The sequence below is a fragment of the Campylobacter sp. W0066.2 genome (genome assembly GCF_024723515.1).
Lineage (GTDB): Bacteria > Campylobacterota > Campylobacteria > Campylobacterales > Campylobacteraceae > Campylobacter_D.
In genome coordinates, this window is sequence record NZ_JANQCV010000005.1 from 57,672 (window position 1) to 115,342 (window position 57,671).

At 30.0% G+C, this 57,671-nt stretch carries 62 protein-coding genes and 1 pseudogene (2 of these 63 cut by a window edge); 6 read left to right on the forward strand and 57 right to left on the reverse strand.

Annotated features, from left to right (window positions below; genetic code table 11):
- Nucleotides 1-562, forward strand: partial view of an isoaspartyl peptidase/L-asparaginase family protein gene (locus CAMP18498_RS03155; RefSeq protein WP_337197468.1) — the 3' portion only. The gene continues 473 nt to the left of window position 1, outside the view; 562 of the gene's 1,035 nt are visible here — the last part of the coding sequence; the start codon falls outside the window, past its left edge; it ends in the stop codon at nucleotides 560-562.
- Here CAMP18498_RS03155 and CAMP18498_RS03160 read toward each other — a convergent pair whose 3' ends face one another.
- From CAMP18498_RS03160 to CAMP18498_RS03215, 12 genes and pseudogenes are all read right to left on the reverse strand, one after another.
- Nucleotides 563-985, reverse strand: coding sequence for a Sua5 YciO YrdC YwlC family protein (locus CAMP18498_RS03160; protein ID WP_337197469.1), 423 nt, complete (start codon nucleotides 983-985; stop codon nucleotides 563-565).
- A complete protein-coding gene (locus CAMP18498_RS03165; protein WP_337197471.1) occupies nucleotides 963-2,768 on the reverse strand; it encodes a R.Pab1 family restriction endonuclease in 1,806 nt (601 codons plus the stop codon). The genes CAMP18498_RS03160 and CAMP18498_RS03165 overlap by 23 nt, the downstream gene beginning before the upstream one ends.
- On the reverse strand, nucleotides 2,769-6,032 hold the full coding sequence (gene carB, locus CAMP18498_RS03170) for a carbamoyl-phosphate synthase large subunit (RefSeq protein ID WP_337197473.1): 3,264 nt from the start codon (nucleotides 6,030-6,032) through the stop codon (nucleotides 2,769-2,771).
- Between the two features lie 97 nt (nucleotides 6,033-6,129).
- Nucleotides 6,130-7,101: a catalase gene (locus CAMP18498_RS03175; protein ID WP_337197475.1), complete on the reverse strand. Its 972-nt coding sequence runs from the start codon at nucleotides 7,099-7,101 to the stop codon at nucleotides 6,130-6,132.
- An 86-nt stretch (nucleotides 7,102-7,187) separates the two neighbouring features.
- The gene (gene mreC, locus CAMP18498_RS03180) at nucleotides 7,188-7,931 is read right to left on the reverse strand and encodes a rod shape-determining protein MreC (protein ID WP_214116643.1); all 744 of its coding nucleotides are present in this window, start codon (nucleotides 7,929-7,931) and stop codon (nucleotides 7,188-7,190) included.
- Entirely contained in the window at nucleotides 7,921-8,958 is a 1,038-nt protein-coding gene (locus CAMP18498_RS03185) for a rod shape-determining protein (RefSeq protein WP_012662095.1), read from the reverse strand. The genes mreC and CAMP18498_RS03185 overlap by 11 nt, the downstream gene beginning before the upstream one ends.
- A 2-nt stretch (nucleotides 8,959-8,960) precedes the next feature.
- Nucleotides 8,961-10,190: an ATP-dependent Clp protease ATP-binding subunit ClpX gene (clpX, locus tag CAMP18498_RS03190; RefSeq protein WP_337197477.1), complete on the reverse strand. Its 1,230-nt coding sequence runs from the start codon at nucleotides 10,188-10,190 to the stop codon at nucleotides 8,961-8,963.
- Complete coding sequence (lpxA, locus tag CAMP18498_RS03195) at nucleotides 10,183-10,974, reverse strand: acyl-ACP--UDP-N-acetylglucosamine O-acyltransferase (protein WP_337197566.1); 792 nt, start codon at nucleotides 10,972-10,974, stop codon at nucleotides 10,183-10,185. Before lpxA ends, clpX begins: the two co-directional genes overlap by 8 nt.
- A complete protein-coding gene (gene fabZ, locus CAMP18498_RS03200) occupies nucleotides 10,974-11,414 on the reverse strand; it encodes a 3-hydroxyacyl-ACP dehydratase FabZ (protein ID WP_039619275.1) in 441 nt (146 codons plus the stop codon). The genes lpxA and fabZ overlap by 1 nt, the downstream gene beginning before the upstream one ends.
- Nucleotides 11,415-11,482: 68 nt before the next feature.
- Nucleotides 11,483-12,556: an epoxyqueuosine reductase QueH gene (locus CAMP18498_RS03205; RefSeq protein ID WP_337197478.1), complete on the reverse strand. Its 1,074-nt coding sequence runs from the start codon at nucleotides 12,554-12,556 to the stop codon at nucleotides 11,483-11,485.
- Nucleotides 12,550-13,011, reverse strand: a complete 462-nt coding sequence (bcp, locus tag CAMP18498_RS03210) for a thioredoxin-dependent thiol peroxidase (protein ID WP_337197480.1) — start codon at nucleotides 13,009-13,011, stop codon at nucleotides 12,550-12,552. The genes CAMP18498_RS03205 and bcp overlap by 7 nt, the downstream gene beginning before the upstream one ends.
- Nucleotides 13,008-13,213 (reverse strand): annotated as a pseudogene (locus CAMP18498_RS03215) (tautomerase family protein). Before CAMP18498_RS03215 ends, bcp begins: the two are co-directional and overlap by 4 nt.
- Before the next feature lie 97 nt (nucleotides 13,214-13,310).
- On the opposite strand from CAMP18498_RS03215, the gene ilvE reads away from it, so the two are divergent.
- From ilvE to CAMP18498_RS03235, 4 genes are read left to right on the forward strand one after another with little or no spacing between them, the layout of a single operon-like run.
- The gene (ilvE, locus tag CAMP18498_RS03220; protein ID WP_012662102.1) at nucleotides 13,311-14,225 is read left to right on the forward strand and encodes a branched-chain-amino-acid transaminase; all 915 of its coding nucleotides are present in this window, start codon (nucleotides 13,311-13,313) and stop codon (nucleotides 14,223-14,225) included.
- Nucleotides 14,226-14,237: 12 nt separating this feature from the next.
- The gene (locus CAMP18498_RS03225) at nucleotides 14,238-15,308 is read left to right on the forward strand and encodes a prohibitin family protein (RefSeq protein ID WP_039619283.1); all 1,071 of its coding nucleotides are present in this window, start codon (nucleotides 14,238-14,240) and stop codon (nucleotides 15,306-15,308) included.
- Nucleotides 15,309-15,324: 16 nt separating this feature from the next.
- Nucleotides 15,325-15,861, forward strand: a complete 537-nt coding sequence (locus tag CAMP18498_RS03230; RefSeq protein WP_337197482.1) for a DUF2393 family protein — start codon at nucleotides 15,325-15,327, stop codon at nucleotides 15,859-15,861.
- A complete protein-coding gene (locus tag CAMP18498_RS03235) occupies nucleotides 15,862-16,392 on the forward strand; it encodes a DUF2393 family protein (protein WP_337197484.1) in 531 nt (176 codons plus the stop codon).
- A gap of 3 nt (nucleotides 16,393-16,395) precedes the next feature.
- On the opposite strand, the gene purF is transcribed toward CAMP18498_RS03235, so the two are convergent.
- The 22 genes from purF to mqnP all read right to left on the reverse strand — a co-directional run bounded on the left by purF (nucleotide 16,396) and on the right by mqnP (nucleotide 32,061).
- Nucleotides 16,396-17,736, reverse strand: a complete 1,341-nt coding sequence (gene purF / locus CAMP18498_RS03240) for an amidophosphoribosyltransferase (protein WP_337197486.1) — start codon at nucleotides 17,734-17,736, stop codon at nucleotides 16,396-16,398.
- The gene (gene dapB / locus CAMP18498_RS03245) at nucleotides 17,737-18,465 is read right to left on the reverse strand and encodes a 4-hydroxy-tetrahydrodipicolinate reductase (protein WP_337197487.1); all 729 of its coding nucleotides are present in this window, start codon (nucleotides 18,463-18,465) and stop codon (nucleotides 17,737-17,739) included. It lies immediately after the preceding gene.
- A gap of 70 nt (nucleotides 18,466-18,535) precedes the next feature.
- Nucleotides 18,536-18,835, reverse strand: coding sequence for a PepSY-like domain-containing protein (locus CAMP18498_RS03250; protein ID WP_337197489.1), 300 nt, complete (start codon nucleotides 18,833-18,835; stop codon nucleotides 18,536-18,538).
- Between the two features lie 64 nt (nucleotides 18,836-18,899).
- Nucleotides 18,900-19,838, reverse strand: a complete 939-nt coding sequence (gene trxB / locus CAMP18498_RS03255; protein WP_337197568.1) for a thioredoxin-disulfide reductase — start codon at nucleotides 19,836-19,838, stop codon at nucleotides 18,900-18,902.
- A gap of 118 nt (nucleotides 19,839-19,956) precedes the next feature.
- Nucleotides 19,957-20,271, reverse strand: a complete 315-nt coding sequence (gene trxA, locus CAMP18498_RS03260; protein ID WP_012662110.1) for a thioredoxin — start codon at nucleotides 20,269-20,271, stop codon at nucleotides 19,957-19,959.
- A 51-nt stretch (nucleotides 20,272-20,322) separates the two neighbouring features.
- Nucleotides 20,323-20,661, reverse strand: coding sequence for a YraN family protein (locus CAMP18498_RS03265; protein ID WP_337197491.1), 339 nt, complete (start codon nucleotides 20,659-20,661; stop codon nucleotides 20,323-20,325).
- Entirely contained in the window at nucleotides 20,662-21,915 is a 1,254-nt protein-coding gene (locus CAMP18498_RS03270; RefSeq protein WP_337197493.1) for a homoserine dehydrogenase, read from the reverse strand.
- 1 nt (nucleotide 21,916) lies between these two features.
- Nucleotides 21,917-23,119, reverse strand: coding sequence for an LL-diaminopimelate aminotransferase (locus tag CAMP18498_RS03275; protein ID WP_337197495.1), 1,203 nt, complete (start codon nucleotides 23,117-23,119; stop codon nucleotides 21,917-21,919).
- Nucleotides 23,120-23,130: 11 nt separating this feature from the next.
- Nucleotides 23,131-23,937: a hypothetical protein gene (locus CAMP18498_RS03280; RefSeq protein WP_263663884.1), complete on the reverse strand. Its 807-nt coding sequence runs from the start codon at nucleotides 23,935-23,937 to the stop codon at nucleotides 23,131-23,133.
- Entirely contained in the window at nucleotides 23,931-24,809 is an 879-nt protein-coding gene (locus tag CAMP18498_RS03285) for a hypothetical protein (RefSeq protein WP_337197496.1), read from the reverse strand. The genes CAMP18498_RS03280 and CAMP18498_RS03285 overlap by 7 nt, the downstream gene beginning before the upstream one ends.
- Nucleotides 24,802-25,482: a 23S rRNA (guanosine(2251)-2'-O)-methyltransferase RlmB gene (rlmB, locus tag CAMP18498_RS03290; RefSeq protein ID WP_337197498.1), complete on the reverse strand. Its 681-nt coding sequence runs from the start codon at nucleotides 25,480-25,482 to the stop codon at nucleotides 24,802-24,804. The genes CAMP18498_RS03285 and rlmB overlap by 8 nt, the downstream gene beginning before the upstream one ends.
- A 19-nt stretch (nucleotides 25,483-25,501) precedes the next feature.
- Nucleotides 25,502-26,320: a 16S rRNA (cytidine(1402)-2'-O)-methyltransferase gene (gene rsmI, locus CAMP18498_RS03295; RefSeq protein ID WP_337197500.1), complete on the reverse strand. Its 819-nt coding sequence runs from the start codon at nucleotides 26,318-26,320 to the stop codon at nucleotides 25,502-25,504.
- Nucleotides 26,320-26,520 carry a 50S ribosomal protein L31 gene (gene rpmE, locus CAMP18498_RS03300; protein WP_337197502.1) on the reverse strand — a complete coding sequence of 67 codons (201 nt, stop codon included), beginning with the start codon at nucleotides 26,518-26,520 and terminating at the stop codon, nucleotides 26,320-26,322. Before rpmE ends, rsmI begins: the two co-directional genes overlap by 1 nt.
- Nucleotides 26,521-26,597: 77 nt before the next feature.
- Nucleotides 26,598-27,260, reverse strand: a complete 663-nt coding sequence (locus tag CAMP18498_RS03305; RefSeq protein ID WP_337197504.1) for a 16S rRNA (uracil(1498)-N(3))-methyltransferase — start codon at nucleotides 27,258-27,260, stop codon at nucleotides 26,598-26,600.
- Nucleotides 27,260-27,670, reverse strand: coding sequence for a hypothetical protein (locus CAMP18498_RS03310; protein ID WP_263679516.1), 411 nt, complete (start codon nucleotides 27,668-27,670; stop codon nucleotides 27,260-27,262). Before CAMP18498_RS03310 ends, CAMP18498_RS03305 begins: the two co-directional genes overlap by 1 nt.
- A complete protein-coding gene (locus tag CAMP18498_RS03315) occupies nucleotides 27,670-27,870 on the reverse strand; it encodes a cytochrome C (RefSeq protein WP_263679517.1) in 201 nt (66 codons plus the stop codon). The genes CAMP18498_RS03310 and CAMP18498_RS03315 overlap by 1 nt, the downstream gene beginning before the upstream one ends.
- A complete protein-coding gene (locus CAMP18498_RS03320; RefSeq protein ID WP_337197509.1) occupies nucleotides 27,870-28,454 on the reverse strand; it encodes a 6-pyruvoyl trahydropterin synthase family protein in 585 nt (194 codons plus the stop codon). Before CAMP18498_RS03320 ends, CAMP18498_RS03315 begins: the two co-directional genes overlap by 1 nt.
- Nucleotides 28,451-29,200: a 7-carboxy-7-deazaguanine synthase QueE gene (locus tag CAMP18498_RS03325; RefSeq protein WP_337197511.1), complete on the reverse strand. Its 750-nt coding sequence runs from the start codon at nucleotides 29,198-29,200 to the stop codon at nucleotides 28,451-28,453. Before CAMP18498_RS03325 ends, CAMP18498_RS03320 begins: the two co-directional genes overlap by 4 nt.
- A complete protein-coding gene (gene moaA, locus CAMP18498_RS03330; RefSeq protein WP_337197513.1) occupies nucleotides 29,200-30,168 on the reverse strand; it encodes a GTP 3',8-cyclase MoaA in 969 nt (322 codons plus the stop codon). The genes CAMP18498_RS03325 and moaA overlap by 1 nt, the downstream gene beginning before the upstream one ends.
- 9 nt (nucleotides 30,169-30,177) lie before the next feature.
- Nucleotides 30,178-30,699, reverse strand: a complete 522-nt coding sequence (locus CAMP18498_RS03335; protein WP_337197515.1) for a hypothetical protein — start codon at nucleotides 30,697-30,699, stop codon at nucleotides 30,178-30,180.
- On the reverse strand, nucleotides 30,692-31,195 hold the full coding sequence (locus CAMP18498_RS03340; protein WP_337197516.1) for a hypothetical protein: 504 nt from the start codon (nucleotides 31,193-31,195) through the stop codon (nucleotides 30,692-30,694). The genes CAMP18498_RS03335 and CAMP18498_RS03340 overlap by 8 nt, the downstream gene beginning before the upstream one ends.
- Nucleotides 31,186-32,061 (reverse strand): menaquinone biosynthesis prenyltransferase MqnP, encoded by an 876-nt coding sequence (gene mqnP / locus CAMP18498_RS03345; RefSeq protein WP_337197518.1) that lies wholly within the window; start codon nucleotides 32,059-32,061, stop codon nucleotides 31,186-31,188. The genes CAMP18498_RS03340 and mqnP overlap by 10 nt, the downstream gene beginning before the upstream one ends.
- A gap of 69 nt (nucleotides 32,062-32,130) precedes the next feature.
- Between mqnP and miaA the strand changes: the two genes are divergently transcribed.
- The gene (miaA, locus tag CAMP18498_RS03350; protein WP_337197520.1) at nucleotides 32,131-33,006 is read left to right on the forward strand and encodes a tRNA (adenosine(37)-N6)-dimethylallyltransferase MiaA; all 876 of its coding nucleotides are present in this window, start codon (nucleotides 32,131-32,133) and stop codon (nucleotides 33,004-33,006) included.
- On the opposite strand, the gene CAMP18498_RS03355 is transcribed toward miaA, so the two are convergent.
- The 23 genes from CAMP18498_RS03355 to CAMP18498_RS03465 all read right to left on the reverse strand — a co-directional run.
- On the reverse strand, nucleotides 32,997-35,360 hold the full coding sequence (locus tag CAMP18498_RS03355; RefSeq protein WP_337197522.1) for a tetratricopeptide repeat protein: 2,364 nt from the start codon (nucleotides 35,358-35,360) through the stop codon (nucleotides 32,997-32,999). The two genes, miaA and CAMP18498_RS03355, sit on opposite strands and share 10 nt — an antisense overlap.
- A 24-nt stretch (nucleotides 35,361-35,384) precedes the next feature.
- Nucleotides 35,385-36,782, reverse strand: coding sequence for an NADH-quinone oxidoreductase subunit N (locus tag CAMP18498_RS03360; protein WP_337197524.1), 1,398 nt, complete (start codon nucleotides 36,780-36,782; stop codon nucleotides 35,385-35,387).
- Complete coding sequence (locus tag CAMP18498_RS03365; protein WP_337197526.1) at nucleotides 36,782-38,251, reverse strand: complex I subunit 4 family protein; 1,470 nt, start codon at nucleotides 38,249-38,251, stop codon at nucleotides 36,782-36,784. The genes CAMP18498_RS03360 and CAMP18498_RS03365 overlap by 1 nt, the downstream gene beginning before the upstream one ends.
- Before the next feature lies 1 nt (nucleotide 38,252).
- The gene (gene nuoL / locus CAMP18498_RS03370) at nucleotides 38,253-40,055 is read right to left on the reverse strand and encodes an NADH-quinone oxidoreductase subunit L (RefSeq protein WP_337197528.1); all 1,803 of its coding nucleotides are present in this window, start codon (nucleotides 40,053-40,055) and stop codon (nucleotides 38,253-38,255) included.
- On the reverse strand, nucleotides 40,043-40,354 hold the full coding sequence (nuoK, locus tag CAMP18498_RS03375; protein ID WP_337197570.1) for an NADH-quinone oxidoreductase subunit NuoK: 312 nt from the start codon (nucleotides 40,352-40,354) through the stop codon (nucleotides 40,043-40,045). Before nuoK ends, nuoL begins: the two co-directional genes overlap by 13 nt.
- The gene (locus CAMP18498_RS03380) at nucleotides 40,354-40,860 is read right to left on the reverse strand and encodes an NADH-quinone oxidoreductase subunit J (RefSeq protein ID WP_337197530.1); all 507 of its coding nucleotides are present in this window, start codon (nucleotides 40,858-40,860) and stop codon (nucleotides 40,354-40,356) included. Before CAMP18498_RS03380 ends, nuoK begins: the two co-directional genes overlap by 1 nt.
- Nucleotides 40,853-41,485 (reverse strand): NADH-quinone oxidoreductase subunit NuoI, encoded by a 633-nt coding sequence (nuoI, locus tag CAMP18498_RS03385; RefSeq protein WP_337197532.1) that lies wholly within the window; start codon nucleotides 41,483-41,485, stop codon nucleotides 40,853-40,855. The genes CAMP18498_RS03380 and nuoI overlap by 8 nt, the downstream gene beginning before the upstream one ends.
- A gap of 8 nt (nucleotides 41,486-41,493) precedes the next feature.
- On the reverse strand, nucleotides 41,494-42,492 hold the full coding sequence (gene nuoH, locus CAMP18498_RS03390) for an NADH-quinone oxidoreductase subunit NuoH (protein WP_039619340.1): 999 nt from the start codon (nucleotides 42,490-42,492) through the stop codon (nucleotides 41,494-41,496).
- On the reverse strand, nucleotides 42,489-44,936 hold the full coding sequence (locus tag CAMP18498_RS03395; protein ID WP_337197535.1) for an NADH-quinone oxidoreductase subunit G: 2,448 nt from the start codon (nucleotides 44,934-44,936) through the stop codon (nucleotides 42,489-42,491). The genes nuoH and CAMP18498_RS03395 overlap by 4 nt, the downstream gene beginning before the upstream one ends.
- A complete protein-coding gene (locus CAMP18498_RS03400; protein ID WP_337197537.1) occupies nucleotides 44,933-45,649 on the reverse strand; it encodes a hypothetical protein in 717 nt (238 codons plus the stop codon). The genes CAMP18498_RS03395 and CAMP18498_RS03400 overlap by 4 nt, the downstream gene beginning before the upstream one ends.
- Nucleotides 45,646-45,873, reverse strand: coding sequence for an NADH-ubiquinone oxidoreductase subunit E family protein (locus tag CAMP18498_RS03405; RefSeq protein WP_337197539.1), 228 nt, complete (start codon nucleotides 45,871-45,873; stop codon nucleotides 45,646-45,648). The genes CAMP18498_RS03400 and CAMP18498_RS03405 overlap by 4 nt, the downstream gene beginning before the upstream one ends.
- On the reverse strand, nucleotides 45,870-47,096 hold the full coding sequence (nuoD, locus tag CAMP18498_RS03410; RefSeq protein ID WP_115646261.1) for an NADH dehydrogenase (quinone) subunit D: 1,227 nt from the start codon (nucleotides 47,094-47,096) through the stop codon (nucleotides 45,870-45,872). Before nuoD ends, CAMP18498_RS03405 begins: the two co-directional genes overlap by 4 nt.
- A 1-nt stretch (nucleotide 47,097) precedes the next feature.
- The gene (locus CAMP18498_RS03415; RefSeq protein WP_337197543.1) at nucleotides 47,098-47,889 is read right to left on the reverse strand and encodes an NADH-quinone oxidoreductase subunit C; all 792 of its coding nucleotides are present in this window, start codon (nucleotides 47,887-47,889) and stop codon (nucleotides 47,098-47,100) included.
- Nucleotides 47,889-48,386, reverse strand: a complete 498-nt coding sequence (locus tag CAMP18498_RS03420; protein WP_039619352.1) for a NuoB/complex I 20 kDa subunit family protein — start codon at nucleotides 48,384-48,386, stop codon at nucleotides 47,889-47,891. The genes CAMP18498_RS03415 and CAMP18498_RS03420 overlap by 1 nt, the downstream gene beginning before the upstream one ends.
- Nucleotides 48,365-48,784 (reverse strand): NAD(P)H-quinone oxidoreductase subunit 3, encoded by a 420-nt coding sequence (locus CAMP18498_RS03425; protein ID WP_337197545.1) that lies wholly within the window; start codon nucleotides 48,782-48,784, stop codon nucleotides 48,365-48,367. The genes CAMP18498_RS03420 and CAMP18498_RS03425 overlap by 22 nt, the downstream gene beginning before the upstream one ends.
- Nucleotides 48,785-48,900: 116 nt before the next feature.
- Nucleotides 48,901-49,572, reverse strand: coding sequence for an ATP-binding cassette domain-containing protein (locus tag CAMP18498_RS03430; RefSeq protein ID WP_337197547.1), 672 nt, complete (start codon nucleotides 49,570-49,572; stop codon nucleotides 48,901-48,903).
- The gene (locus tag CAMP18498_RS03435) at nucleotides 49,556-50,329 is read right to left on the reverse strand and encodes an ATP-binding cassette domain-containing protein (RefSeq protein ID WP_337197549.1); all 774 of its coding nucleotides are present in this window, start codon (nucleotides 50,327-50,329) and stop codon (nucleotides 49,556-49,558) included. The genes CAMP18498_RS03430 and CAMP18498_RS03435 overlap by 17 nt, the downstream gene beginning before the upstream one ends.
- Nucleotides 50,326-51,102, reverse strand: a complete 777-nt coding sequence (locus CAMP18498_RS03440; RefSeq protein ID WP_263724261.1) for an ABC transporter permease — start codon at nucleotides 51,100-51,102, stop codon at nucleotides 50,326-50,328. Before CAMP18498_RS03440 ends, CAMP18498_RS03435 begins: the two co-directional genes overlap by 4 nt.
- Entirely contained in the window at nucleotides 51,095-52,033 is a 939-nt protein-coding gene (locus CAMP18498_RS03445; protein ID WP_337197572.1) for an ABC transporter permease, read from the reverse strand. The genes CAMP18498_RS03440 and CAMP18498_RS03445 overlap by 8 nt, the downstream gene beginning before the upstream one ends.
- 11 nt (nucleotides 52,034-52,044) lie before the next feature.
- On the reverse strand, nucleotides 52,045-53,580 hold the full coding sequence (locus tag CAMP18498_RS03450) for an ABC transporter substrate-binding protein (RefSeq protein ID WP_337197554.1): 1,536 nt from the start codon (nucleotides 53,578-53,580) through the stop codon (nucleotides 52,045-52,047).
- 42 nt (nucleotides 53,581-53,622) lie between these two features.
- The gene (locus CAMP18498_RS03455; RefSeq protein ID WP_337197556.1) at nucleotides 53,623-55,566 is read right to left on the reverse strand and encodes a BCCT family transporter; all 1,944 of its coding nucleotides are present in this window, start codon (nucleotides 55,564-55,566) and stop codon (nucleotides 53,623-53,625) included.
- Nucleotides 55,567-55,668: 102 nt separating this feature from the next.
- The gene (locus CAMP18498_RS03460) at nucleotides 55,669-57,405 is read right to left on the reverse strand and encodes a pentapeptide repeat-containing protein (protein ID WP_337197558.1); all 1,737 of its coding nucleotides are present in this window, start codon (nucleotides 57,403-57,405) and stop codon (nucleotides 55,669-55,671) included.
- On the reverse strand, nucleotides 57,402-57,671 hold the end of the coding sequence (locus tag CAMP18498_RS03465; RefSeq protein ID WP_337197560.1) for a type IIG restriction enzyme/methyltransferase. The gene runs 3,489 nt beyond the window's last position; the window shows 270 of its 3,759 coding nt (coding positions 3,490-3,759); its start codon lies off the right edge, out of view; it ends in the stop codon at nucleotides 57,402-57,404. Before CAMP18498_RS03465 ends, CAMP18498_RS03460 begins: the two co-directional genes overlap by 4 nt.

Consider the following 57,671-nt stretch of genomic DNA (forward strand, 5'->3'; position numbering starts at 1 on the left):
ACATGGTTTAGAAATAGTAGGACAAAAATATTTCTTTACAGAATATAGATACAAACAGCTTCAAGAAGCTAAAAAAAGCAAAGAAGTTTTATTAGATAGTGATAAGGCAAAAGCTCATCTTGGTGTAAGTACTGAGCCATATTTAGGCACAGTAGGTGCAATAGCTTTAGATAAAAATGGCAACCTAGCAGCAGGTACAAGCACAGGTGGTACTACAAATAAAATGACAGGACGCATTGGGGATTCTCCTATCATAGGAGCAGGAAACTATGCAAATAACGACTCGGTAGCAATTTCTTGCACAGGAACAGGCGATATTTACATAAGAGTAGCTGCAGCTCATGAAGTTGCGTCTTTGTATAAATACAAAAAACTTTCAGTGCAAAAAGCAACTGAAGAAACTATCAAACAAGTAGCTAAACTTGGTGGCACAGGTGGAATCATCTCTATAGATAAAAACGGAAAAGTTGGCTATGCTTGGACTAAAGATAAACTTGGAATGTATCATGGACAAGCAAAAATCGGTGAAGAACCAAAAGTATTTTGGCCACTTGAAAAATAATTAGCGCAACTTAACTTTTTTAACGCCTCGAAGTTTAAAAATCTTTGAGGCTCCACTTTCAAAAAACTTTTCATCTACTATTTTATCTGCATTTTGCATAGCCCAATTTAGATCAAATTTTTTTCCATGAAGATTTGCAGAAGTAGAATAAAGCCAATCAAACTCTTTTAAAAAATTCTCATGAGTACAATCTTTCACGACGCGTATTGCTTTAGAATTAGGATATAAAAAAGTAGTTTTTTTAGATTTTCTAATAGTATTTTTAAAATGATTTGGCACTCTTGTAAGTTTTTTAAGCTCACTAAATTTAGCCGTAGTAATCAAACAATCTTGGCTTAAAGGCCTTTTTTTTAAAGCATTAAGGGCTTTTAAGTCCTTGCTTAAAAACCCTGCTGTTGTATCAGTTTGAGCAAGATAAATCATTGTTTAAAATATAATTTAAAATTTGCAAAACATCATATTTATGATTTTTACTTAAAATTCCAAATATTTTTAACATATCTAAAAAAATATAAATATTGTTTTTGTTTATTTCTAAATATCCTTTTTCTTTGCTTTTAATTAATCTGTTTAAAAAATTTCTTTCTCCATTAGCATCTTTAAGTATATAAACAGGAAAACAAAAATAAAGCATGCCTTGAATTCCAATAGCTCTTTGCTTTTCTTTTATTATAATTTCACTTATAAAATTATTACATTGATATTGGTGCACTAATAACGGATAAGAAACATAAGATTCTAAAAAATTAACTTTTGCTATAGTTATTGGCATAAAATTTGCTCTATTGATTCTCATCTTATTTTCTATAAAATCATCATTACTCTCCAAAAAAATTTTAATAGAATTTAATTCATTTTTTGAAATAATATTATTCTTAAAAAAACTTAAGATAATTTCACTTAATTCATAAATTTTTTTCTTTTTTCCATTTGCTCCAGTAAAATTTCCATTTTCTTTTGTTATTTCATCATATCCTATCTGCCATTCTATATAATGATTATTATCAATTTTAACTTTTGTGGGAGCGATTGGAAGTCCATAATTTTTAAAGGTATCTCTTTGTTTTATTCTAATTTTTCCAGTAACAGAAGTAAGCGGAATTTCATAATCTATTTTGAAATTTGTCATAATTCTCCTTTTTAATCTAAAATCAAATAAAGTATAAAAATAATTTTTGATTTTGTTTTCATCGTATTTTTTTTTATAAAAGAAATTTAAAAATTCATTTTCTATTTTTAAAAACTTTTCATTATCAATAAAAATTTCTAAATTACCAAAATAATAGGGTAATAAATATGCATATTTTTTAAAAAAATAAATATAAATATAATATTTTAAATTATTCTTAAAAACTTTAACAGAGTTGAAATTTTTAGTTGACATAAATGTTTGATTTCGTTTTAAAGCATTTATATCTCTTAATGTATGAAAATAAGCAACTGCCTCTCTTGGATCATTATGATTTGGATATTTATTTACATAATTAGCAATACTATCATAATCATTCAAAGAAAACATATCACCTTCTATAGTTTTAAAAATATAATTCTTAATATACTCATAATTCATACCATATTTATCTTTTTTATAAAGTGCAATAACAATAGGAAAAAAAGTATTTGATTTTGGCATAAAAATTTCTGATGAGATAATTAAACTATCAATCAATTTATAATTATCTTTAAATTTATTTAAAGCATTAAAATTTGTTTTTTTTATCAAATATGATAAAGGATGCAAAACACAAACAAAATCAGGATTTAAAACTTCATACGACCTTAAAAAAGAAATTCCTAAATCCCTATAATACAAAGATTTATCACACGGAAAAAGTTCTTGTTTTATATGAGAACGAATAATTGAAGTTTTATCGTTGTAAGGTGGATTACCTATTACAATAAGTTTTTCATCGTCACCTATATTAAATTTTTTTCTATTTGTATTTAACAAAGAATTAGAATGTATTATTTTAGCATTTCTAACTTTCCTCAACGCTATTTCATCAATATCACAACCTACATATTTTAAGTTTTTTATAAAAAAATCCCCATATCCACATGAACTATCCAAAAATACATACTCATCAAGTTTTATATGCTTTTCCAAAATATCATACACTTTTTCAACTATAAATCTTGGAGTATAAAAACTTCCTAAATTTATAGTAGTATTTTTATCTAAATGAGATTGAATATTATATTCCATTTATTTTCTCAAATAGTCTTGTAGGCTCTTTACTTCAAGACATGATTTATTTTGTATAGCTTTAATCGCTTTAGCACCTGCATACGCTGCTCTTAGGTTTGTAAAATATGGGGTTTTAAAGCGTAAAATATTTGCTCTAATTTTTTTAGTATCACCTTTAAAACTATGCTCATCGCTTGTATTAATAGCAAGTTGAATTTGAGAATTTTTTAACTTATCCTCTACATTTGGGCGTCCTTCAGAAATTTTATGCACAAACTCACACTCTAAACCTGCTTCTTGTAAAATTTTATAAGTACCGCTTGTAGCAATGATTTTAAATCCTAGCTTAATATACTCATTAGCTAAATCTACTGCATATTTTTTATCTTGCTCTCTTAGTGATAAAAATACATTGCCACTTTCTGGTAAGAAATTTGAAGAAGCAAGTTGGCTTTTTGCGTAAGAGTTATCAAAATCTTTACTTATCCCCATAACTTCGCCGGTTGAACGCATTTCAGGTCCAAGCTCAAGGTCACTTCCGCTAAGTTTAGCAAAAGGAAATACCACTGATTTTACGCTAATGTGTTTTGGTTTTTTAGCTCTTAAAATTCCATTTTTTTCCTCTACCACTTTAAAAGTATCATAAAATTTCAAACTTTCTCTTAAATTTCCTTGCCACATCACACGTGTTGCAACCTTAGCTAAAGGAATTCCTGTGGCTTTGCTCACAAAAGGCACAGTTCTACTAGCTCTTGGATTTACTTCTATCATATAAAGTTTATTATCATAAATAGCAAATTGTATATTTAAAAGCCCTACTACACCTAAATTTAAAGCAATATCTTTTGTTTTTTGCTCAATCATTTCAAGCATAGCTTCATCAATATTTACAGCAGGTAAAGAGCAAGCGCTATCGCCTGAGTGAATTCCTGCTTCTTCAATATGCTCCATAATACCTGCTACATAAACTTCTTTTCCATCACTTATCGCATCTACATCAAGCTCAGTTGCATTATCTAAAAACTGATCGATTAATACCGGAGATTTATCACTCACATCTACTGCTTCTTGCATATAAAGCCTAAGCTCACTCTCATCATGCACTACACGCATTGCACGACCACCTAAAACATAACTTGGTCTAACAAGCACAGGATAACCTATCTCATTTGCTTTTATAATCGCTTCTTCTACACTTATGGCTGTGCCATTTTTAGGTTGATTTATACCTAGATCTTCAATAAATTTAGCAAATTTCTTTCTATCTTCAGCTAAATCTATTACCCTTGCACTTGTTCCTATAATCTTTGCCCCAAAAGCACTAAGGCGTTTTGCAAATTTAAGCGGAGTTTGACCACCAAAATGCACTATCACTCCATCGGGTCTTTCTCTATCAATAACCGCTCTTAAATGCTCAAAATCAATCGGCTCAAAGTATAAAATATCACTTGTATCATAATCTGTTGAAACCGTTTCTGGATTACAATTATACATTATAGTTTTTACACCCATATCTTTTAGAGCAAAAGAAGCATGCACACAAGCATAATCAAACTCAATACCTTGTCCTATGCGGTTTGGTCCACCACCTATAACCATCACTTTTTTATCTTTTTTATCTTTACTTTCTTTTACTTGTGTAGCTTCATTTGCATTAATACTTGAGTATAAATACGGAGTTAGCGCTTCAAATTCTCCTGCACAAGTATCTACTTCGCTATATTGAGCGATGATTTTATTTTTAATTCTTGCATAATAAATATCATTTTGGCTTAACTCAAGATTATCTTTTTGATTAATCAAGCTAGCGATTTTTTTATCTGAAAAACCTAAGGTTTTAGCTTTTCTTAATAGTTGTTTATTACTTAGAATATCCATATCTATTTGATTTTCAAATTCCACTATTTCTTTGATTTGATTTAAAAACCAAGGATCTATTTTACAAAGCTCAAAAAGCTCTTGTGTGTTAAAACCTTCTCTAAAAGCTTGTGCTATATAAAGCAAGCGTTTTTCATTAGCTTGGCGAATTTTTGCCAAAAGCTCATTTTTATCACATTCTATAGTATCAAACCCACTTAAATTTCTCTCAAGTGAGCAAAGTGCTTTTTGAATGCTTTCTTTAAAAGTTCTCCCTATAGCCATAACCTCACCCACGCTTTTCATAGCAGTGCCTAGCTCTGTGTTTGCATTTGGGAATTTTTCAAAAGTAAAACGAGGAATTTTAGTTACGATATAATCAATTACTGGTTCAAATGAAGCAGGAGTTCCTGTAATATCGTTTTTGATTTCATCTAAACTAAATCCAACTGCTAAAAGCGTAGCTACCTTAGCTATAGGATAGCCCGTAGCTTTACTAGCTAGGGCTGAAGATCTTGAAACCCTAGGATTCATTTCAATAACTATCATTCTACCATTAGTTGGATTGATAGCAAATTGCACATTTGATCCGCCTGTATCTACTCCAATTTCTCTTAAAATAGCAAAAGAAGCATTACGCATCGCTTGGTATTCTTTATCAGTCAAAGTTAAAGCAGGAGCTATAGTGATAGAATCACCCGTATGAACTCCCATAGGATCAACATTTTCAATAGAGCAAACGATAATACAATTATCGTTTTTATCTCTAATGACTTCCATTTCGTATTCTTTCCAACCAAGTAAGCTTTCTTCGATTAAAATTTCATGGATAGGACTTAACGCTAAAGCAGTATTTGCAAGTTCTGCAAACTCATCCATATTATACACCACGCCACTTCCTACACCACCTAAGGTAAAAGAAGCTCTAATCATCAAAGGAAAACCAATCTCATCAACAGCTTTTAAAGCTTCTTCATAATTATACGCATACATAGATTTTGGCAAATCCATGCCGATTTTTTTCATACATTCTTTAAAAACTTGTCTATCTTCACCTTTTTTTATCGCCTCAGGGTTTGCACCTAAAAATTTTACATCTGCAAGCTCACCACTTTCATAAACTTCCATAGCAACATTTAAAGCAACTTGGCCACCCATAGTAGGTAAAATCGCATCGATTTTTTCTTTTTTGATAATACTTAAAATACTTTCTTTGGTAATTGGTTCTATATAAGTTGCATCAGCAAATTCAGGATCTGTCATAATAGTAGCTGGATTAGAATTGATCAAAACCACTCTATAACCTAACTCTTTTAAGGTTTTTGCTGCTTGAGTCCCTGAGTAATCAAACTCACAAGCTTGACCTATAACGATAGGCCCACTGCCTATTAATAATATATTTTTTATATCTGTTCTTTTTGGCATGTATTTTCCTAAGCTGAATTTTTAGCCAAATTATAACAAATATAAGTTTTTTAGAAGTTGAAATTAATAAAGAATTTAGCTCTTTAAGAGCTAAATTTTATTGACGCTTACCAAAAGTTATAGCATAAGCTTCATTTCTTACATCAAATAAAGGATCTTGTGGTGGATTAACCCCTTGAGGTACATCCGAAGGAAAATATACATCAAAATTACAATCTTCCTTGCTCAAAGCTTTAACTTTAAAAGTCCCAACTAAACTTTCTTTGTGTTTACCACTCCACAAAGCCGTTGTATCATTAGTAATATCATTTTTATTTGCATATACTAAATACATTTTATACTCAATCGGCTTATTAGCTTTTACACGATTTTGAAAATCTTCTTTTAAAAAATCACTACTTGCACTTTTCATTTGTACCTCATTTAAATACGCCACACCTTCGCTTGGAACTAATTTCCATCTTGCTGGTAAATAATTTTCTCCATTTGCTTGTTTAAAATAAAAAGTATGGATACTAAAAAATGGAGTATTTGCTACGCTTTTGCTAATACCAATTTTATCCGTATATGCAGCAAAATTTCTATAAGAATCAACCTCTTTCATCATCTTGCTTATTTTTTCTTGATCGACTTTACCATTTACAGGAAGTCTCATTTCAAAAAACTGACCAAACTCTTTAGAATTTTTTGCAAAATTTATTTCTGTATTTAGCATAACCATAGTCCAAGAGGCAGAATCTTTAGGATCAGTAATTCTAATAGCCATACCCCTTGTTTTGCTTTTATCATCTTTAAAAGCGCCGCCCAAAGAATATCTTACTTGAATCGGCAAGCTTTTTTGTGTTAATAAAGGCACATCAACTTCTTTATTGATAGACAAAGCTGGCTCAAAAGTTCCCATAGCACAAAAGCCCTTTGCATGATTAACTTTTGCTTTTGGATTTTTAGGATCTGCATTAAGTTGATAAAAAATATCTGCTATTTTTTGCGCATCATATTCTACTTCGTTTGCATAAATAGCACCACTTAAACAACAAATAGCCAAACAACTGCTGATATATTTTTTCATTAAAACTCCTAGTTTTAAACTTAGAAGCTATTGTAATATTTAATTCTAAATAATAATTTATATTAATTAAAATAAGTAATTTTTTACTATAAATTTTCTACCATATAAAAATAGCTTGGCACTTTCATCTTAGCATAAGGTTTAACATAAGCATTTTGATAAGCACCCTCTTCTTCTATTTTAAAAATTTCTCCCACTGGAATTCCTGAAAAGAAAATCTCATCTAAGCCACTTGTATAAACCTTATCACCCATTTTGAGTTCAAGCCATTTAGGGATATATTTAACTAAAACATAATCATTTCTTCCATGAGCTATACCTGGTGCTTGTTCTTTACCTATATAAACAGAAAAAATACATTCTTCATCACCTTGCAAAAGCCCCAAGGCTCTACCATTTTTTTCTATGACTATGCCTGCTGTATAGCCATTATAAATTAAGCCTTTGATTTTTCCTTTATAATCAACATCAAGCCAAACCTTATGATAATCACTAATTTGCGCATAAGAAGTTGCTTTAACCAAGCTTACATTAGGATAATAAAAACTTGAGTTTTTATCGCTTAAAATATTATTTAGCTCATTAGCAAAGTTTTTCATGTAAATATTATTTTTTTCAAGCTCAGCATTTCTTTCTCTTAAAGTTCTAATTTCTTCAGCTTGGTTAAAATGTTCGTTGAATTTGTTTTTTAAAAGATCAATACTTTGAGAAAATTGATTAACAATAGCAATATTTAAATCTAAAACATTTCGTTTTATTACATCTCCATAATAAAACGAAATAAATACTAAAAAAGATAATATTAAAACGCTAAGAATTTTACTCTTCATTCGTTAGCTGGTGTAATAATGAAATTTCTTCTAAAGCTTTACCTGTACCTTTTGCAACTGCTAAAAGCGGCTCATCAGCTACATATACTGGAAGTTTTACAATTTCAGATAAATATTTATCAAGCCCGCGTATTAAAGCTCCACCTCCTGTTAAAACAACACCATTTTCAACAATATCTGCTGCAAGATCAGGTGGCATCATTTCAAGAACGATTTTTAAAGCATCAGCGATTTCTTTTAAATGCTCACGCATAGCCTCTCTTACATCTTCACTTGTTAGTTCAATTCTATTTAACAATCCTGTTACTTGATCACGCCCTTTAACCACCATAGAAAGTTCTTTTGGAAGTTGAACTGCTGAGCCTATTGCGATTTTAATTTCCTCACCCGTTCTTTCACCTATGACAAGATTGTATTTTTCTTTTACATAATTTACTATACTAGTATCAAGCTTATCACCAGCTGTGCGAATTGATTTGGATATTACAAGTCCACCCAAAGAAGTAACGCCAATCTCAGTTGTACCACCACCAATATCTACCACCAAGCTCCCTTGAGGTTCTCTAATTGGTAAATTTGCACCAATAGCTGCTGCCATAGGCTCTTCTATCAAAAATACCTCTCTAGCACCTGCACTTAAAGCACTTTCTCTAACTGCTTTTCTTTCAACTTGAGTTAAACCATAAGGTACTGAAATGATAATTCTAGGTCTTAAAAAAGATTTTCTTCTATGAGTTTTTTCTATAAAATAACGGATCATTTTTTCAGTCATATCAAAATCAGCAATCACACCATCTTTCATAGGACGGATTGCTTCGATATTACCTGGAGTCTTTCCTACCATTTCCTTAGCTTCTTTTCCAACAGCTAAAATTTTAACCCTACCATATCTTTCACGCTCTACTGCAACAACCGAAGGTTCATCAATCACTATACCTTTATCTTTTACCAAAACTAAAGTATTTGCAGTACCCAAGTCAATCCCCATATCACTTGAAAAAAATCCAATTATTTGATCTAAAATCATTCTCAGCCTTTAACTTTTTTATTTTTTATAAATAAAGGTTTTGCACCTTCTTTAATCACTTCTTTAGTAATTACTATGCTATATCCATTATACTCTGGCAAATCAAACATCAAATCTACCATCATCTCTTCAATAATACTTCTTAAACCCCTAGCTCCTGTTTTACGCTCTAATGAAAGCTTAGCAATCTCTCTTAGTGCTTCATCTTCAAATTTTAATTCCACATTATCAATAGCAAAAAGTTTTTGATATTGTTTGATAATGGCATTTTTTGGCTCAGTTAAAATACGCACCATGCTTTCTTCATCAAGCTCTTCTAAAGAAGCAAGCACATGCAATCTTCCTATAAGTTCAGGGATAAGCCCAAAATGCACTAAATCATCAGGCTCTAATCTTTGAAGCAAGGCTTCTTTTTCATCTTTTTTATCATCAGTAAAAAAGCCCATAACATTATCACCTAGTTTTCTTTTAATGATATCACTAATACCATCAAAAGCCCCACCACACACAAATAAAATATTAGTCGTATCTATTTGTATAAAATCTTGATTTGGGTGTTTTCTACCACCTTTTGGTGGGATATTTACTAAAGATCCTTCAATGATTTTAAGTAAAGCTTGTTGCACACCTTCACCGCTCACATCTCTTGTAATAGAACGATTTTCACCCATTTTTGCGATTTTATCGATCTCATCAATAAATATAATCCCTTTTTGGGCTCTTTGCACATCTCCATCAGCAGCTTGTAAAAGACGAGTAAGGATATTTTCAACATCTTCTCCCACATAACCTGCTTCGGTTAAAGAAGTCGCATCGCAAATTGCAATAGGCACATCTAAAAATCTAGCTAAAGTCTGTGCTAGTAAAGTTTTTCCACTTCCTGTTGGACCTACTAATAAAATATTTGATTTTGCTAATTCTGTATCATCATCTTCTAAGTCAGATCTAAAAAGTCTTTTGTAGTGATTATACACCCCTACACTAAAGATTTTTTTAGCTCTATCTTGTCCAATGACATATTTATCTAAATATGCTTTTAATTCTTTAGGGGTTATATCTTTAAAATTTTCTTTATCAACTTCTTTATTTTTTAGCTCTTTTTCCTCTCCAAAGAAAATATTACAAGCACTTTCAGCACAATACTCACATATAAAGGCATTATTATAATCATTTACTAAAATTCTTCTTTCACTTGTTTCTATTTCGTTGCAAAAACTACATCTTTTAACCATGGTTTTTTTCCTTATATATAGGAATTCCTCTTTTTGTTTCTAAGATAAAATTACACATTTTTTTTACATTTTCACTAGAAGTACTTTCTAATAAATTCAAAGCATTATCTTTTAAATTTCCTTGTCTGAATAAAAATTTAAAAGCCTTGCTTAAAACATCCACTTCTTCTTTATCAAAGCGTCTTCTAATGCCTACTAAATTCAAGCTTCTAATGCTTGCACGATTTCCCTCAGCCAAGCAAAATGGCACCACATCTTGAGAAAGCGCGCTAGCACCTGCTATCATACACCCTTCTCCTACTTTTACAAATTGATGTATTGGAGTAAGCCCACCTACTACGGTATAATCTCCAAGTTCTACATGGCCTGCTAAAGTAGCATTATTTGCTAAGATGATGTGATCTCCTAAAGTACAATCATGCGCAATATGAGAATAAGCCATGATAAAAGCATTATCACCTATCCTTGTAAAGCCATCGCCTTTGGCTGTTCCTGAGTTAATAGTAACAAATTCTCTAATAATCGCGTTTTTTCCTATAATAACACCTGAGTTTATCTCATCTTTATAAGATATATCTTGCGGGATATCTCCAACTATGGCATAAGAAAACACTTTTGAATTCTCACCTATAGTTACATTAGGTAAAATTCTTGCACCTTGTTTGATGATAGTATTTGCGCCTATGTTAGCATTTTTACCAACATAAGCATAAGCTTCTACTACAACACCATCTGCTATAATAGCTCCATCTTCTATAACTGCACTTGGATGAATTTTGCTCATCATTTATCTACTATCATAGCTTTAAGTTCAGCTTCTGCAACTAATTGTCCATCTACAAAAGCTTTTCCTTGAAAAATCCACATATTTCCACGATTTTTCACCACGCTCATTTCATAATCAAGTCTATCACCAGGACGCACTGGATTTCTAAATTTTGCATTATCAATGCCTGTAAAATATACTACCTTGGTGCTTGGATCTACTTTATCATCCATACTTTCAAATGCTAAAACCCCTCCAGTTTGTGCCATACCTTCTAAAATTAACACACCCGGATAAATTGGATGATCTGGAAAATGCCCCATAAAAACATGATCGCTTATACTAATATTTTTATAACCTCTAACAACTTCTTTGTTTTTTAATTCTACGATTTTATCTACAAGTAAAAATGGATACCTATGTGGTAAAATTTTTTGAATTTGCATTACATCTATCATAAATTTAGCCTTAAAATATATTCAAAATTCAGATTTTACAAAAAAAATATTAATAAATTAATTAAGTTTTATAACTTCACAATCTTTTCTTTGCTATCAAAATAAATTTCACTTTTTGCCATAAATTCATAAGCACCTTTAATAATATTTTCAACAATAATTACCGGTGAAAGATCATAAGCACCAAAATGCTTTTGTCTTATTTTGATTTCTTGCTCTATTTTTAAAGGATTTTGTAAAAAATCTTCGTAATTTTTAAATTGCATTTTACATAAACTATTAAAATAATCAAAACTCCATAAATTAATCTCATCCTTTGCACTTTTATAATGCTTTAAACCCTCATCTAAAATACTAAATTTAGTGTAAGAATTTTTAAAATGTGAGTAAAATAAAACATGAGTTTTTATAGCTTGTTTGTTTTGTTTTATCAAGGCTCTTAGCAAGCGGTAATTTAAAAATTTTTCTCTTTGAATTTCAAATTTAATGCCTTTTTTTTCTAAACTTTTTACTTGGTTATAAAATTTGATTTTTTCCTCTATACTTGAAGGTAATATTTGTTTATTAATAGGACTCATCAGCTCATCTATAAAGGCTTTTTGACCTTTTTGTTTAGAAAGTGCATAAATACAACCACAATAATTTTGATGATAAAGCATATCTTGCTTTGCTAGGGCAAATTGTCTTTGTGTGCCTCCATTTTTTCTAAAATCAGGCGCTAAAAACTCTATGCCAAATTTATCACATTCTTTTTGTAATGCTAATTTTAATTGCTCTAAATCTTTTTTAGGAGATGTTAAAAGAGTTGTTGTGAGTTTTTTTTCTCCTATTTTTTGGGCAAATTCAACACTTTTATGCATTCTAAAATCAAAACAAATTTGACATCTTGCACCTTTTTCAGGTTCATCTTCATAGCCCTTTACGCTCTCAAGCCATTTTTCATACTCATATTCACCTTTATAAAGTTTAATGCCTAATTTATCACAACTGCGTTTAACATCTAAAAATCTAAGTTCATGCTCACTATATGGATGGATGTTTGGATCATAAAAATATCCAATGATTTTCTCTTCAGGATAGGTTTTACTTAATTCTTGTATAAAATAATGACTATCCACGCTACAACAAATATGCACTAGCATAATTCTTTTAACACCTTAAAAGCATGATCTTTTGCTTTTACATTTTTATAAATTTTTGTTATTTTTCCTTCCTCATCAATTACAAAAGTAGATCTTATAAGTCCTTCATATTCTTTGCCATAATTTTTCTTTAAACCCCAAGCGCCATAAAGTTTGCAAATTTCCTTTTCACTATCACTTAATAAAGTGTGTTTTAAATCATATTTTTTTATAAAATTTTCATGTGATTTCACACTATCTGGACTAATACCTATAATCACAGCATTTTGCCCTAAAAAATCATCATAACTTTGACTAAATTCACAAGCTTGTGTAGTACAACCTGGGGTATTATCTTTTGGATAAAAATACAAAATAATTTTTTTACCCAAAAAATCACTTAGAGAAATTTTAACTCCATCTTGATTTAAAAGTTCAAAAATCGGAGCTTTATCACCAATTTGCAATTCTTTCATTTTTTACCTTTCAATCTTAATTTTTCTACACTTTCACCACCAAAAGAATATTATATGGCTCAATATCTTCTAGCATTATGACTATATTTTGCTTTAGATTATTATATTTTGTATGTAAAAGTTCTGTAATATCTGCTATTAACTCTTCTTTTTGTGCTTTGCTAAATTCTGGTTTAGCAAGTTTGATATTAATAATAGGCATTGTTTTTCCTTGCTTTAAATAAAGAATTTTACTATATTCTAGCAATTATTAGTATATTTTTGATAAAATTAGTTTTATTTTCAATAAAGGCTTACTCATGATTAGGGCAAAAAAAATTTGGATGGATGGAAAAATCATTGATTTTGATGATGCGAAAATTCATGTTTTAACACATTCATTACATTATGCAAATGCAGTTTTTGAAGGAACAAGAGCTTATAAAACACAAAATGGTTTAGCAATTTTTAGATTAAAAGAACACACCAAAAGACTTTTAGAGTCTGCAAAAATCACTTTAATCAACTCACCTTTTTCTCAAGAAGAACTTGAAAATGCGCAAGTTGAACTTTTAAGAGCAAATGATTTTCAAAATAACACTTATTTGCGCCCATTGATCTTTTTGGGTGATGGAACTATGGGAGTTTATCATGCTAAAGCTCCTGTTAGAGTAGCTATTGCTGCTTGGGAATGGGGTGCTTATTTGGGTGAAGAAGGCTTAGAAAAAGGTATTAAGGTTAAAATTTCTTCTTTTGCTAGAAATAGTGTAAAATCTAGCCTAGGCAAAGCCAAAGCAAGTGCAAATTACTTGAATTCTCAAATGGCTAAATATGAAGCTATAGAAGCAGGATATGAAGAAGCTTTAATGCTTGATGAAGAAGGTTTTGTAGCAGAAGGAACAGGCGAGTGCTTTTTTATGGTTAAAGATGGAAAATTAATCACACCACCAAATGATTTTTCATTAAAAAGTATCACTCAGGATACTGTTTTAAAAATTGCACATGATTTGGGTATAAGCGTAGTGCGCCAAAGAATTTCAAGAGATGAAGTTTATGTGGCTGATGAAGCATTTTTCACAGGAACTGCAGCAGAAATAACTCCGATAAATAATATTGATGCAAGAATTATAGGAAATGGAAAAAGAGGTGAGCTAACAACAAAGCTCCAAAATGCGTATTTTGATATAGTTTATGGACGCAATGAAAAATACGCTTCTATGCTAACTTATATTTAACAAAGGAACTAAATGCCAGCTGATTTGAATGATTATTTTAATAAAAAAAACAATCAAAACAACAATAAGCAAAATTTAAATTTCAAAGCTCCTGAATTTAACTTCAAAGGTTTTGGAAAATTTTCTCCATTAATTTATAGTGCGATTGCAATTATTTTAGTTTTTGCACTTTTCAAACCTTTTGCAATAGTTAATTCAGGGGAAATGGGGATCAAGTCTACCACGGGTAAATACAGCCCTACTCCGCTTGAACCAGGACTTCATTTTTTTATGCCAGTATTACAAAAAATCACTATAGTAGATACTAGAGTAAGACAAATTAATTATGCTTCTATTGAAGGCGTAAATGAAAATTTACAAATAGGCTCAGGGGTTGTAAATAAAAATAGTATTTCGGTGCTTGATTCAAGAGGTTTACCTGTGTCTATTGATGTAACCGTTCAATACAGATTAAATCCTTTGCAAGTTCCTCAAACCATAGCTACTTGGGGGCTTAATTGGGAAAATAAAATCATTGACCCAGTTGTAAGAGATGTAGTAAGAAATGTGGTAGGCCAATATACCGCAGAAGAGCTTCCAACAAATCGTAACACCATAGCAGTGCAAATTGATCAGGGTATTAGAAAAACTATAGAAAGTCAACCAAATGAGCCTGCTGAGCTTCAAGCAGTTCAACTTAGAGAGATCATCTTACCTATTAAAGTAAAAGAACAAATTGAAAGAGTACAAATTGCCAAACAAGAAGCTGAAAGAACTAAATACGAAGTTGAAAGAGCTAATCAAGAAGCACTTAAAAAAGCAGCTTTAGCTGAAGGGGAGGCAAATGCAACCATCATTAGTGCTAAAGGTAGAGCAAGTGCGGTTAAAATAGAAGCTGATGCGCAAGCATATTCAAATAGAGAAATAGCAAAAAGTTTAAATAATCCTTTGCTTGATTTAAAACAAATTGAAACTCAAAAACAGTTTAACGAAGCACTTAAGGTTAACAAAGACGCTAAAATTTTCTTAACACCTGGTGGAGCTGTGCCAAATATTTGGGTTGATAGTAAAGATAGCAAAAGAACAAGCTCAGTAGCAAACTAAAACTAAAGAAGTGATAATGAACGCCCAACACATTCGAGAGCAAATGATTTTTTATACCACTCATTTGCACTTGATTGATTTTTTACTAATGGCTTTGGTTGTATTTTTTTTCATTATCACTTTATTTATTGCTTTAATTATTAGAAACAAACCTGCTTTTGCCTTTACGGTTATTTTTTTAGGAATTTTATGCTCAGCTAGCATTGCGTATTTAGGATATTTTTTAATTGATACTAAAGTTAGATCAAGAATAACCAGCTTAGATAATGCTCAATTTTTTGTATACGATAACTCGCTCAGCGTTGATTATAGCCTAACAAATACTTCCAAAAAAAGTTTTAAGTATTGTAAATTAAAAGTAGAAGTCTTTAAAAAAAGTGATGATAATAGCACTTTTAAAAATTTATTACACACTATAAAACCTCTAAGAAGCGAATCTACTATTATAGAAAAAACAATAAACCCTAGCCAAACTATTAACCTAAAAACTAAATTTTCCGATTTTAAAGAAAGTCAAAAATTTGACATTGAAATTCATTCAAAGTGTTTTTAAATGGGATATTTTACTTTTTTTCATATTCTAATCATTTTCATTATGCTAGCTTCTACAGGTTTAACTTGGGTTTTACTTTACTTAAAAGTTCAAAATAAAAAATATATGATTATTTTTTGCATAGTAAGTTTTATACTCGCCTTGATTTTAACCATATCATTACTGCTAACCATAGATCAATACACCAAAAAAGCAAGTTTGAGTAATTTTTCAACCTATAGACGTTTGGCAACAGAAAGCATTATAGTCAAAGGTAGAATTACCAACGATACTAATTTTAAAATTTCAGAATGTTTTTTGGAGCTTAGAATAATTGATGATAATAAAAAACATGAAGTTAGTGGTGAAATTTTTAATCAACAAAATTTTGATAGTATCAAAAGAGCAAGCCAACAACAAAGAGATGCTTCATATAATATCAATATTGCAAAAAACCTGCCAGGGCATACTTATAAAGATTTTTCATTTGAAGTGGGGTTACCACCTCATTTTCAAAGTTATAAAATTTTTAAACAATTAAAATGCAAATAGGGATTATTTAATAAAATAATCCCCATCAAAACTAATCAAAGAATATTTTCTTTCATCGCCTATACTTGAAACTAATTCATTAATATCCAAAAAAGTCAAACTATCTGCGCCTGTATATTCTCTAACCTCTTCAACACTTTTATTAGCTGAGATTAGCTCTTCAAAAGTAGGCGTATCTATACCATAAATGTCAGGGAATTTAATTTCTGGGCATGCTATAGCCAAATGGATTTTTCTTGCACCTGCTTGTTTTAAAAGTGCGATGATTTTTTTAGAAGTTGTTCCTCTTACCACACTATCATCAATCACCACTATATCTTTACCTTCTAAAACTTTTTTCATAGGATTGAGTTTTAATTTTACTTTCAAATTTCTCATTTCTTGAGTTGGTTCTATGAAAGTTCTTCCAACATAATGATTTCTCACTATTGCCATTTCAAGTGGGATTTTTAAATACTGTGCAAAACCTATAGCAGCACTCACACCACTATCTGGAACTGGCACTACAAAATCTACTTTTTCTTTAAATTTTTTAGCCAAGGCTTCGCCCATTTTTTTACGTACTTCATATACGCTTTTACCTTCTATAATGCTATCAGGTCTAGCAAAATAAATATATTCAAATGCACAAATTCTTGGATCTGTCTTATCAAATACTTGAATGCTTTCAAACTCATCACTACCTTGAGTAAAAATCAACATCTCACCTGGTTTTACATCGCGGATAAATTCAGCCTCTATCAAATCAAAAGCGCAAGTTTCACTCGCTACAATATACCCACCATCTTTTAATCTACCCAAAGATAAAGGTCTAACCCCATAAGGATCTCTTACGACAAAAAGTTGATTTTTACTAGCAAGCATAAAGCAATACGCTCCCTTGCTTTGAGTCAAGCTTTCTATAAATCTATCTTTTAAAGTTTCTTTTTTGCTTTTTGCTATTAAATGTACCACATTTTCTGTATCCATATTAGAATGAAAAATAACCCCGTTGTTAATCAATTCTTTTCTAACTTCTTCTTTATTAATCAAATTTCCATTATGCACTAAAGAAATATCACCCAAAGAACAAGTAGCTGCAACAGGTTGGGCATCATGCAAAGAAGAATTTCCTGCAGTAGAATAACGATTATGTCCTATAGCTATCTCGCCTTTTAATCCTGCTAGAATTTGTGTATTAAAAATTTGCCCTACTTCACCTTTAGCTTTGTGTGTTTTGATACTCAAACCATCACTTACGCTAATCCCACTTGCCTCTTGTCCGCGATGTTGCATAGCAAATAAAGCATAATAAGCCACCGTACTTGCATTTTTTGAATTAATTACTCCAACTACTGCACACATTTAAATTCCTAAACAATCATCTATATCATATAAGCCATTTTCTTGAGAAGCTAACCATTTTGCACATTTTATCGCACCTTTTGCAAAAGTAGCTCTTGAAGTAGCCGTATGATTTAATTCTATAAATTCACCTTCATTGTAAAAACCAACCCTATGTGAACCTACTATATCACCGCCTCTTAAACTCATCACCGCGATTTCATCTTTACTTCTTTGTCCAATAATCCCATCTCTACCGCTTACTCTGACCTTTTCTAAGTCTAAATTTCTAGCCTTAGCAACATTTTGTGCTAAAGTCATTGCGGTACCACTTGGAGCATCTTTTTTCTTATTATGGTGCATTTCAAGTATTTCTATATCAAAATCTCTCAAAGCCTCACTAGCTAAATAAGAAAGCTTTTTTAAAATCGCCACACCCAAAGACATATTGGTTGCATAAAGAATAGGCATAGTAATACTTGCACTTTGCATTAATTCATTTTGCTTAGCATCCAAACCTGTAGTACCTATCACCAAAGGTTTAGGATTACTTCTTGCATATAAAAGCAAATCCTCACAACCCTTTGGAGTAGAAAAATCAATAATTACATCACATCTATTAAAAAAATCTTCATAATTTGATCCTTGATCAAAAAACGCACTAGCCTTTGCCTGCTCATCATCTTCTAGGCAAAGTCTTATTTGAGTACCCATACGCCCATTACTTCCATGGATTCCAATATTAATCATTTTAAATCTGCCTTTTTAGAATTTGGAAAATTGTAGCGTTTATTTATTTAAAAGCAAATAACGCTTTTAATTAATCATCCCATTTTTGCCCTAAAAAATTTCCATTTCTATCAAAAAACATTTCCATATTATTACTTAGTTTAATTTCATAACCAAATTCTTCCCAATCCACATCTACAATAAAAGCTCCAGGAAAAGAACTTTGAATTTTATCCATAATAGGTTTAGAAAGCCCATAATAATTTTGCGCATAAGGATTATGCTGAGACATATGAGACATATTTTGTTGATATGAATTAGTATTTTGTTGTGTAATATTTGCACTAGCCATTAGCGCTAAAGTTGTACTTAGAATTAGTATTTTTTTCATTTTAGATTCTCCTTGATTTTTTATAGGAGAATCTTAATTAATTTTTGTGAAATTTATGTGAAGATTAATGCAAGTTTTCAATATATGCTAAAGCACTAAGTGCTGCGACTGCTCCATCGCCTGCTGCACATATTACTTGTTTTGGAGCATCTTTTCTTAAATCGCCTGCTGCAAACAACCCTGCTATATTAGTTTGCATTTTAAGATCAACACTCACTTGACCACCTTCTTCCATAACACATAAAAACTCACCATTTTCTTGTTTTAAGATTTCATTTCTCACATTCAATCCAACAAAGGTAAAAATTCCAGGCACATCAAGATCTCTTTTAGATCCATCATTAAATGCTATTTTCACCTTATTAACACCCATATTATCACCACAAACCTCATCAACTACTGCATTTGTGATTAATTCTATTTTATCATTATTTCTTACTTTTTCTACAGTTGAAGGCGCTGCTCTAAACTCATCTCTTCTATGGATTAAATATACTTTTGAGCAAATATTAGCTAGATACAATGCCTCTTCTAAGGCTGTATCTCCTCCACCTAAAACAGCTACTTCTTTATTTTTATAAAAAAATCCATCGCAAGTTGCACAAGTACTTACACCTTTGCCAAAAAATTCATCCTCGCCTTTAAAACCTGCACGACGTGGAGTAGAACCTGTACAAACAATAACAGCCTTTGCTTGTTCGACTTTACCATTTTCTAATTTGATATTAAAACCACCATCAGTATTTTTGCTAATTTGTTCTACACCTATCATTTCATGTTTTAAACCAAAACGCATACATTGTTCATTCCATGGAGCCATAAAAGAAATTCCATCTAAAACTTGTGCAACTCCAGGATAATTTTCAATTTCTGAACTTGAAGTTATTTGCCCACCTGGTGTACCTTTTTCAAACATTACAACATTTTTTAATCCGCCTCTAGTAGCATATAATCCCGCACTTAAACCAGCAGGGCCACCGCCTATAATAGCTAAATCTAACATCATTATTTTCCTTGTAATTTATTTCAGAGATATTATACAAATTTTTCTTTAATTATAAATAATAAAAATTATTAAATAGTAAAAAATATGAAGAAAAGCCACTAAAAGTGGCTTGAGATTATAAAAGTGAGTTTAGTTTATCTGCTAAAACTTGTTTTGATTGAGCACCAACCAATTGATCAACCACTTCACCATCTTTAAAGAAAAAGATAGTTGGAATAGATCTTACACCAAATTGCGCAGCTAAATCACCTTGCTCTTCTGTATTTACTTTGCAAATTTTAGCCTTGCCATCAAAATCATTTGCAAGCTCATCAATTACCGGTGCAAGCATTCTACAAGGTCCGCACCATGGAGCCCAAAAATCTACTAAAGCTACGCCTTCTTTTGCTTGTGCAAAATTTTCTGCAGTTAAATCAATATATTTTCCCATGTTATCTCCTTTAATTTTTTAAGATTTTATTAGATTAAAATAAACATTCTCTTAATAACTAATGTTTTCTAAAAGTTTTATATCATCTTTATACACGCAAAGTAAATCTAATTGAAAATTTTCATTACTTTTGTGTTTCATAAAGTAGTACTCTATGGTTTTAATAATTTTGTTAAATTTTTTGCCATCTAGTCTATAGGCTACTTCATAATTTCCTTGTATACTTTTAACTTCAATAAAATGTAAAATTTTATCTTTTTTAGCAATAATATCAATTTCTCCAAATTTAGAATGAAAATTTCTTTCTAAAATTTCAAAATCTTTATTTTTAAGATATTCACATGCTATATCTTCACCTTTTATACCAAAAAGATACTGTGATAAAGCCATTCAATCTTCTATTCTCATCATAAAAACATCATCTTTAACAAATTCTTGTTCTTTAAGTTTTTGAGTTAAAATTTGTATATTTTTTTCATAAGTCTGATGAGTAATAAAAAATAAAGTACTACAATCTTGCTTTTCTTTTTTTGGCTTTTGCAAAAAAGTATCGATTGAAATTTGATGTTCGCTCATTAATTGTGTAATTTTTGATAAAACACCTATTTTATCTAATACTTTTAATCTTAGATAGTATCTTGTATAAATTTCATCCTTATTTAAAAGCTTATAAGAAGTATCATTTAAATATCCAAAAATAGCACTATTTTTTTCTTTTCTTGCTATATCGATTAAATCTGCTACAACAGCACTTGCGGTTGCCTTACCACCTGCTCCTGGACCATAGTATAAACTTTCGCCCAAAATATCCCCATCTATACTGATAGCATTCATCACCCCATCAACCTTTGCTAACATTTTATTTTTATTTAACATAACAGGATGAACCCTTAATTCTATTTTTTCATCTTTTATTTTAGCAATACCTAAATGTTTTATGGTGTACTCAAATTCCTTTGCAAAATAAATATCCTCATCGCTTACCTTACTAATACCCTCAATCAAGATATCCTCAGGTTTTACTCTTAGTCCATAAGCAATATTTGCTAAAATTAAAAGCTTATGTGCAGCATCAAATCCTTCTATATCAAAAGTAGGATCAGCTTCAGCATATCCTAAATCTTGGGCTTTTTTTAATACTTCTTGAAATTTAGCATTATCTTCTGCCATCTTGCTTAAAATATAATTACTTGTGCCATTTAAAATGCCTTTAATGGAAACGATATTATTGGCACTCAAACCCTCTTTTAAAATTTTAATAATAGGAATTCCACCCGCTACACTTGCCTCATAACCAAAAGCTGTATCTTGTGCTAATTTTTCAAGCTCATAACGATGATAAGCAAGTAAAGCTTTATTAGCAGTTACTACTGATTTTTTTCTTTTTAAAATTTTTGAAATTATCTCAAAGGGTAAATCAATACCACCCATTAACTCCACAAATACATCAATATCTTCACACTCTAAAACCTCATCAATATCATTAACCACAGGAATCAATGCATTTGGTTTTGCACTTCTTGCTAAAGCAATTACTGGAACAATTTCTTCATCACATCTTGCTTTAATTAAATCTTGATTTTTTAACAAAGTTTCTACAACAGCACTTCCTACCGTGCCATAGCCCAAAATCGCTATTTTCATTTTATTCTCTTAAGTATTTTTTGATATTTCTTGCTGCTTGACGAATGCGATTTTCATTTTCTATTAAAGCTATTCTAACATACTCATTGCCCGCTTCACCAAAGCCAACCCCAGGACTTACCGCCACATTTGCTTTTTGTAAAAGCTGCTTAGAAAATTCCATACTACCAAGATGAGCCTTACTTTGAGGGAGTTTTGCCCAAACAAACATACTTGCATTAAGTTTTTTTAACTCCCATCCTGCTTGGCAAAATGATTCTAGTAAGACTTCCAATCTTTTTGCATAAGTTGCCTTAATCTCTTCAACACAAGTTTGATCTCCATCTAAAGCTACAGTAGCAGCAACTTGTATAGGCGTATACATACCATAATCAAACCAAGATTTGATCTTTTTCAAAGCCGCAATTAAGCGTTTATTACCTACCACAAAACCTACACGCCAACCTGCCATGTTGTAAGATTTTGAAAGTGTATAGGTTTCCACTGCTACATCTTTAGCACCTTCAACTTCAAAAATCGAAGGAGTTTTATAAGAGCCAAAAGTTAAGTCCGCATAAGCAATATCAGAAATAATATAAAATCTTTCTTTTTTTGCCATAGCAACCAATCTCTCATAAAAACTTTTTTCCACTGTAACTGTTGTAGGATTATGCGGAAAATTTACCACTACATATTTTGGACGCGGAATACTTTCATGTAGTGTTTTTTGTAAGTTTTCAAAAAAAGTATTTTCGTTTAATTCATAATTTTCATTAAAATCAAAATTCATAGTTGCTACATTACCACCTGCTATGATAAAAGCTTGAGTATGTATAGGATAAGCAGGTGTAGGCACAATAGCTACATCCCCTGGGTTAATAACAGCTCTTGCTAAATTTACAAAGCCTTCTTTAGAGCCCATCGTTGCAACTACTTCACTTTCAGGATCTAAATCAACATCATATTTTCTTTTATACCAATTACAAATTGCAAGTCTTAGTTTATAAATTCCACTCGAAGCAGAATACCCTGAAGTTTTGTCTTTGTTTGCACTTTCGCAAAGCTTGTCTATAATATGTTGAGGAGTTTTGCCATCAGGATTTCCCATAGAAAAATCTATTATATCCTCCCCTGCTCTTCTTGCTGCCATTTTAATCGCATTAACTTCAGCAAAAACATAATTTGGAAGTCTTTCTATGGTATTAAAATGAATTTCTTCAAACATCACCCATCCTTTTAGCGTCTTAAGTAAATTTTTAAACCCCTTTTTATATTATCAAGGCTAAACATATCTCCTATAATAGCATATTTTGCGCCCAATGGTATATTTACATTTACTTCATTTTGCTTATGTGTATTTTCTACACCTTGTATAAAATTCAAGTTTTTATCTAAAAATTGAATTTTGCAAAACCAAGAATCAAGATTGTGCGCACTAAGCTCCATACTTTTTGCACCTTGCAAATCAATAATATATTCTCTTAAAGGTTTGTTTAATTGAGTAATAGTATTTAATGGAATTTGAGTATTAACTTTAGGTTTTGCTTTTGAGAAATCTAGCTCATATTCATAATTTAACTCTGAAATTTTATAAATATCTTTAATAAAAACAGAACTACCCAGCAAAGCCTTATAAAAAACTCCTGGATCAAGCATATACTGAGAATCTACGGCTAACTTATATGTGATATAGTTTTCCCTTAAAGTTAATTCAGTTGGTATAAAATAAATATAACCTAGTTCATTTAAAGTATCATTGATTGTTTTAAAAAACAAAACAGAATCAGCTTGGGCTTTAAAACTAAAAGTTAAAGTTTTTGGTTCATTTAATATAAAATTTGCCAAAGAATTGGTTTTTAAAATTTGAGAAATAGTGTAAATATCTACATTTCCACGCTCATCTTTATAATCATTTCTTGCAAACAAAAGTTCCAATTGCGCATCTTTAGAATTATCATTAACAATATGCTTAGCAACTTCTAAAGCGCTTAGCGCAAAAGCATTAAGAGCAAAAAAAATGGAAAATATTAAAATTCTTACCATAATTTTCCTCTATTTTCTTTTATAAACTCAGCTTTTGTAATTTGTTTGATTTTACCATCTTTAATCATTAAAAACTTAGACACACCATTTTTAAACTCTAAAGTATTATTATTCTCATCATTTAAACTAAAAGCAGCATGACCTGTAGTAATAAGCATATCTTTATCTAAAGATAAAGTATAATCATTTTTAATAGTCAAAGAACTTTTTCTAAAAGTTTTTAAATCCACCATACCAAGCCAAAGTTCTGCACTTGGTTTTATAATACTTTCTTTAAGCAAAACCATATTTTCTTCGGGTATATTTAAACTAGTATTACCCTCTAATGTTTCTTCTATAGTATTATTACTCTCATCTATTGGTTCTAAAATAGCACTTGTGTTTGTTTCATTGTTTTCTGTGGTTTCATCAGCAAAAAAATTAAGAACCGGAGTTTCATTCTCATCAACTTTTTCTTCTAAGATAATTTGTTCTTGATTTAGCACATTAGTAGTATTTTCATCTAGTGTGGAACTTTGGAAAAATCTTGAAACACCCCAAGCTAAAGCCACTATCAAAAGCACTACTACTATAATCACAATATACCATACATTTGAGCTTTCTTTGGTATATGAGTTCATTCTAGGAGCAATATGCACATGATTTTTTTTCTCAATACCATTTTCTTCTAAATAGGCATGATATTCTTCTAAAAAGCTAGAAAAATCAAGCTCATACTCTCTTTGTAAAATTTTGATAAAACCATTTATATTAAAACGAGATAAAGATTTAAAATCTTTTTTAATAATATATTCAAGACAAGTTATTTCTATTTGTGTTCTTTTTTGAACTTCTAATAAATTTAAATCTTCTAATTTTTTCCAACTATCCATTTTTCATCCTATCGCAAAGTATTGCAAATGCTGCACTAACATTTAAACTATCAAAATCTTTGTGCATTTTTATCCCTACACATTCATCGCATTTTTTAAGCACTTTTGGTGCTATACCAAAACCTTCACTTCCCATAATCAAAACTTTTTTATCTTTAGCCTTGATAGTATGTATATCACTACCTCCGCTTGCACTAGCATAGATATAAAAACCTTTTTGTTTTAATTCATTTATCATACTTAAAATATCATCATTTATAACTATTTTCATATCTAAAGCCGCGCCACTACTTGCACGAATAACTCCATCCATAGCCACGCTTTTAGCTACCAAAATAATCCCATCAGCACCCAAAGCATAAGCACTACGCACGATAGCACCTATATTTCCAACATCACTAATATTATATAAAATAACTATAAAATCTTTTTCTTTTAAACTCTCAAAAGAGCTAAATTCAAACTCATCAATTTCCATTAAAAAACCTTGATGATTTCCACCTCTTGCTAAACTTTGCGCGGCCTTAAAATCAAGTTTTTTAATTTTTTTTGATGCCTTTGCTATTTTTGAAAAATCAGCTTTTTCACATTCTTTTGCTAAATAAATTTCTTTAATTTTTTCTTTGTGCTTTTCTAAGATATAAAAAAACACTTGCTTACCATAAACTATCATTTTTAAATAATAACCAAATTCAACTTAAAAGCAGTTTTTGATAATTTTCTTTTGGAGATTTCGCATTGATTTTTGAAAGAAGCTTTGCCTTTGTTTTTAAAGGCAAATCAAGTTCATAAATATCTTGCTCACACAAGATATTTTGGTGAAATTGCTTTTCTTTAGCACTTACGACTACACACCATTCACCACGCAAGTCCATTGTTTTTAATTTTTCTAAAACCTCTAAGGCTCCTGCCCTAAATTTAGTTTCAAATTTCTTTGTTGCTTCTTTTATGATAAAAATTTCTCTTAAAGGATCAATTTTACTAATTTCTTCTACTAAATTAAGTATCCTAGTAGGTGCTTCATAGACTATACTAGGATAAGGATTAAGCATTAAATTTTCAATATCTTTTTGTCTTTGAGGATTTTTATTAGCCAAAAAACCCATAAAAATAAATTCTTTTTTACAAAATGCACTTGAAACTAATGCAAGTAAAGCAGCATTTGACCCTGCTAAGACTTCATAATCAATATTATTTTTAATAGCATATTCAATTAAAAATTGCCCCGGATCGCTAATACCTGGCATACCCGCATCACTCAAATATGCAATATCTTGTTCAAAAAAATCATCATCTATTTTTGCTAAAAAATCTTTTTCATTATGAGTATGTAAGGCCAGATATTTATCAGGTTTTATTTCTAAATTAAATTTTTCATTAAGAAGATAAACTAAGGATTTGCAAACTCTCGTATCTTCGCATAAAAAGAGTTTGCATTTTTGTAAAATTTCTAAAGAATGAAAAGAAATATCGTTTAAATTTCCTATGGGCGTAGGAATAAAATATAACATTATTGCATTGCGTATTTTTTCTTAAATTTCTCTACACGACCCGCAGCATCTACGATTTTTTCACTACCTGTAAAAAATGGATGGCAGCTTGAGCAAATATCAACTTTAATTTCTGCTTTATTTGACTTAGTAGTAAAAGAATTTCCACAAGCACAACTAACTTTGCATTCTACATATTCTGGGTGAATTTCTTTTTTCATTGTTTATCCTTTTTCAAAACATTAAGGCGTAATTATATAAATTTTTATATAAAAAATAGCTAAATTTAAGCGTGTTTTTAAATTATGAATTTTGAAGCAACCCCTATTAAAGCTGTTTGCGCTTTAAGTATAAAATCAGCTTGTAATTTTGCTTTTTTTACATTCTCCTCTCTTTCTTTTTGCGAAAATCCACCTTCAGCTCCAATTAAAAATACATGCTTACTAGGTTCAAATCTCATCAAATCTTCACCTTCAAAGTCTATTAAAACAATATTTTCATAAACTTGCTGAAATTTTTTAAAATTATCAAAGCTTTCAAGCTCCATTAAAGAGGCGCGACCGCATTGCTGGGATGATTCTATAAGAATCTTTTCCATTCTTTTAAAATCTAATTTAAAATTCTTTTGTGAATAATCCATATACACAAAAGAAAGCTTTACCACTCCAAGTTCATTTAAAAAAGGTAAGGTTTTTTCTATAATCTTTGGATCAATCACCGCTAAAGCTAAATGTAAATGCGTTGTTAATTCTTGTTTTTCTTCTTTTTTATCAAGTAAATTTAATGCACATGAGCGTCTAGAAAACTCTATGCATTCATAAGTGTAAGCAAAAAAATCTTTTAAATTTTTTAATACGATTTTATCGCCTACTTTAATTCTTCTAGCTTTTAAATGCAAGAAAGCTTCATTTTCCAACTCTAAATTTAAAGCACCACTTTGTGGGTGATACAAAAATCGCATTAAAAATAAAACCTTTGAAGCAAATAAGGCACAAAAAGTAAAAATATACCCAAACACAAAATAAAAAAGCTTAAAAATCTAAATTTAGCATAACGTTTGAACAATCTTGCTTTTTTAAATAAAACAAATTGATAAATAGCCAAAGCAAAGATAAAAATCCAACAAAACCACATAGAAAGCATGTATAAATTTAGCTCAAAATGCTTTAAAGCCCAAAGCAAACTTCCTGTAAAAAGTGTAATTGCTAAAAATAAATAATAAATTGGCAAAAATAGGCGAATTCTTTTTATAAAAATAAACTCTTGCGAAAAACTACTTTGAGTTAAATACAAATAAAACAACATTAAAAAGCCATTTGCGTATAAACTATATACATGCAATGCTAAAAAAAACTCATAACTTTGATCCATCACTGTCCTTGTGTGTTATTTTCATCTTTGATATCATCATCTACAGGTATAGGAAGCGTATCATCATCTATAATAACATTAGAATCACTTTGCTCAATTTGAACTTGCTCAGTCTGCACCTCTTTTTTTACGTTTGTATCTTCTTGACTTGAGCAAGCAATAAAAAACAATAATGGCACAATCAATAAAATCTTTTTCATTACACCTCCTTTTGATTAATAAAAACAAAATTTGCATCTTGAAGTTTTTTAAAAAAATCTTTATCTTTCCATTCATCGCTTATAGCTTGTGAAAATTCAATATCTGCCAAATTTATCTTTGGTAAAAACTCACTATAAGCATCTTCTCTAAAACCTTGTGCATAGCCTGTTCTTGTTTCATGCACAATAATACTTTTTAAACTAACACCTTGCTCGCCATTGACCATCTTAGTCTTTAAAAGCAAAGTATCTATCAGTACAAAAAATATGCGTACAAAATTTTCTGCACTTACATTCACAGGTAAACTTACCCATCTTTGTGAGTGTTTTTTTATATCTTCTAAATAAACCTTATCATCATCTTTAAAAAGTGTAATAGCATGGTCAAAACTATCAATAATTTGTTTTATTTCATCTTTTAACAAACCAAAATCATACACCATTCCCGCATTGTCAAGGTATTTACTCTCAAGTAAAATTTCTACCTTATAAGAATGACCATGTATGCTTGTTTTACATCGCTTGGAGCTACAAAATCTAACAATATGAGCATTTTCAAATTCAAACATTTTTCTAATAATCATACGCCTTCTTTATCTCCCCAAATTCTAATATGCAATCTATCGGAGTAATTATATCCATTTTTTATACAAAATTCAGCAACACTTAAGGCATTTTTAGAAATTTCTTCTTCACTTGACCCCATAGGCATGCAAAATACCTCATTTTCACAAATTTGTAAAATTTCATTGATTTCGCCTAAGGCTTTACTTTCTTGTAAAAAATCCTTATCTAAAACAAATTTATAAAAACTATCTTTAGCATAACGTTTAAAAGCTTTCAAAGCTTTTTCATTAATCCTTTTTTCTTTTTTTACACCGCTATTGCCAAGCTTTACACCCAAAGCAAAATAACATTTTTTATACAAAGGATATTTTTCAAAATCAATTTCAATACTTGCATTTGTTTCAAAATGCACTTTAAAGTCATTTTCTAAAAGCAAATTAACAAAACACAAAAAATCTTTATTTTGATAATTTAACAAAGGCTCTCCACCGGTAATGACAACTATAACTTTGCGTGAATTGGCTAGTTTTAAAACCTCATCAAAAAGCTTTGCTGAAGTATAGGTTTTATAACAAGTTTTAAATTCTTTAGTAAAAACAGCTCTTATAGTATCACAGCCCAAAAGTATTTTAGAATCTTTTTCTTTTTTTACTCCAAAGCCTACGCAGTTAAAATTACACCCAGCAAACCTTACAAATATAGCTAAATTTCCACTATATTTTCCCTCACCTTGCAAGCTTAAAAAAGTTTCAACAACTTCCATTATCCACCTGTTTGATAAAAGGCTCTTGTAGAACTTTGATTGGCTTCATTTTCAGCCCATCTATTTTTTTCTGATTTGTTTTTTATCACGGTTTTTAAAACTTCACAAGCACCTGCTATGTCTTTATTACGTATAGCCTTTTTAATACTTAAAGCCTCATCATAATACAAACAAGGTATTAAAAGCCCTTCAGCTGAAAGTCTTATACGGTTACAACTATCACAAAAATCATGACTATGTGGATCAATAATACCAAACTCATACCCATCTTCAAGCTCATAAATAGTCGCAGGTGCATTTGGACTTTTTTGTCCTTGCTTGAAAGAATATTTTTGAGCAATAATATTTAAAATTTCTGCTGATTTTAAGCCTTTTAAATCTCCATAAGCATGATAATTTTCCATAAATTCTATAAAGCGAATTTGGCTTTTGCGTGTTTTGGCAAATTCTAAAAGATCGATAAATTCATTATCGTTGATCCCTTTAAGAGCTACGGTATTAAATTTAATATTAAAGCCTAATTCTAAAGTCTCATTAATACCATTTAACACATCTTTAAGTATGTTTTTTTGAGCTAATTTAAAAGCTACTTCTTCTTTTAAGGTATCTAAAGAGATATTAATTCTTTTTAAACCTGCCTGTCTTAAATCTTTTGCTTGTTGTTTTAACAAAGAAGCATTAGTAGTAAGTGCTAAGTCTATATCCTGCTTATACTCACTAATCATAGCAATAAATTTATGCAAATCTTTTCTTACTAAAGGCTCACCACCTGTAATACGAATTTTTTTAACCCCCTCATCAATACAAACTTTAACAAACATAAAAAGTTCTTCAAATGATAAAAGATTTTCCTTAGCACTCCATTCAAATGGAGTTTTTGGCATACAATAAAGGCAACGAAAATTACATCTTTGTGTTACTGAAATTCTTAAATAATCAATCACTCTTCCATAACTATCTACCAACATCAAAGGCCTTTATAATAGTTTATTAAATTTCAAAATAAGCTCAACTCTACCCATACCTATACGCAAATCTTTGGCAATTTGCTCAATGGATTTTTTTTGATTAAAAAGCTCTATTACCTTTTGTTCTTCATTATCATAGCTTGGGCTTAATTTTGTAATACTTTGGGTTTTTTGTTCTAAATTTAATAAACGATTTTTTTGCTCACTTTGAAATTCTTCAATCACCTCTTCTACTTCTTTTAAAGCACTTAAAACAGGAATGATATTTTGATTAATTTTTTGTTCTAATACCTGCAAAAGTTCTTCTTTTAGCTCTTCTTTAATGGCTTCAGTATCTATTTCCTCTTTTTCTTGCTCTTGTTCATCTAAACTTTCTTTTTTTAAATAATGATATTGCTTATTTAAATCTTCTATCATCTTACCAAGCTCGTTAATCTTAGCAATACTTTCTTTTTCTTTTATCATCATATAAGCAAACATAGCAAAAATTAATAAAGCTACCACAAGCCACAATAATAAATCACTACCCATTTTCTTGTTCCTTTAAAATCTTAATCATCGCTCTTTGCATATTTGCCACAAAATTATCATACACAAGCTCATCTTCTGCTTTTATTTGTGTGATTTTTGCCTCATTTTCACTTAAAGCTTTAAAAAAAATACTAATTTTTTGACCATTTAACTCAAATCTTGCATAATATTCCTCATCTTGAACCAAACACTTTTCTTTAAATTGAATGTGTGCAAAATTTACACCTATCACAAAGGCTTTATATTTTAAATCTGTAAATAATTTTGTTTTATTGATATCATTTTTTATCAAATACAATTCTTGTTTTAAATCCATGAGCAAATCAAAAATAATTTGCTCACCTTCGCTAAATTCCACTCTTGAGGCAAGCTTTTTCCATTTGCTTAAATTGACATAATTATTGCTTGAAAGATATTCTTGCAAAAACTCTTCATATCTTTCTTTACTCTCTTCAAACTCAAGTTCTAACGAACTTTTAAAAAAATTTATCTCCATAAAAGATCAACCCAAATAAATATAAAAAACACTATACTTAAATACCCATTTAAAGTAAAAAATGCTTTATCGATTTTTGCAAAATTCTTTCTAACTATGCGGTGCTCAAAAAATAAAATAATCGCACTAATTATCACGCCTAAAAAGGCAATATTTCCCGTTGGAGCCACCCAAACAAATAAAAGCCAAAAAAGTACTGCCAAAACATGACAAAACGCTGAGATAAATAAGGTTGCCTCAAGCCCAAATTTAGCAGGTATAGAGTGCAAACCTGTTTTTTTATCATATTCCATATCTTGCAAAGCATAAAGCAAATCAAAACCAGCTGTCCAAAAAGTAACACCCAAACACAAAATCACACTATAAATTTCAATACTTCCCAAAACTACAATGCTACCTGCAATAGGAGCAAGTCCTAGACAAAATCCTAATACTAAATGTGCTAAAGATGAAAATCTTTTAAAAGCTGAATAAATAGCTAAAATAAATAATACCGGCAAGGAAAGAGCAAAAGCTAGCTTATTAATAAAATAACTTGCCAAAACAAAAACAATAGCATTTAAAATAATAAAAAGTAAAATACTATTTTTACCTATACGCCCATCGATATTAGGTCTATTTGCACACCTTGGATTATTTTTGTCAATATCCTCATCCATCAAACGATTAATCGCCATTGCAAAATTTCTTGCACTCACTGCACAAATAACACCCAAAAATAAAGCCTTAAAGCCAAACCAAGTGCTATCATTTAAAATAACAGAAGCCACAATCATTGAAGTGAATAAAAAAGGTAAAGCAAAAATAGAATGCTTAAAAACTATCAAATCTAAAATATCTTTCAATTTTTCTTTTAATATAGGCATTTTTTCTCTTTATAATATATTTTTGTTATGATTTTACTAAAATAATTTTAAATTTAGGATATTTTTACGATGTTTTTTGAATTTGCACTCATTGGAACCACTGCAAGTGGCAAAACAGAACTTGCTAATAAACTAGCTTATGAATTTAACGCAAGCATTTTAAGCCTTGATAGTCTTTGCGTGTATAAACAAATCAACATCGCTTCAGCAAAAACAGAGCAAAAAACCCTAGATGAGCTTGATTATTTTGGTATAAATTTATTAAATGTCGATGAGCATTTTAACATTGCTTTGTTTTTTGAAGAATACAAAAAAGCAAAAGCCTTTGCTCAAAAAAACAATCAAATACTTATCATCACAGGCGGAACTAGTTTTTATTTAAAAGCCTTAATGGATGGTTTGAGTGAAAATTTTAAAGAAAGCCAAAGCACACTAAGTAATGATGAAATTTATCATTTAATGATAAAAATTGATCCACAAGCAAAAATAGAAAAAAACGATACTTATCGTTTGAAAAAATGGCTTGGAATTTATGAGCAAACCAATAAAATTCCAAGTGAAGTTTTAAAAGAAACCAAACAAGAAGCTTTGATTAAAAAACTTGATATTTTTGAAATTTCTTGGCAAAAAGATCTTTTAGAAAAACGCATTATCAAGCGCACTAAAAATATGCTAAATGAGGGCTTAATAGATGAAGCTAAAATGTTATTTGATAATTATGATCATCATTTAAAAGCACTAAATTCCATAGGTTTAAAAGAATGCAAAGAGTTTTTAGATAAAAAAATAAATTTAAATGAGCTTGAAGAGCTCATCATCATCCATACAAGACAACTTGCCAAAAGACAAAGAACTTTTAATAAAAAATTCAATAAAGAAATTTTAGATTTTCAAAGTGCTTATGAGAATTTAAAAGCTTATATTTTAAAAAAATATCAAGGCTGAGTATTTAAGACATTTAATTTATCTTTACATAAATTTTGCCAATTACTCGTTACGTTAATATCTATACAATTTTGTAAGCTTTGTTTTTGATTTTGCACATCTTTTAAATCTTCATAAATATTACTTTGCACATAAAAAACTCTTGCGCGCTCATCATCTTTTAAAGGATTAGCAAGTAAGTCTTTAAACAAAGTTAAGGCTTGTTGGGCTTGATTGTTTTGTTTTAAAGCTTTGATATAGATAAATTCTAAATCAGGACTAAAAAGATTTACTCCCTTTAAATTTTGATAATCAATAGCCTTTGGGGCATAAGTTAAGATACTTGTTAGAAAATTATTTTTTTCGCAATAACGCAAAAACTCATAATATAATTCCACCATACGATAATTCATAGGAAATTGCTCTAATTTTTGCAAAGTTCTTATCATAGCATTATAATCTTGCAATCTAAGTTCAGCAAAAAATTTAATATAATTTGCTTCAAATTTTTCATTATCACTAATAATCGTTCTTGTGTTTAAAATATCATTAATTGTTTTTATAACAAAGCTATAACGCTTATCTTTAAGTGCTAAATCAGCACTTTGAAGCTTATAAAAAATAATATCATCATTTTCATTTTCAACTATGTATTTTTTAGCTTCTTCAATGCGCGTTGTGCGTTTAAAGCATTCAAGCATTTGCTTTTTATTTTGTATTTTACCCCCTACATTATAAGCTTTAAAATCATCATATATTTTCACAGCAGCTAAGCATTCATCATTTTTTAATTTTTGTTCTAAAACTAAAATAGCAGCTTGCTCTAAAAGATTTTTAACTTCCTTATTGGAGTATTTTTCAATATTTTTTTGATAACTTACAACTTTTTCATAATTTTTTTCTTGAAAATACAATTTTACATTATCAAACAATGCCTTACTAGAAATTTCTCCAGCATATTTTTTCATAATCTCTTCATATCTTTGGTGTAAAAAACTTGCATTAGCATCTTTTAAATATAAAAAGTTTTTATCTTGCGCTTCTTTGATTAAACTTGCATATTCACCCAAAGGAAAATCTTCTGCATAAAGATCTAAATATTTTTGCGCCTTGGTATGCTCATTTGCATTTAATAAAGCCAAAGCAAGGTCTTTTAATACTTTTTCATATTCTTTATCTACCTTAGTTAAATGCGTAAAAATATATTCATAAATTTTAGAACTTAGATCATAAACCCTATTATTAGCAAAAGCTTTAGCTAATAATAAAGAATTTTCCAAATCAATCATAAAAAATTCAGGATTTGATTCTAAAATTTTATTTGCTAATTCTTTGGCTTCTTTTATATTTTGAGTTTCTAAATAATTTTTTGATAAAAATAAAGCTGCTCTGCTAGCTAAATCTGCATTTGGAGTAGAATAATACACATCTTGATAAATATTATTTGCGGTATTTTTCTTACCTAAATGATATAAATAATCCGCATAATCAAGTAAAGCCATTATAGTGTATTTATCGCCTTTATGCTCAGTATTTAAAGTATCTATAATATATTCAACATTTGATCTTTGCGATAAACCCATATAAACTCTCATCATAATATACATCACTTCTGTATAATCTTTATCGTTAATATAAGTTCTTACCCATCTTTTAGCATCATCTAACATTTGCTCTAAAATTACTTGGTCTTTATCAACTTCATAAGTATATAGTTTATTTTGAGCTCTTAATTTATAAAGCTCAAATTCATTCATAAATACACTACCCTGATAACGCTTAATAGCGCTAGTTGCATCCCTTAAAACCTGATCATATTTTTTTGCTTCATATTCTTGTTTTATACTAAAATAAGCATTAAAATCTGCACTTTTTGAAGTTTCTATAGGATTAGAATTTAAATCTAATGCTCCAATATAAGGCATTAATGCATCATCAAAATAAATATCAAAATCAAGCCCATCGCTAGGTTTATAATACCTTAAATCTTTAGTAAAAATAAATACAAAATGCTTAGAAGCATCTTCACTTTGACTTTGAATTTCTTTAGCATTAAAAATATCTTGAGAATAATTAAACATCTTAGCTAAAATTTTAGGATAGATTTTGATTGTCAAAAAAGTTTGGTACTTTTCAAAATAAATCGTAAAATCATCAAATTCTTTATTTTGAAACTGCATATTGCTAACGCCTAAAACATTGCACTCAAAATGGGTTTTTTCAAATTCAAAAACACTTTTGCAAGTAAAATCCTTATCATCTTTTAAATGCAAAAGCGTAAAAGGGCGTTTATGTTCTTCCCCTTTATTAACAATAATTTCAAAAGAAAATGTATAAGTTATACTTAATAAAAATAAAAATAAAACCCTTATCATAAGCGTGATTATAGCAATATTATTTTACAAAAGCAAAAACACGCAAGAAACACTTCCAATCAAACACAAGCATAAAATAATCTTTTGTTTTACATCTAAGTTTGCACTTTCTATGATTTGAGCCTTTTTGAAAAAAACATAAATTAAAATTTTTAAATAAGCATAAAGCATAATCATAGAACTTAAAGCTATAGCAAATACAAGTACATAATAGCCTGAGTTTAAAATAGAAGCTAAAATTAAAATTTTACCCCAAAAAATCCCAAAAGGTGGAATACCTGCTATACATAAAATAAATATAGCTAGCGTTATAGACAATACTGGTCTTTGATCAAACAAGCCTGAAAAACTCTCAAATGAACTTTTTTGAAATAAACTCAATATCAAAAAAATTCCATAATTTGCAAAAGCAAAAGAAATCCAATACACAAATAAAGCAAAAATTGAAAGCAAATAAGAAGTCTCATCTCCTTGAGAACTCACACTCATACTAGAAACAATAACTGCTAATATAAAAGAAGAATGAGTAATAGAACTATATGCTAGCATTTTTTTCACATCTTTTTGGATTAAAGCTACTGTACCTACAACAAGCATAGAAAAAATCGCCAGCAATGCTACTATGTATTCAAATTTTACCCCACCACCCAAAGCAGAAAAAATTCTTAAAACTACTATTATCATAGCTATTTTTGGTACTATAGATATAAATGCAATAAAATTTGTATGCACCCCACAATACACATCTTTTAACCAAAAATGAAAAGGTGCAATAGAAAGTTTTACTCCAACAATAACTAAAAACATTACTCCAGCACAAAGCAAGATAGGATCTGAAATATATTCAGAATGCAATAAATTATCTAAATCCAAAGACTTAATTTTTAAATACACAAAAGCACAAGCAAAGACAAAAAACCCAGCGCCTACCGCAGCCAAAGTAAAATACTTTATACTAGAACTAATAGCATTATGAGTTCCTCTTAGTGCTATTAATGCATAAAGAGCTAAAGAAGAACCTTCTAATGCTAGGAAAATTACAATTAAATTAGTACTTGATATCATTAATATCAAAGAAGCGATCATAAATAAAAACAAAGAAAAAAACTCTGCCTTTTGTTCATCTTTATCCATTAATAAATAAAGCATTGAAAAAACTAAAATAACTATTTGAGCAAAAATTGCATAATTATCACTTACAAATAAACCAAAAAAAGCATGAGAATTATCTAAAACAAAGCCATTATAAAGCAATAAAAAACATAAGGTACTAAGCAAGGCTATAACACTTGCTCCTATATAAAAATTTCTAGAAAGTTTTTTAAATGCACCCAATAAAAGCAAAACAATAGCCCAAAAAAGCAATGACGACACAGGAAATAATAATACAAAATTCAATTTTTCTAAACTAAAGCCACTCATTAAAAACCTCTTATATCATCTATGATTTTTTGATTTTCTATTGCAATATTTCTTGTTTGCATAACTTCAAGAATGCTATTTACATTCAAAGCAATTTGATCGAGCATAGCACTTGGAGCTATCCCTAAATAAATTACCAAAGCACTTAAAATACTCAACACAAAAATTTCGCCTTTTTTTAATATTAATTTATCCATTTTTTCTTCACTAGTGGCAAAAAACATATTTCTATAAATATTTAGCATATAAATAGCCCCTAAAATAATCACACCACCTGCAAACAATGCATACCATAAATTCACGCTTGCTATGCCTTGTAAAATTAAAAACTCACCTACAAAAGAAATAGTCAAAGGTAATGAAATAGATGAAAATAATAACACTGCAAAGAAAAAACTAAACAATGGAGTTGTTTTAGCTAAATTTTTATAAAAGTCTAAATCAAAAGTATGATATCTTTTATAAAGCATATAAGCAGCCAAAAACAAACCACCTGTTACTATACCATGTGCAAACATGTAAAATACAGAACCACTTACCCCATTATAAGTAAAAGTCACAATACCCAAAATCACCACACCTAAATGCGAAATTGAGCTATAAGCGATTAGTTCTTTTAAATCCTTGGTTTTAAAAGCAATTAAAGCTGCATATAAAATTCCAACTATACATAAAATAACAAGTAAAGAATAATAATGATTTAAAGTATCAGGTGTTAAAGGCAAAATAAATCTTAAAAATCCAAAAGGAGCCATTTTAAAACTAACAAGCATTACAGATACTAAAGTCGGACTTTTTGCATAAACTTTTGGTGCCCAAGTATGGAAAGGAAACAAAGGGCTTTTAATTGCAAAAGCGATAAAAAATCCTATAAAGATTAAATTTTGCACACTTTCAGGTATGAAAAATTCACTCTTATACCAAGCAAGTAAATCAAAACTCCAATACCCAAAACTTTGATAATACAAAAATCCTACACAAATAATCGCTAAAAGCATGAGCATAGAACCGCAAAATGCATAAATGAAAAATTTAATCCCTGCCTTATAATTATCTGAATATCTGCCTATTAAATAAATAAGCGGTATAAGAGAAAACTCCCAAAATACATAAAATAATAAAGCATCTAATGAAGCAAAAAGTCCTATAATACAAAATTGCAATAAAAATATACTTACTACAACACTTTTATCTTGAATATCCAAACATATAAAAGATAAAAAAATCATAATAGAACAAAGCAACATTAAATAAAGCGCTATAACATCTACGCCAATATGAAAATTAACTATTAAAGAATTTAAACTAAACTCATAAGCTATACCACCATGATAATTAAACAACAAAAAAACATTAAAAACTAAAATCAAAAAGCTAACTAAAATAGCAAAAGACTTACTATCTTCTTTTTGCAAAAACAAAGCTATAAAAGCTGCAAAAAATGGAAATAACATTAATAAACTAAGCATTCTACACCGCCAACGCTAAACAAAATAAACATACAAAAGCCAACACTGTAATTCTTAAAACCAAAGAATAATCCTTACCTATGCTAAGAGTTCTAGCAAAAGTTTTAAGGAAAAATGCAACACTATCTACCAAAGTATCTAAAATTTCTTTATCAGCTTTTCTTAAAAATTCACAAAATAAAGCATATTTACTAATAATAAATTGATGATAAAACCTTGGTATATAGTATTCATTAAACAAAAGCTTATAAATGCTTGTTTTAGAAAGTGAAGGTTTAAACCAATTTTTCCAATAAGCTATAATAGCTAAAAGCACTCCAAGCACCGCAGCAGCACTTGCAAGCACCATAACTAAAGAATTTTGTCCATCAATAAAAGCTAAGTTTTGACTTACAAACTCCATAAAACTATGCTCAAAAAATCCTGCAATAATAGCAAGTAAAGCCAAAGGACTCATCGCAAGCAAAGCTATCTTACTAGCTTCATGAGGATGTTCTTCATGTCTTTTTGGAGTAAAAAATACAAGCATTAAAAGTCTAAAACTATAAAAAGCTGTCATAAAAGCTGCTATTAAAAGCACCAAGAAAATTCCATGATGATGACTTATAAAAGAAAATCCTAAAATTAAATCTTTAGAGAAAAATCCTGCAAAAGGATAAATTCCTGCCAAAGCCAAAGAACCTATAAGCATTAAAATAGCACTAAAACGCATACTTTTATAAAGCCCACCCATCTTGCTAATATCAAGCTTATCGTTCATTGCATGCATTACATTTCCTGCACCTAAGAATAATAAAGACTTAAAAAATGCATGGGTTGCTAGATGAAATAAAGCTATAGCATAAGCTCCAAGACCTGCTGCTACAAACATATATCCAAGTTGAGAAAGCGTTGAATAAGCAATAATTCTTTTTAAATCTTTAGCTACCATAGCCATTGAAGCAGCAAAAAGTGCCACAAAAGCTCCAAGTATAGCGATAAAATATCCTACTTCAGGAACTTGCAAATAAAGCTCTCCTGCGCGAATTACTAAATAAACACCCGCAGTAACCATAGTCGCAGCATGGATTAGTGCTGAAACCGGTGTAGGTCCTGCCATAGCATCAGCAAGCCAAGTATGAAAAGGAAATTGTGCTGATTTACCCATAGCACCCACAAAAAGTAAAAGCGCTATCAAAATCAAAATCATATCATTTTCATGCCCTAAAGATAAAAGGGTAAAAAACTCATCATATTTTAAAGAATTAAATTCTATATAAATTAAGAAAATTCCTAAAAGCAAAGCCAAATCTGCAATTCTATTCATAATAAATGCCTCATTAGCAGCAAAGGTATATTTTTCATTATGATACCAAAAACCTATCAAAAGCCATGAGCAAAGTCCAACACCTTCCCAACCTATGAAAAGTCCTAAGAAATTATCACTCATAATCAAAAACATCATAGAAAAAACAAAAAGCCCTAAATAGCTAAAATAGCGATTAAACCCTTCATCATGCTCCATATAAAATATACTATATAAATGCACAAAAGTAGCAACTATACTTACTACATTCATCATAATCAAAGTAATAGAGTCTATTTTAAAACCAAAACCAACATCTACTAAAGATATCCAAGTGCCAAGTTCAAAATTAAAATGTACTCCATTATTTAATAAAATAATTGAAGCAAATGCTGAAAAAGCTATAAATAAAGAAGCTAAATAACCTAAAATAATTTTCTTGGCACTAAAAGCAAAAATACCTAAAATAACAGCTGAAGCCAAAGGAGAAAAAAGTGCAATTAAAGCTAAATTTTGCATTTTATCTCTCCTTTTTCAGCTAAAGAGCTAAGCTCTAGTGTTCCTGTTTTTCTATACCATAAAACACAAAGCGCTATCCCAACAGCTACTTCACAAGCTGCAACTCCCATTACAAATAAAGCAAAAATTTGACCTTCTATGTCTTCATGAGAAGCTCCTGCTGTAACTAAAGCCAAATTAGCAGCATTTAATAAAATTTCACTTGAAATAAAAAGCATAATTAAATTTTGGCGTTTTATGATACCTATTAGACCAATGATAAACATCAAAATAGCCACAATGTAGTATTTTTCTAACATCATTGTTCGTCCTTTTTTATATTTTTTTGAGTAAGTGCTATAGCACAAATTAAAGCTATTAAAAGTAAAATTGCCATAAATTCAAAAGCAAGCATATATTTTGTAAATAGAGCAAAACCTATTTGCTGAGTTGAATCAAGACTATAAACCTCACTAGTTTCATTTAAACCAAAATTATAACCCATAATAATACTAATTAACAAAATAGCACTAAAAATCACAGCAAAAATAAATACTCTTTTACCTTTTAGACTTTCCTTTACTTTTATCGAAGCATCAAAAAACATCATAGCAAAACTATAAAGACCCAAAATAGCCCCACTATAAACGATAATTTGAATTGCTCCAATAAATTCAGCATTAAGTAGAAAATAAAATCCGCTTAAAAAAACCATAGCCGCAGCCAAAGAACTAATAGCATAAAGTACACTAGTGCTTAAAACACTAATTAAAAAAAATCCTAATACCAAAACACTTAACAAACAAAAAGCTATCGTTTCAAACATTTTCTTCCTTTGGAGCATCTTGCTGTCTTTGCAAATCTATCTCATAATAATTTGGAGTTTTCTTTACTAAATCATCAGCATCTTTTCTTAAACTACCACTTCCTTCAAATACTACTTGATTTTTAAGCTCATCAATAGGAGATAAAAAATCTTCCTTTTGACCAAAATAAGATCTTTGTTCTGCTGCATTTTCACACTCTTTACCATGTACAATGGCAAGTTCAGGACAAACATCAGCACAAAAGCCACAATAAATACAACGCCCTAAATTAATACTATAATTTTCAACCTTTTTGCGTCCATCTTCACTTAAACTCGTTTCCATTCTTATGCAATTGCTAATACAAATTTTTTCGCACAAGCCACAACCAATACAACATTCATTTTCACTTTCAATAAAACGCATCAAACGATGTACCGCACGGTAGCGATTATCTAAAGCAACTTTTTCCATAGGATATTTAATCGTTGCACTATTATTCTTTTTAAACATTTCTCTTAATACGACAAATAAACCTACAAAAAGTTCTGTATTTAAAGAACGCTTGATTACTTGTATGAATTTTTCATAAGCATTTTGAGGATTTTTACGCTCAAAATCTACTTTAAAATAACCTTTTTTCATTGTTTTTCCTATATCACAAGCACTAAAGCACTAATTAATAAATTTAAAACTGCTAAAGGAATTAAAATCAAATAACACATTCTCATTACTTGATCAGGACGCAGTTGCGGAAAAGCTCCTCTAGCCCAAAAATACCAAAAGAACACAAAAGACACTTTCAAAAGCATCATAATAGCCCCTGGTATAATCCAAAAATCATTAAATCCACCCAAAAATAAAAGCGATATCATAATCGCTCCGGTAATCATGGCTGTATATTCTCCGATAAAAAACATACCCCATCTAAGCCCGCTATATTCAGTGCCATAACCTGAAACAAGTTCAGTTTCGTTTTCACTTAAACAAAGTGGAGTTCTATTAGTTTCTATAAAAATAGCTATTACAAATAAAATAAAAGCCAAAGGTTGTTTAAAAATAAGCCAAGAAAGTATGCCTTCGCTTTGATAGTTATTAATATCTACCAAAGACAAAGAACCAACAAGCATTACAACACACACCAAAGAAAGTCCTGCAACACTCTCATAAGAGATAATAGAAACAAGCCCTCTTGCCCCACCTAACAGCGACCATTTATTGTTACTTGCTAAACCGCCCAAAAAAATCGCATAAAAGCTAACTCCACCCATACCTATGACAAATAGTAAGGCCACATTAATATCAGCGATAATAGGACGAATCACTCTACCAAATAAAGTAAATTCAGGAAAAATAGGAATAGCTGCAATTGCTACAAAAGCACAAATTGCTGCAATCAATGGAGCGATTAAAAACACCACTTTTTGAGCATAAGTTGGCACTATATCTTCTTTAGTAAAAAGCTTAATCATATCAGCAACCACTTGAAGTAAACCAAAAGGACCTACCATATCAGGTCCCAAACGACGATGAAATAAAGCCAAAGCCTTTCTTTCAAGATAAGTTGCCAAGCCTGCTAAAGTAGCAAAAATAGCTATAACAAGCACGCATTTGATAATTGTTTCTATAATAAAAAAAGTAATATCACTCATATTTTAGCTCCTGCTTTTTCAAGCCAAACTTTTGCATATCGAGTATTATTAAATAAAAATTTATAATCAATCTTACTATCATAATCCCCTAAATACGCGCCATTTTCTAAAGATTCATCACATTTTACACTTATAGCAATTTGAGTTTTTTCATTTTTTAAAATAACACTATCATCTTGATTTAAATCAAATTTTTGCATTAAATCAACTGATAAAAATAAAGCTCCAACCTCATTAAAAGCTCTATTGCTAAGCTTTGAAAACTGATGAATACGATTTGCATGATATAAGGTTAAATTTCCTTCATTTTGCTCTTTGACTTCTTGGGTGTTTAATGTTTTTTCAAACTCAAAATGAGAAAAATCAAGCTCATAGCCTCTATGATTTACCCCACCATTATCATAATGATTTTCTAACTCATCAAAATCAATTGCCCTAAAGCCTTTATTTTGTGGTAAAAATTTAGTATAGTTAATCGTAAATTCTTCATCAAAACCTAAAGCATTTGCTAAATCATTTAAAAAATAACCTTTAAATTCTAAAGCTGCATTTGTAGGAACTAATCTTTTGTCATAATTTACAAAACTACCTTCTTGTTGATTTAAACTAGAACTTGCAAGATCTCCTTCATAAGAAAAACTAAAATCACCTTTTTCATTATAACCTAGTGTTTTTCCCGCTTGAAAATCTTGACTTAAATCACAAATCAAACTCACACCTAAAGTATTAGTGCAAGTTGGATTTAAAAAGACTTTAAAATCGGTATATTTTTGTACCAAAGCACAAAGTTTTGCTAGCTTTGCACTTTGCTCATCATAGTAAAAATCACTTCCTATAATAAGTGTAAATTTTTGCTTTTTAGCTAATAAAGTTTCTAAAATATCCTCATCTATACCAAGATTTTTTGCATAATTTGATCTTTGCACCTCTATGCTTTTTTTAATTTTTTTAGGCACAAGTTTTTTAACTTCTTCTATAATAGTTTCACCATTTTCATTTTGCTTTTCTATCTTTTCAATAACTTCTTCATTAATAGTTTCTTCTATTTCTTTAGCGCCTTGATAATACGCATTTTCTAATGTATTTTTAAAATCTTGTGGAAGCTCTTTGGCAAATTTTTGCAAGATAAATAATAAAATACTTTCATTATCTTTAATATCATGATTAATCTGCAAGAAATTTTTAGAATATTTATCCACACCTTTATCTTTTATAGGGTGAAAATATAGCCCCGCACCTTTATTCATCACCAAAGCATTATTAACTTTATATCCTAGTGTTGGCGCATCATAGCGTAAAAATGAACCTACGATGATTAAAAAATCACTTTGAGCAATATCGTCTGTATTTGCATTATACATTGCATTTGCATTTTGATAAAAACAAGCTAGGAAATCTTGGAATTTTTTAGCTTCATGATTTATAAGATTAAGATTAAATTTTTTACTTAAATTTTGCAAGATTAAAGCTTCTTCGTTGGTAATAAAACTATTAAATAAAATATTTTTTATTTCATTATTTTTTATCATATTTACTAATTTTTCAAAGGCTTTTTCATCTTTACCTTGAACTTCATTTTGGGTATTAAAACCATATCTTGCAGCTTTATTTAGCGTAGCAAAGGCAAAGTCATTACTCACTCTATAAATTTTTTCTTTTTGATTATTAATACTAGTTTGTTTAATATCATAATACATCAACTCACAATCACTTGAATGAGGATTACTAGCTGGAATTTTCTTTAGCTCCCAGGCATTAGATGTATATTGAAAAGCCGAACCCACCAAAGCTCCCGTTGGGCACACACTTGTACATTCTCCACAAAAAGAACACTCAAGCATATCACCGCTACTTGGCGCAATTAAACTCTTTTGAAATTTAGTCCAAATCGCTAGCGCGTCTTTACTCATACTCTCTTTAAAACTTGCATCGGGCGCGTTTGCTCCTCTTGGAGTAGTTTTTAAAGCACTTTCACCTATTTTATCTTTACAAACTGTGATACATCTTTCACACACTATACATAAAGCTGGATCATAATTAATCTCGCCCCATTTTTTATGCTCTTTATGGGTATCTTTAATCCAATAATTTTGCACATTTACTCTTGCTTTGTGTGTAAAGTTTTGAAGCTCACATTCGCCAGATTTATCACATACTCCACATTGTAAAGGGTGGTTGATACAATATGCTTGCATGATAGCATTACGCTCATCCCATAAATTTGGCAAATCACTCTCTACTACCATACCTTCTTTAACTTTAGTATTACAAGAATAAACCTTTTTACCATCAGCTTCTACCATACACATACGACAAGCAAGTGTTGGAGAACAACCATTTAAATAACAAATTGCAGGAATGAAAATATCATTTTTTCTTGCGACATTTAAGATATACTCACCCTCATTTGCCTCACATTCTATGCCATTAATGATAACTTTCATTTTATAACCTTAACTTGAGCTTTTGAAAAAGCAAAATCAGTGCTTTCATAATTAAACAAAGCCACTGTGCCTTTTAAATCATGATTGATTTTTACTATAGTTGTAAATTCTTGAGTGTTTATTTTTAAGTTAATTTTATCCTCATCCTTAACCTTAGCAATCAAAGCAAAAGATGAAGAACAATGCAAAATTTTATCCCCTAAAGGTGCTTGCATGATGATAGTTCCATCAAAATTATCAAGTTCTAAAAGTTCACTAAAAGAATTTTGTATTGACAAATTTTCTTCATTTTCATTAGAGCAAATCAATAAAAGTCCAAATTTATGACAAAGTTTTTCTAAAAAATACTTAATATTTTCAAAGTCTTTATGTTGGTATAAATTTTCATCAAAAATAATACATTTTGCTTCTTTTAAAAACTCCAAAATCTCTAAAGCTTCTTCTTCACCAAAGCAAGATTCAGCACTTAAATAACCCTCATCAAGCTCGTTAAATTCAGTCTCCAAACCCATCTTACAAAGTAATGCAAGCACAAAAGGCACACTTGCAATCTCACATTTATAAAAGTTTGCTTTTAAATTTTTATCTTCTAAACAGGAAATATTATAATTTTTACTTTTGTTAAGCTTAGCACAAAGCGAAGGATTTTTTAAAGAAAGTAAATCCACAAAACACAAAGCATTTAAACCTTCTTGATATTTTGCTAATTTCATTGTCCTACCTTTTTAAAAACTATAGTCCAATCTACTTGATTAAATTTTAAAGAATTTAAAAGTTCACAATTTTGCTCTTTTATGAAAGCAAAACTTTTTTCTACATTAGAAAAATCTCCTATTTCAAACAAAACCACTAAAACTTCACCCATATAAGCATTTTGAACGATTTGCTCTAAATCTTTAAACAAATCTTGACTTTTTCTTAAATCCACGCGTCTCATCGGTCTATCTCACCTAAAACTATATTAATACTTCCTAAAATCGCCACCGCATCAGCCAAATATGACCCTACAAGCATTTCTTCTAAAAATGCACAATGAAAAAAGCTTGGGGTTCTAGCTCTTAATCTATATGGTCTACCACTACCATCTGAGTGGATAAAAAATCCAAGTTCGCCTTTTGGACTTTCAGTTGGCACATACACCTCGCCTTTTGGTGGTTTTAAGCCTTGGGTTACTAGGACAAAATGTTGCATAAGTGAATAATTTTGTGTCATGATTTGCTCTTTTGAAGCACTTACATACTCAGGATGATTGCATAAAATCTCAGGCGGAGTATCTTGATAGAGCTTAGCACATTGAATTAAAATTTTCAAACTTTCTCTAAATTCTTGCATATAAACCTTATATCTTGCATAAGAATCACCCATTTTAGCCACAGGCACGCCAAAATCTACCTCATCATAAAGTAAATAAGGCTCTTCTTTTCTAACATCATAAGCAATCCCGCTTCCTCTTAGCATAACCCCGCTACAACCCCAACTTAGCGCTTGTTCTTTACTTACCACTCCTACATTTTCAGTTCTTGCACGCCAAATTCTATTATCATCAAGCAAGGCTTCATAATCTTTTATATCATTTGGAAATTTATTGCAAAATGCTAAAAGTTCATCTAAAAAACCTTCAGGTAAATCAAGCATTACCCCGCCTATTCTCATAGATGAATGTGTAAGTCTTGCCCCACAATATTTTTCTATTAGATCAAGCACATATTCACGCTCTCTAAAGCAGTATAAAAATACTGTCATCGCACCAATATCAAGAGCATGTGTAGCAAGCCATAACAAATGCGAAGCAATGCGGTTTAACTCAAGTAAAATCATCCTTATCACACTTGCTCTGCGTGGAATTTCTAAACCACAAAGTTTTTCCACAGCAGCTACATAGGCATAATTATTTGCACTAGCTGCGATATAATCCATTCTATCAGTAGTTGGGATAAACTCTTGATAAATCATATTTTCAGCCATTTTTTCCATACCACGATGCATATAGCCTATACAAGGAGCAGCCTTGGTGATTTCTTCTCCATCAAGTTCTAAAATAAGGCGTAAATTTCCATGAGCACTTGGATGCTGGGGACCAAGATTTACTATCATAGTACCATCTTCACGCTCAAAGCTTATATTTTCATAATAAGGTTTTAATTTAGTAGAAATTTGCATTTTATCTTCTCTTATCTAAAATTTTTACTTGCGTTCTTTTGGCTTTTTTCACAAAAGGCACGCCACCTTCTTCTTGATATTCTTGTAGGTATTTATCTTCTCTTGGAGCTTCGCCTTTACCAACCTCATGATAAATTCTACTAAAGTTTAGCGTGTCTTTTTCATCTACAAAACCTGGGTCTCTATTTTCCTCACCTACAACCTCGCGGTATTCTTTTCCAAAAATTTTATCTATCTCATACCATTTAGCAAATTCATCACCATGCAAAGGATAGCTTTTTAAAAAAGGATGTCCATACCAATCATCAGGCATTAAAAGTCTTTTTAAATTCGGATGATTGATAATGAAAATTCCAAACATATCATATATTTCTCTCTCACACCAATTAGCACCCTTAAAAACACTCATAACACTTTGAAGTCTTTCTTTTAAACCAACGAAATTCTTTACCCTCACTCTTAAATTTTTCTCCATATTTAAAAGCTGATAATATACTTCAAAACCCTGTTTTTGAGCGACAAAATCAATCGCACTTGCGTCAGTAAAACAATTATAACCTAAATTTTTAAGCTTACTAAGAATAGCAACATTATCATCTTTGTTTATCTCAATCACCCAAAAATCAAGCTCTATAAAAGATTTTTTTAACTCAAATTCTTGACTTAAAATTTGATAATCACTCTCAAAAACACTGCCTTCTATGCTTAGTTTTTTAGTTATAGGTGCATGGTAAAATCTATCTTCATAATAATTTTTTAGCTGAGCATTTTTCTTATCGCTATATTTTCTCATCATATAAGCCTTTTTGGAGCTATTTTTCTGCTTGCTTTTTCTTTACGAATTCTTTTTTGCAAAATCATCAAAGCAAATTGAAAAGTTTCAGGGCGTGGGGCACAACCTGGCACATAAATATCAACAGGAATAATCCTATCTACCCCTTGAACAGTAGAATAAGTATTAAACATACCACCAGTATTTGCACAAGAACCCATAGAAATAACCCATTTAGGATCAGGCATTTGATCATAAAGTCTTCTTGTAAATTCAGCATGTTTTTTGCTTAAAGTACCCGCTATAATCATTACCTCAGATTGTCTTGGACTTGCTCTAAAAATCGTTCCAAATCTATCAAAATCATATCTTGCACCACCTGCTGCCATCATTTCAATAGCACAACAAGCAAGCCCATAAGATAGCGCCCATAAGGAATTACTCCTACCCCATTGCACTAACTTATCAACTGTAGTTAAAACAACTGGCGCATTGCTCATTTTTTGATACTCTGCCATGCGAATGCTCCTTTTTTATAAGCGTATAAAAAGCCTATTGCAAGCAATAAAATAAAAACAAACACTTCCACTAAGGCAAATAAAGATAAGCCGTATTTTGAAAGCTCTGCGGTTAAATCTTTAAAAATCACCGCCCAAGGAAATAAAAACACCACTTCAATATCAAGCAAAATAAAAATCAAAGCAAAAACAAAAAATTGAGAATTGATTTTGTTTGCTTGCTTAGAAGCCATAGGCCCGCATTCATAAATTCCAAGTCCGAGTTTTTTTCTATTGCAAGAGGCGAGTTTGGAGCCTATTTTAGAAGAAACATACACCAAAGTAAAAAATATAACACTTGCAATAACAAGCATTGCAAAGATGCCAAAGTATTGATGCTCTATAGTTGCGTGCGTCATAATAAACCTTTTATTCAAGCATAATTAAAATTTATTTTACTTTAACTTAGCTATATAAAAACTTATTATCAAAAAAATAAATTTTATGATATTTCAAAATGAAACAATTTTTATCTTTATTGCAAAAACACTTTTTTATGGCATATATCTTGTAAGATTTTTTCTTGATGAGAAATAAATATATAAGTAATATCATGCGTTTTTTGAAAAGCGTGTAAGTAGTTTAAAATTTTATAAGCAGTCACTACATCAAGCGCCGCTGTGATTTCATCTAAAATAAGCAATTTTGGCTTTAAAAGCAAAGCTCTAATCAAACCTAGTCTTTGACTTTGACCACCACTTAGCTTAGAGGGTTTTAAATTTAAAATATCTTTTTCAAGCTCAAAAACATCAAAAAGTTTAAAAAGCTCTTCAAAATCGGGCTTAAGTTTAAAATTTTCATATACATCAAGCAAAAGTCTTTTAGTGTTTTTGTAAGGATTTAAAGCTAGCTTTTGATCTTGAAAAACATATTGAATTTTTTGGCGTAATTTTCTTTGAGTATTAAAATCTAAATTTAATATATTTTCATTTTCAAACAAAACTTCTCCAGTATTTGCTCGTTCAAGCATACAAAGAATTTTAGCTAGAGTGCTTTTGCCACTACCACTTTCCCCACAAAGCAATAAATTCTCATTTTGATTTAAAGCAAAACTCACATCTTTAAAAACAAAAATTTCTTCTTCTTTTAAATACCAGTGTTTTTTAATTTTATAAGATTTACTTAAATTTTTAACTTCTAAAAACATTTTCATTCTCAAAATAATTTAACAATTCTTTAGCAAAAACACCTTTTGGATTGCTTAAAAACTCTTTCATAGGCATTTGATAAAGCAAAGTTTTATCTTCTATGATAGCCACCTCATCGCAAAGCTCTTTGGCTAAATTTATATCATGCGTGATGAAAATAAGATTTTTAAATTGTGCTTTTAACTCTTTTAAAATAGCGATAATTTTTTCTTCATTAGCCCTATCAAGAGAACTTGTAATCTCATCACACAATAAATACTTAGCCTCGCTTAGTAAAGCTAGAGCTATTTGAATGCGTCTTGCCATACCACCACTTAGCTGATATATAAAAGAATGCCACAAAAGATCATGATTTTTAAGCCCTAGACACTCAAAATAATAAAAGGCTTTTTCTTTAATCTCTTTTGTGCTTAAATTAGTATGAGTTTTTAAAACTATATTAAAATAACTCCCTATATCAACAAGAGGATAAAAGCTCCCATAAACATCTTGAAAAAGTAAATTTACCTTAGCTCTTAAGGCATTTAGTTCTTTTTCTTTTAAATTTAAAATATCTTTTTGATCTATCTGAAATTTTTGTGCATTGAGTTTATAGTGTTTATCAAAAAGCTTAATCATACTTTTTAAAAGCAAGCTTTTTCCTGCTCCACTTTTACCCATGATAGCCAAAGCTTTGCCATCTTCTAAATTAAGATTTACATCCTTTAGTAAGATTTTATCTTTAAAGCTAAGGTTAAGATTTGAAATTTCTATCATGCTTTAATCTCTTCTTGCAAGTCATTACCCAAAGCAAGCAAAGGCAAAATAAGCATAAGTATAAAAGCTACTGGAAAAACTATCATCCACCAAAACCCTAAAAACACAGCCTTACTTGCTTCATTTAGCATATTTCCTAAACTTGGAGTCCAAAGCTCTACACCCAAGCCAAAAAAACTCAAAGTAGCTTCACTTGTAATAGCATGAGCAATATTTAAAACAAAAAGTACAAAAAGCAAATTCCAACAAGCAGGCAAAAGCTCACTAAATAAAGCTTTCATCTTGCTAGAGCCCAAAATGATAGCATTTTGATAAAACTCAAGTTTTTGAAATTTATTCAGCTGGGTATCAAGCACCTTTGCCACAAAAGCAAAATGTCCCAAAGCGATAATAAAAATCATACTCCACAAAGATCCTGCCAAAAAGCTTTGAAAAAACATAATCACAAGCAAAGAAGGTAGTGCCAAAAGCATATCAAGCACTCTAGCAAAAAAAGCATAAGCAAAAAATCTTGTTAAAAATACATAAACACAAGCAAAAAGTACGCTAAAAAATGCTGCCATTACTCCTACAAACAAAGAAACACGCAAAGCATATAAAATACGCGTAAAAACATCTCTACCAAGTAAATCTGTACCAAAAATATGACTTAAATTTGGGGCTATTTTAGCCTTGCTTAAATCCACTAAATTAGGATCATAAGAACTTATTAAAGGCGCAAAAAGTGCTAAAACAAAACTTAGCAAAATCATCATCACGCAAAACTTACGCATTAGCAAACCTTGGATTAATCATCTTGCAAATTATTTCTACGATTAAATTTACAAGCACCACCACTAAAATGCTAAAAATTACCACAGCTAGCACCACAGGATAGTCTTTAAACAATATGCTTTTAATCACCAAATTTCCCATACCCTCATAAGAAAACACACTTTCTACTATATAAGTTCCCATTAAAAAACTCACAAAAGAAGCACCAAAATACGCAAGTATAGAACCAAAAGCATCTTTTAACACAAAGTGCAAATAAATTCTTGTTTTACTAAGCCCTCTTGCAAAAGCACTTTCTATAAAACTTTGATTTAAACTATCAATCAAACTTGTCCTTATAAAACGCACAAAAACAGCTAAATGCGAAAGTACTAAAGCACATACTGGTAAAAACAAATGCCATAAACGATTAAACACATCATCTTCAAAGCCAATATTTGCAATAGCCGAACTTGGAAAAAGTTTAAAAAATACAGCAAAAACCAAAATAAGCATTAGTGATAAAGAAAAAGCAGGCAATGCAAAAAAACTCATCGTTAAAAAAGTGATAAATTTATCCAAAAAACTATCTTTATAAAGAACACAAAAAAGTGCCAAAACCAAAGATAACACAAAAAGTATAAAAAAAGCCGAACTCCCTAGTATGATGGTATAGGGAAGTTTTTCTTTTAAAATTTCACTAACCTTTTCTCCGCTAATTAAAGAGTAGGAAAAGTCACCTTTCATGGCATTAAAAAGCCAATTTTCATACTGCTCTAATAAAGGTTTATCTAAATTTAAATTACGCTCGATTTGCTCTTTTATTTTAAGGCTAGTTCCTTGAGGCACACTAGCAAAGACCACGCTTCCTTTAGCATGATAAATCATCACAAAGCATAAAAAACTTGCAAAAATCATCAAAAAAAACGCCCATAAAAGGCGTTTAAAAATGAGTTTTAACACTAATTTTTGCTCCACTCATAAGCATTCCAAGTAAAACCTACCCCATGATGACCTAAAATGTGAGGTTTTATACCTTGGATATTTTTAGCAAAAACTAAAGGATAATCAATATAAGCTATAAATAAAAACGCAGGATCATCTTGTAATGCATCGATAAATTCTTTATAGTGTTTTTTTCTTTCATTTACATCAAGTGAATTTCTAGCCTTTGTTAAAGCCTCATCAACTTTAGCATTTTGATAATGACCAAAATTCCATCCACTAGAGTTTAAAACACTATCTTGAGAGCTTTCAAAAACTCTAAAGGTGTGAAAATCAGGATCATAAGGGCTACCCCAACCCACTAAAAAGCTGTCAATCTTAGTATAATCAAAACTTCCACTTGGTTTAGCTACCACTTTTGCTTTTATGCCGAGCTTTAAAAACTCACTTTGCAAGATATTTACCAAAGCCACTCTTAGCGGATCTTCACTCATAGCATACATTTCAAAGCTAAATTCTTTGCCATTTTTTTCTAAAATGCCATTTTTATTTTTCACAAAGCCTGCTTTTGCTAAAAGCCCATTTGCTTTTTTTACATCATAAGCATAACTTGCAAATTCTTTAGGATTTGCCCATGATTTTTCTAAAGGATGATTTGCCACCTTTCCAAAAGAATGCAAAAGTGAATTTATAATAGCTTGTTTATCAATAGCATAATTTAGTGCTAAACGCACATTTTGATCTTTTAAAAACTCATGATTAAGATTAAACATCAAAGCACGGTAATCAGCCGAAGGTTCTATAAGCATTTTAAAGTTTTTATCATTTTCAAAATTTGAAGCTAGAGCAAAATCAACCAAAGCCACATCAATAGATCCATTTTTAAGCTCGATTGCACTAATGCTTGGATCTTTAATGTGTTTTAGTATGAGTTTTGGTGTTTTTACCTTAGCTAAATGATAATTTTCATTTGCTTCTAAGATCATGTATTGACCTTGTTTCCATTGCTTTAGCTTATATGGTCCTGTTCCTATAGGCATTTGATTAAATTTAGTGGTATTTAAATTTTCTTTTTCAAGCAAATGTTTTGGTAAAATTCCTACACTCAAAGCGTCTAAAAATGCAGGAAAAGGCTTTGAAAGTGTGATAGACAGGTGATAATCATCGATGATTTTTACTTCCTTAACTGCGTCAAAATTTACCTTTGAAGGCGAGTTTAATTTCTCGTCCTTTAAAGCATTTATACTAAATTCCACATCTTTAGCGCTAAATTTAGTCCCATCATGCCACAATACATCATCTCTTAAAGCAAATTCATAAACAAGCCCATCCTTGCTAACTTTCCAAGAACTAGCAAGATCAGGCGCTAGATTCATATTCTCATCAAAGCGTGTAAGCCCTGAAAACACAAGAGCAATTGCCACATCATGATCTTCACTAAAAAGCGGATTTACACGCTCTGGTTCATTTTCCACTGCGATGATGATAGTATCTTTTGGCGTAGTAGCAAAAAGATTTAAAGCACAAAAAAGCATGATAAAAAATCTCAACATAAAAGACCTTTCTTATAAAATAAAGTGAAATTATAACGCTTTTTAATCATAAGCTTTGGTAAAAATTTCATTTTTATCATCAAATAAAAGTTGCAAATACCTCTCATACTGCTTCAGTATATCTACGATGATTTCTTGTTCGTTTAAATACTCTATATTATAACCATTACGCGAATCAGCAAAGAAAGTTTGTGGCTCAAAAATAAATTCTTTAGAATAAGTTGGCATAAATTTATCATCGATTATGCTTTGGCTTGCTTGTTTTTTTACCACTTGTACTCCATAGATAAAATCTTTTGCAAATTCTTTTTTTATAATCAAACTTATACTTGATTTTTCTTGAACAATTTGTGTTTTTAAGCCGTAATTTTTTAGACTTTGACTGAGTGATTCCATAGCATTTTTAACTTTGGTATTTAAGAAATTTTGTATGTCTTGTTCTTTGCTTTGTTTTAAAATTCTAGCTAGTCTTTCTTGCCAAAATTCCCCTGAAAAATACACACTGCTTTGACTAAGTTTAGTTAAAGAGTAATTTACATCTACGATTAAACCTTTAAGCAGTGAAAAACACATCAAACAAAGCAAAAAGGCAAAAGGCAAAGCCACTATCATAGTGATACTTAAAATCGCTCCCAAACCACCTGAATACAGCAAAGAAGTAGCCAAAAGCGCAAGCACAAAACCCCAAAGGATATTTTGCCATTTGTATGGCTCATGAGCGCCACCACTACTTAAAGAATTTAACACAAATATCCCACTATCTGCTGAAGTGATAAAAAACAAAGCTAAAACCAAAAACGCAAGCAAAGAACTAAAATAAGAAAAAGAAAAATTTTGTAAAAAATAAAAAAGTAAGCTTTCGGGTGCTGAAGTAAAAGGGCTTAAAATATCATTGAAATTTAAAGCACTATTACCAAAAATGCTAAACCAAAGTATATTAAAACTAGTAGGCACTACAAGCACGCCAAAGATAAATTCCCTTATCGTTCTACCACGAGAAATTTTAGCGATGAAAAAGCCCACAAAAGGCGCCCAACTAAGCCACCAAGCCCAATAATAAATAGTCCAGTTATTAAACCACTCTATATACTCTTTTTCATAATAATAAGTCTTAAAGCTCAAAGAAATTAAATTTTGCAAATAATTGCCAATATTAGAGCTAAATTGTGAAAGAATTTGAATGGTGTTGGTTGAAAAAAGCACAAAGAGCATTAAACACACTGCAAAAACCAAATTTGCCTCGCTTAAAATTTTTAAGCCCTTTGTCAAACCACTAATCGATGAAAGCGTAGCTAAAGAAATGATGATGACTATAATCACGCTTTGTTCTAAAAAGCTTTGTTCGTTTAAAATGCCTAAATTTAAAAAGCCAGCATTAAGCTGAGAAGCACTATAACCAAGCGTAGTGCTAATACCAAAAACCGTGACAATTAAAGCTAGCATATCGACTAAATTTCCCCAAAAACCATAAATTTTTTCTTTAAGCAAAGGGTAAAAAGCACTACGCAAGCTAAGAGGCATTTTATACCTAAAACCAAAATACGCCATAGCCAAAGCACACACCCCATAAATAGCCCATGGGTGAATTCCCCAGTGAAAGATAGTATGTAGCATAGCTTCTTCATCGCTTGTTTGCAAGGCTTTTTTATGTATAAGAGGTTCAGCCACACCAAAATACATAAGCCCCACGCCCATACCCGTAGCAAAAAGCATAGCAAGCCATGAAGTGAATTTAAAATGAGGTTTTTCATCATCATCGCCGAGCTTGATATCGCCAAATTTTGAAAGAGCAAGTGCTAGCATAAAACACACAAAAAAACTTACACTTAGTATATAAAACCATGAAAAATTTGCAAAAATTCCGCTTTTGATATGATTGATAAAATCATTTGTAAGCTTAGGTAAGAAAATACAACTAAGACTTAAGATGATTATGATACTAATGCTTGGGATAAAAACTGATTTTTTAAAACTTGTCTTTAGCATGGTACTCCTTTTTTGGATAATTTTCATTATACCATAAGCTAAAAACGAGCAAAATTTGAAAAGCAAAAAAACAAAAAAAGGCTTTTTAATAAGCCTTTTAATTTAGCTTGGCACTATGGAGTTTTTTCTAATTGTCTTTACAAAAGAATACACAACAAAGCCAAAAACAATTGTATAAATTCCACCAAGCACACTAAGTGGATCTAACATAACTCTTTTATCTGTAAAAATCCCCATAGCAGGAATAAGAATTTTCGGTGAAGTTACCATAATAAAGAAAGTTATCACATAAGATATAGTTATAAAAAATTCTCTTATATATTTTGCACACAAGACAAAACCAACTAAAATCAAATAGACAAAAAGTATTATAAAATTTACAAACATTATAAACGAGTAATTATTTTCTATGAAAGGTTTTATATGCAAATTATAAAAGTCTAATGAAAAATACAAATGCTCTAAAATAAGCTTATAATCAAGATAACGATTAAAACCTATAATTATCGCTAAATTTAGCACACCAAAAATTCCTATCACTAAAATAAGCGAATTTAAACTCTGCAAAATATCAGTATGATGATCACAAAGTTTGCGATAAAAGAAAAGTTGCCATTTGTCTATCCATTCTTTAGAAAATTTCTTGGGCTTTTTCTCTTCTAGTTCTATCTCTTTACAATAAAGCTCGTATTTATGAAACTTTGAAGCTTCTAAAAGATTGTTATCTTTTATCAATGCATTTTTAAAAACTCTAAAAGAATCTCTAAAATCATTTGCAAATTTATCTAAAGATTTTTGATATTGTTCATTTTTATCTTTATTAAAATTTTCTTCTTCTTTTTTTATTTGTATCTTTAAACCATTAAATGTAAAGTTTAAATTTGCATTTACAGCATTTAAATTTTCTTTGAAAATCACTTGAGAAAAATTCGGGCCTTTATCAAAAGTTACTCCATAAAAACAAGTCGTTTTTTCAAATCTACATTCATGAAAGTCGACATAATCTTTAAAATGGGAATTATTGAAATAGATACTGTTAAAAAAATTAGAATTATGAAAAACAACTCTTTTTTTAAAAATACAATTTTTAAATAAAGTATCCTGTTCATTGTTATAATATTTATTTTCAGGCAAAGATGTTCCAGATATAAAGCGTTTAAAATTTATTTCATCTTCAAAAATACAATTAGAAAAATCCATGCCATTAAGAAAACAAACCGTATTGTCATTATCAATTATATGTAAAGAAACTTTAGATTTAAACTCACAATTAGAAAAATACACTCTCTCATAGCAACTAAAATTTATATAAACTTCTTTTTTAAAAATACTTTTATAATCTTTTCCCTCATAGCCGTAATCATTTTCTAAATCTTCAAGTTCGTTTTTAGGGATTGATTTAACATCTCCTACCATTCCATAAGAAAAAAAACAAGGAGCTATAAAAGCTTTGATTTCATTCAGATCTTTCAAGTTATCTGATGTATTTTGCTCCATCTGTCTTGTAATTTTTGATTTTTCTATAAAAGTATTTAATATTAATCCAAAATTAAAATGATAGATAATATTATTTTCATCTTCTATTTTTTCTATAATTTTTACACCATTAAAATTGTTTTTATTATTTTCTTCTAAAATATTATAAATAATATATGGATTTAATGGTTTAGCCAATTTTCCAACATCCAGTTTATTGCCTGAGGATACTATTTGCCTCTTATTGATTTGCATAAATCTAACTAAATCTAGAGAAATAGTTAATTTCTCATTATCCAAACCTTTTATAAAGATACCACTATTTGGTATTTCTAAATCAATATTATATATATCCCTTATCATCGTTTTCCTTCAATGATTTTTATTTCTTCTTCGTTTAGGTTGTAAAGTTTATAAACGATAGAGTTTATTTTATCTTCTTGGGTTTTGGTGTTTGCTTTTTTGTCTTGAACTTTAACTTTTAAAATCTCATCGACTAAACTTATAAGCTCGTTTGCTAGTTTTTCATTTTTAGAATTTATTTTTGGTATAGGAAATTTTTCTACATATTGATTTGATAATAGAAAACCTTTATCTGAATACAAATGTCCGATATTTTTAAAATAATA

Coding starts and splice junctions, on each gene's coding strand:
- CAMP18498_RS03405 (WP_337197539.1), bottom strand. CDS start 45,873: ATGAGACGCGTGGATTTAAGAAAAAGTCAAGATTTGTTTAAAGATTTA.
- CAMP18498_RS03205 (WP_337197478.1), bottom strand. CDS start 12,556: ATGCTAGTGCATATTTGTTGTAGCGTGGATAGTCATTATTTTATACAA.
- carB (WP_337197473.1), bottom strand. CDS start 6,032: ATGCCAAAAAGAACAGATATAAAAAATATATTATTAATAGGCAGTGGG.
- CAMP18498_RS03325 (WP_337197511.1), bottom strand. CDS start 29,200: ATGGAAGTTGTTGAAACTTTTTTAAGCTTGCAAGGTGAGGGAAAATAT.
- CAMP18498_RS03230 (WP_337197482.1), top strand. CDS start 15,325: ATGAACGCCCAACACATTCGAGAGCAAATGATTTTTTATACCACTCAT.
- ilvE (WP_012662102.1), top strand. CDS start 13,311: ATGATTAGGGCAAAAAAAATTTGGATGGATGGAAAAATCATTGATTTT.
- trxB (WP_337197568.1), bottom strand. CDS start 19,838: ATGTTAGATTTAGCTATTATAGGCGGTGGCCCTGCTGGTTTAAGTGCG.
- CAMP18498_RS03395 (WP_337197535.1), bottom strand. CDS start 44,936: ATGAAAGTTATCATTAATGGCATAGAATGTGAGGCAAATGAGGGTGAG.
- CAMP18498_RS03280 (WP_263663884.1), bottom strand. CDS start 23,937: ATGGTAAGAATTTTAATATTTTCCATTTTTTTTGCTCTTAATGCTTTT.
- CAMP18498_RS03165 (WP_337197471.1), bottom strand. CDS start 2,768: ATGGAATATAATATTCAATCTCATTTAGATAAAAATACTACTATAAAT.
- trxA (WP_012662110.1), bottom strand. CDS start 20,271: ATGGGAAAATATATTGATTTAACTGCAGAAAATTTTGCACAAGCAAAA.
- CAMP18498_RS03250 (WP_337197489.1), bottom strand. CDS start 18,835: ATGAAAAAAATACTAATTCTAAGTACAACTTTAGCGCTAATGGCTAGT.
- CAMP18498_RS03315 (WP_263679517.1), bottom strand. CDS start 27,870: ATGAAAAAGATTTTATTGATTGTGCCATTATTGTTTTTTATTGCTTGC.
- clpX (WP_337197477.1), bottom strand. CDS start 10,190: ATGGTTAAAAGATGTAGTTTTTGCAACGAAATAGAAACAAGTGAAAGA.
- CAMP18498_RS03160 (WP_337197469.1), bottom strand. CDS start 985: ATGATTTATCTTGCTCAAACTGATACAACAGCAGGGTTTTTAAGCAAG.
- rpmE (WP_337197502.1), bottom strand. CDS start 26,520: ATGAAAAAAGAAATTCACCCAGAATATGTAGAATGCAAAGTTAGTTGT.
- CAMP18498_RS03175 (WP_337197475.1), bottom strand. CDS start 7,101: ATGAAAAAATATATCAGCAGTTGTTTGGCTATTTGTTGTTTAAGTGGT.
- fabZ (WP_039619275.1), bottom strand. CDS start 11,414: ATGATAGATGTAATGCAAATTCAAAAAATTTTACCACATAGGTATCCA.
- CAMP18498_RS03270 (WP_337197493.1), bottom strand. CDS start 21,915: ATGAAAATAGCGATTTTGGGCTATGGCACGGTAGGAAGTGCTGTTGTA.
- mreC (WP_214116643.1), bottom strand. CDS start 7,931: ATGAAGAGTAAAATTCTTAGCGTTTTAATATTATCTTTTTTAGTATTT.
- CAMP18498_RS03400 (WP_337197537.1), bottom strand. CDS start 45,649: ATGAAATTAGCAAAATATCAAGAAGGTTTAAATGCTTTGTGTTTTGTG.
- CAMP18498_RS03310 (WP_263679516.1), bottom strand. CDS start 27,670: ATGGATCAAAGTTATGAGTTTTTTTTAGCATTGCATGTATATAGTTTA.
- CAMP18498_RS03285 (WP_337197496.1), bottom strand. CDS start 24,809: ATGGATAGTTGGAAAAAATTAGAAGATTTAAATTTATTAGAAGTTCAA.
- bcp (WP_337197480.1), bottom strand. CDS start 13,011: ATGAAAGAATTGCAAATTGGTGATAAAGCTCCGATTTTTGAACTTTTA.
- CAMP18498_RS03450 (WP_337197554.1), bottom strand. CDS start 53,580: ATGTTGAGATTTTTTATCATGCTTTTTTGTGCTTTAAATCTTTTTGCT.
- CAMP18498_RS03320 (WP_337197509.1), bottom strand. CDS start 28,454: ATGATTATTAGAAAAATGTTTGAATTTGAAAATGCTCATATTGTTAGA.
- nuoL (WP_337197528.1), bottom strand. CDS start 40,055: ATGCAAAATTTAGCTTTAATTGCACTTTTTTCTCCTTTGGCTTCAGCT.
- purF (WP_337197486.1), bottom strand. CDS start 17,736: ATGTGTGCAGTAGTTGGAGTAATTAATTCAAAAAATGCAAGTACGGTG.
- CAMP18498_RS03360 (WP_337197524.1), bottom strand. CDS start 36,782: ATGAGTGGCTTTAGTTTAGAAAAATTGAATTTTGTATTATTATTTCCT.
- CAMP18498_RS03340 (WP_337197516.1), bottom strand. CDS start 31,195: ATGGAGATAAATTTTTTTAAAAGTTCGTTAGAACTTGAGTTTGAAGAG.
- miaA (WP_337197520.1), top strand. CDS start 32,131: ATGTTTTTTGAATTTGCACTCATTGGAACCACTGCAAGTGGCAAAACA.
- nuoI (WP_337197532.1), bottom strand. CDS start 41,485: ATGAAAAAAGGTTATTTTAAAGTAGATTTTGAGCGTAAAAATCCTCAA.
- dapB (WP_337197487.1), bottom strand. CDS start 18,465: ATGATTAATATTGGAATCCATGGAAGTAATGGGCGTATGGGTACTCAA.
- CAMP18498_RS03225 (WP_039619283.1), top strand. CDS start 14,238: ATGCCAGCTGATTTGAATGATTATTTTAATAAAAAAAACAATCAAAAC.
- CAMP18498_RS03415 (WP_337197543.1), bottom strand. CDS start 47,889: ATGAGAAAATATAGCGATAAGAAAAATGCTCAGCTAAAAAATTATTAT.
- moaA (WP_337197513.1), bottom strand. CDS start 30,168: ATGTTGGTAGATAGTTATGGAAGAGTGATTGATTATTTAAGAATTTCA.
- CAMP18498_RS03440 (WP_263724261.1), bottom strand. CDS start 51,102: ATGCGTAAGTTTTGCGTGATGATGATTTTGCTAAGTTTTGTTTTAGCA.
- CAMP18498_RS03355 (WP_337197522.1), bottom strand. CDS start 35,360: ATGATAAGGGTTTTATTTTTATTTTTATTAAGTATAACTTATACATTT.
- CAMP18498_RS03365 (WP_337197526.1), bottom strand. CDS start 38,251: ATGCTTAGTTTATTAATGTTATTTCCATTTTTTGCAGCTTTTATAGCT.
- CAMP18498_RS03275 (WP_337197495.1), bottom strand. CDS start 23,119: ATGTTTGAAGAAATTCATTTTAATACCATAGAAAGACTTCCAAATTAT.
- nuoH (WP_039619340.1), bottom strand. CDS start 42,492: ATGAGTGATATTACTTTTTTTATTATAGAAACAATTATCAAATGCGTG.
- CAMP18498_RS03430 (WP_337197547.1), bottom strand. CDS start 49,572: ATGTTTTTAGAAGTTAAAAATTTAAGTAAATCTTATAAAATTAAAAAA.
- CAMP18498_RS03185 (WP_012662095.1), bottom strand. CDS start 8,958: ATGATTTTAGATCAAATAATTGGATTTTTTTCAAGTGATATGGGGATT.
- CAMP18498_RS03265 (WP_337197491.1), bottom strand. CDS start 20,661: ATGGCTTTATCACAGTATCTTTTTGGTATAAAAGGTGAAGATATAGCA.
- rlmB (WP_337197498.1), bottom strand. CDS start 25,482: ATGATAGTTTATGGTAAGCAAGTGTTTTTTTATATCTTAGAAAAGCAC.
- mqnP (WP_337197518.1), bottom strand. CDS start 32,061: ATGCCTATATTAAAAGAAAAATTGAAAGATATTTTAGATTTGATAGTT.
- CAMP18498_RS03420 (WP_039619352.1), bottom strand. CDS start 48,386: ATGGCAGAGTATCAAAAAATGAGCAATGCGCCAGTTGTTTTAACTACA.
- CAMP18498_RS03380 (WP_337197530.1), bottom strand. CDS start 40,860: ATGTTTGAAACGATAGCTTTTTGTTTGTTAAGTGTTTTGGTATTAGGA.
- CAMP18498_RS03335 (WP_337197515.1), bottom strand. CDS start 30,699: ATGGGTAGTGATTTATTATTGTGGCTTGTGGTAGCTTTATTAATTTTT.
- CAMP18498_RS03460 (WP_337197558.1), bottom strand. CDS start 57,405: ATGATAAGGGATATATATAATATTGATTTAGAAATACCAAATAGTGGT.
- CAMP18498_RS03455 (WP_337197556.1), bottom strand. CDS start 55,566: ATGCTAAAGACAAGTTTTAAAAAATCAGTTTTTATCCCAAGCATTAGT.
- nuoK (WP_337197570.1), bottom strand. CDS start 40,354: ATGTTAGAAAAATACTACATTGTGGCTATTTTGATGTTTATCATTGGT.
- CAMP18498_RS03425 (WP_337197545.1), bottom strand. CDS start 48,784: ATGACGCACGCAACTATAGAGCATCAATACTTTGGCATCTTTGCAATG.
- CAMP18498_RS03235 (WP_337197484.1), top strand. CDS start 15,862: ATGGGATATTTTACTTTTTTTCATATTCTAATCATTTTCATTATGCTA.
- nuoD (WP_115646261.1), bottom strand. CDS start 47,096: ATGCAAATTTCTACTAAATTAAAACCTTATTATGAAAATATAAGCTTT.
- CAMP18498_RS03435 (WP_337197549.1), bottom strand. CDS start 50,329: ATGATAGAAATTTCAAATCTTAACCTTAGCTTTAAAGATAAAATCTTA.
- CAMP18498_RS03305 (WP_337197504.1), bottom strand. CDS start 27,260: ATGCGATTTTTGTATCACCCACAAAGTGGTGCTTTAAATTTAGAGTTG.
- rsmI (WP_337197500.1), bottom strand. CDS start 26,320: ATGTTATATTTTATTCCTACGCCCATAGGAAATTTAAACGATATTTCT.
- lpxA (WP_337197566.1), bottom strand. CDS start 10,974: ATGAGCAAAATTCATCCAAGTGCAGTTATAGAAGATGGAGCTATTATA.